We start from the raw sequence: 57,671 nt of genomic DNA, 5'->3' as shown, positions 1-57,671 counted from the left end.
CGTGCTCCTGCAGGCCGACGGCGACACCGAACTGGTCCTGGACCTGCGCGGAATGGACTGAGCCGCTGCGCCAAGGCTGATTAAAAGGCTGCTGCCCGTGACCCGGTGTCACGGACAGCAGCCTTTGGCTTTGTTCGGGCGGCGGCCTAGTAGTCCAGCTGCGGCGTGAGTTTGACGGTGTCTCCGTCGATGTCCAATCGGGTCGTGAAGCTGAAATCGTGGACGGAGTCGATGTCGGACACGGCGCCCGAGAACAGGTCCTGCTGGCGCGCCTTGATCCGGGCCTTGCCGTCGAGGGGCGCCACCACCCAGCGACCGCCGAACGGCTCGATGCTGACGCTGGGGTAGTCCGTGATGCTCCAGTCGATGGTCCCTTCCGTCACGCGGTTGATGGTGGCGTGGTAGAACGGGCAGTTGGGCTGCAGCTTTTGCTGCTTGTTGGCCTCGTCGGCGCAGGAGTCCAGGAACTCCTTGACCTTCCCGCTCACGGCCTCCTTCAGGGCGCCGGTGGCCTCGGTCATCAGGTTCAGTGAGGCCGGGCGCGCGTCCCCGCCCGACACCGTGGCGCGGGTGGCCGGGGCGGAGAAGTACTGTCCGTTCAGGGTCGCCTCGTACTCGCCGGGGTAGAAGACAGCGAAGGAGTTGCGGCCGTTGGGCATGTTCACCGGTACCCCGTTGAGAGTGGCCTCGCTGGAATTGACCACGGTGACGTCCAGGACGGGCAGCTCCGAGGGGACGAAAGACCATTTGTGGAAGAACAGCCACTCGGTGCCCGAGCGCTCCAACAGGAACTCAGCCCGCAACTGGCTGCCGTTGACGGTGTAGTCCATCGGCACCATGACCTGGTTCGCGCCGCGCTCTTCCGCGGCGCCAAGCTTGACGTTGGAGATGCGGGCCGCCGCGGTTTGCAGAGCGGTGCCGTCGAGCATCGCCGGGTTGCTTTGCGGCACGGAGGCCCGCAACAGGCCCAGCGCCTTTTCGCCGTCGCCCTTTTGCAGGGCACTCAAATATTCGCGGACTGGCTGCTGGGGCCCGGCAATGGAGTCGTTCACCACGTTGATCGACACGATGGCCCCGGCCACGGCAAGCATCAGTCCGAGCAGCCACACGGCTGCGATTTTGACCAACGCCTGACTCATCTGCACCATTCTTACGTTACCTGTACCCCACGGGAATCCCCTTGTCACGGTCCGCATCTGTGACGCGGAGCATGGTGGAGGGCCTTCTGGGCCGGCGGGCCGGGAACGTTCGGTTGGATGCCGCCGCGGTGATCCCTAGCGGCGGCGGCGCTTGGATGAAGTGCCGAACACGCCGCGCAGCAGCTCCCTGCCAAGCTGGGTGCCCAGCGAACGGGCCATGCTCTGGAGGCCACCGCCCAAGGCCCCCGCGAGGTCCCCGCCGATGCCGCCACCACCGCCGTCTCTCGGCTGCGCCGGCCGGGGGGCGCGCCGCTCGGGCACGTTTCCATCGTCGGGCATCCTAGGCGCCGGCGCGGGACGGCTGCTGGGGCGGCCAAGAATTTCTTCCTCGATCCGCCGGGCTTCGGCGTCAATGGCGCTAGGGTCCAAACCGCCCTGGACTCCGCCGCCCTGCACTGCACCGCCCTGGTCGTCGCCCGGGTGCGCGGTGCCGGCGGCCGGCCCGGTGGGGGCAGCGCCTGTGTAGTCACCGTCCTTGCCGGTGATTTTCTCGTACGCCGAGATGTTGTCGACGGCGGTGCCGTACTTAGGCAGCAGGGCGGAGGCGGCGACGGTGCTGGAGACCAGTTCGTCGGTGCTGGGACCCATCACGGATTCCGGGGCGCGCAGCCGGGTCAGCGCCACGGGGGTGGGCGCGCCCTTCTCATTCAGGACGGTGATGACGGCCTCGCCGATGCCGGCGGTGGTAAGGGTCTCCTCGAGGTCGTAGTCGCTGGTCGGGAAGGTGGAGACGGTGGCCCTGAGGGCCTTGGCGTCCTCCGGGGTATAGGCGCGGAGGGCGTGCTGCACGCGGTTTGCCAGCTGACCGAGGACGTCGGCGGGGACATCCTTGGGGGTCTGCGTCACGAAGAAGATGCCGACGCCCTTGGACCGGATGAGCCGGACTGTGGTGGTGATGGCATCAAGAAAGGCTTTCGAGGCGCCATTGAACAGCAGGTGTGCCTCATCGAGAAAGAAGACAAGCTTGGGCTTGTCCAGGTCCCCAGCCTCGGGCAGGTCCTCGAAGAGGTCGGCGAGCAGCCACATGAGGAACGTCGAGAAGAGCATGGGTTTGGTCTGCAGGGTCGGAAGCTCCAGGCAGCTCACCACGCCGCGACCGTCCGGCGCGGTACGCAGCAGTTCGGCGGTGTCGAACTCGGGTTCGCCGAAGAACTTCTCCATACCCTGCGCCTCGAGCGTGATCAGTTCGCGCAGGATCACGCCGGCGGTTGCCTTGGAGAGGCCGCCGAGTTCCGCAAGCTCGTCCTTGCCCTCGGCCGAGGTGAGGAACTGGATCACGGCCCGCAGGTCCTTGAGGTCGATCAGCTCCAGGTTGTTCGTGTCCGCGAAATGGAAGACGAGCTGCAGGCTGGATTCCTGGGTCTCGTTCAGGTCCATGACCCGGGAGAGCAGGATGGGTCCGAAGGACGTGATGGTGGCCCGGACCGGTATGCCCTGGCCGTCGCCGCCGAGGGCCAGGAACTCCACCGGGAAAGTCTTGCCGGACCAGGCCTGGCCGAGGCTCTCCGTGCGGGCCAGGAGCTTGTCGCTGCCCGTGGCCGCGGTGGCCAGCCCGGAGAGGTCGCCTTTGATGTCGGCCAGGAAGACGGGCACGCCCGCGGTGGAGAGCTGTTCGGCCATCATGTGCAGCGTGACGGTCTTGCCGGTGCCTGTCGCCCCGGCCACGAGGCCGTGCCGGTTCATCATCGCGAGCGGCAGCCGGACCGGCGCCTCCTTGTGGAGCTCGCCATCGATGATCGCCGCCCCGAGCTCGATCGTCGGGCCGTCCAGGGTGTAGCCCTTCTGGATCGTGGCGACTTTGTCTGCAGTGGATTTGATGGCCATGCGGTTAGCTTAGCCGGGTCCGCGATTCCCGGACCCGGCTAAGACCGGTCTATTCGGCGAGGGCCCTGAGGACCTCCTTGGCCACGTGCTCGCTGGACTGCGGGTTCTGTCCGGTGATGAGGTTTCCGTCCCGGCCAACAGGCGACGTCCAGGCCGCGCCGTTCTCCATTACCGCGCCCTTCGACCGGGCGACGCGGGGGCACTCATCGGGATGCGCTGTGGGCGTTTCGGCGGCAAAATCGGCGCCGGGTCCCAATTACGCCACCGATTAGCGTTTTTGCGATTTTGCTTTAGACTGTGGCATGCCCAACTCGCTCCCGCGCATCGTACTGGCCTTTGTGGTGACCCTCGGCCTTGTCTTCCTGGGCGGAAGCCCGGCCTCGGCCGCCACTTCCCCGGGACCGGGCATCGACGTGTCCTGGCCGCAGTGCGGCAAGCCCCTGCCAAAGCAGCCTATGTTCGCGATTGTCGGCGTCAACAACGGCCTGGCCAACAACACGAACCCCTGCCTGGCGAGCCAACTGGCCTGGGCGAAGACCGCAAAGTCCCCGGCAGCGACGGCGCAGCCGAGGGTGGCCCTGTACGTCAACACCGCCAACCCCGCACGGCAGGGGTCCTGGTGGCCCACGTTGAACACCTACGACGGGGTGAAGGTCACCAACCCCTACGGCAACTGCGCCTTGGGGTCGTTCAAAGCCTGCTCCTACATGTACGGGTGGGCCAAGGCGGCCGACGACGCCAAGCGCCGCGGGGTCAGCAACCCGCAGTCCTACCTCTGGTGGCTGGATGTCGAAACGGAAAACACTTGGCAGACGGACAAAGCCGCCAACGTCGCCGTCCTGGAAGGCCTGACCGCCTATTTCAAGAAGATCGGCGCCCGCGTGGGCCTCTACTCCACCGCCTACCAGTGGGGGAAGATCGCCGGAACGGTGAAGTTCACCAGCCCGCTGGCAGGATTGCCGAGCTGGCTTGCCGGTGCCGCATCGGCGTCCCGCGCCAAGGCGAACTGCGCCCTCCCCGGGCTCACGCCGCGCAGCCGCGTCTCAATGACGCAGTACATCTCCGGCGGCCTGGACTATAACTACTCCTGCGGCTGAGGCGCCGGCAGAAATATCCCGGGGGCCGCCGTCGTTGACCCCAGTGTGCCCGCGCCGGAATCCCGGCGCCGCCCAGGACCGCAGTCCAAACTCCGGCCCGCACACTGCTCCGCTACGAAAGGCCGGCTTTTCCGTGACTGTTCCACTTTCCATTCTTGATCTCGCAACCATCGGCCCGGGCCAGACGGCGGCGGAGAGCTTCGCCGGAAGCGTGGCCATGGCGCAGCTCGCCGAAGACCGGGGCTACCGGCGGATCTGGTACGCCGAGCACCACAACATGTCCTCGATCGCCTCCTCCGCCACCAGCGTGCTGATCGCCCACGTCGCGGCCCACACCTCCAGCATCCGGCTCGGTGCCGGCGGCGTCATGCTGCCCAACCACTCGCCGCTGACCATCGCGGAACAGTTCGGCACGCTCGAGACCCTGCACCCGGGAAGGATCGACCTCGGCCTGGGCCGGGCGCCGGGCAGCGACCAGAACACCATGCGCGCCCTGCGCCGGGATCCGGCGTCGGCAGACAGCTTCCCGCAGGACGTCCTGGAGCTCCAGGGCTACCTGACCGGCCCCACCCGCATCCAGGGCGTAGAGGCCACCCCGGGCAAGGGCACCAACGTGCCGCTGTACATCCTGGGATCCTCGCTGTTCGGCGCCAGGCTGGCCGCGCAGCTGGGCCTGCCCTACGCGTTCGCCTCGCATTTCGCGCCCAACGCGCTGCAGGACGCGGTGGCCGTCTACCGCCGCGAATTCCGGCCCTCCGCGCAGCTCGATGCCCCGCACGTGATCGCCGGCGTCAATGTCATTGCCGCGGACTCGGCCGCGGAGGCCCAGGCGATGTTCCAAGCCACCAAGCGGGCCAGGGTCTCCCTGTTCTTCGGCAATGGCCGCGTTTTCAGCGACGACGAGGCCGACATGATCCTGGACTCGCCCCAGGGCCAGCACCTGGCGCAGATGATGAAGTACTCCGCAGTGGGCACTCCCGAGGCCGTCCTGGCGTACCTCGAGGAGTTCACGGAGCACGCCGACGCCGACGAACTGATCGTGGCGCACCAGAGCACCGGCACCGAACCCCGGCTCCGTTCCGTGGAACTTCTGGCCGATGCCGCCCGGCTCGTGCGGGCCTAAAGGCCTAACGGCCTAAACGCCTAACGGCCTAAACGCATAGCGGCGTCCCGGGCTACAGGTCCCGGCGCGCGCCCTCGGACGCGGGCTGTTCTGTTGCTGGCAGTTCTGTTGCCGGCAGTTCTGCGCTGAATGGCTCGAGCCCGGCTTTTTCCATGGCCTCGCGGAGCCGGGCGGCGGCGGTTTCCGGCGGGATGTCCGCGATAAATGCGCCCATCGCAGCCTCCGACCCTGCCAAGTACTTGAGTTTGTCCTCCTCCCGGCGGGGCGAGGTCAGCTGCAGCATGAGCCGGATGTCGTCCCGGTGGGCGTGGACGGGAGCCTGATGCCAGGCCGAAATATACGGCGTGGGGGTGTCATAGAGGGCATCGACGCCGCGCAGGAGCCGGCCGTACAACACGGAGAACTCATCGCGTTCCTCATCCGTTGTGGCGGCGAGGTCGGGGACGTGCCGGTGCGGGAGGATGTGCACTTCCAGCGGCCAGCGCGCGGCAAACGGGACAAACGCCGTCCAGTGCTCGCCCTGGAGCAGCACTCGCTCGGATTTCTGCTCGAAGCTGAGGATGTCCTCGAACAGCGGGCCGCCGTAGCTCTCGATCGTGCGGACCAGTTGGGCCGTGCGGGGCGTGATGTACGGGTAGGCGTAAATCTGTCCGTGCGGGTGGTGCAGCGTCACGCCGATCGCTTCGCCGCGGTTCTCGAACGGAAAGACCTGTTCGACGCCGGGCAGCGCGGCCAGCGCGGCCGTCCGGTCCGCCCAGGCTTCCACCACCGTGCGCATCCGGGACAGGGGCAGCGCCGCCAGGGAACCGGTGTGTTCCGGGGAGAAGCACACCACTTCGCACCGGCCCACAGACTGCCGGCTGCGTCCCAGCCCCACCTGAGCGAGGTCATCCAAGCCCTCCGGCGCGGCTTCCCCCGCCAGATCCGGTCCGAAGGACGGCGACTTGTTTTCGAAGACGGCGACGTCGTAGAGGCTCGGAATTTCCGAGGGATTCTCCGGCGACGCCGGGGCCAGCGGGTCCAGGTGCGAGGGCGGCAGGACCACCCGGTTCTGTCGGGCGGCCGCGATCGAAATCCACTCCCCGGTCAGGACGTCCTGGCGCATGGTGGCCGTGGCCGGACGGACCGCCGGTGCGCGGAGATCGTCCCCCCGGTCCGGCGGCAGGACGGTATCGGCGTCATCGAAGTAGATGATGTCCCGGCCGTCGGAGAGCTTGTAGGAGCGTTTCGTAATCTGGCCCATGCTAGGGGTTCCTCACGGGGTGGACGCTGTTTGCGGCTGGATCGACGGCTGGATCGGCGGTGACGCGGCGGACGTCCAGGAGCAGCCCGTGCTCCGGGTTCAGGACCGGCATTGGGAGGCCGGACTCCGCCAGGAAACGTCCCGACGCCTCGATGCCGCCCGCAAGCCATGCCGGTGGCATTGCCTGCAGGAACGCCCGCCGGTCATCGGCCGCGGGGTAGACCGCTTCCACCCGGTACGCGGCGTCCGGCAGCAGCCCCGGCAGGCAGACCCGCCCCGGGACTTCGGCGAACGACGTTGCCACGGACACCAGGGCGTAGAGGGCCTCGCCGCCGTCGTGGGACACGACGCCGTGAAGCCGGAGGGCCGGATCGGGCTCGTCGGCCCGTACCATGCGCCCGCTGTGCAGGAGCTGACGGTACTGCTTGAACAGCGCGATCGCCCCGGCAAGCTCGGCGCGTTCAGCAGAGGCGAGGCGTCGGACATCCCATTCGAGGCCGAAGTGGCCGAACATCGCGGTGATCGCCCGGAACGAGAGATCGTGCGTTCGCGCGGTGGTGTGGCTCGTGGTGGGGCCGATGTGCGATCCGACGAGCTCCGGCGGCACCACCAGGCCGGTCCAGCGCTGGATGGTCTGGCGTTCCAGGGCATCGTTGCAGTCCGAGGCCCAGATCCGGTCGGTGCGTTCCAGGATTCCGAGATCCACGCGGGCGCCCCCGGAGGAGCAACTTTCAATCTCGATGCCGGGGTGGGCCAATCGGAGCTCGTCGAGGAGCCGGTAGACGGCCAGCGTCTGGGCGTGCACGGACGGGCCGCCGGCGTGGCCCATTTCGGCCAGGTCCCGGTTCTGGTCCCACTTGAGGTAGCTGATCCGGTATTCGCTCAACAGGGCATCGAGCCTGTCGTAGATGTACTGCCATGCCTCCGGATTGACCAGGTCAAGGACCTGCTGGTGCCGCCACCGTTCCGGCAGCCGGCCAGCCGGGCCGCCGCCGGCGGGCTGGTTGCCCCCGGCGGTCCGTGGCGACGGGCCGGCGATCCAGTCCGGGTGGGCGCGGGCCAGGTCGGAGTCTTCGTTGACCATTTCAGGTTCGACCCAGAGCCCGAATTCCATGCCGTGGCCGGTGACCGCGTCGATCAGCGGCGTGAGGCCCTTGGGCCAGAGGTCCCCGTCGACGTACCAGTCGCCCAGGCCGGCGTGATCGTCCCGGCGGCCGCGGAACCAGCCGTCGTCGAGGACGAAGCGTTCCACGCCGAGTCCGGCGGCGGAATCGGCGAGTTCGAGCAGGGGTTCGAGGCGGTGGTCAAAGTAGACCGCTTCCCAGACGTTGAGAACCACAGGACGGGCCTTCCCGGACCGCGCGCCGGGGTGGTGCTGGCGCCCGCGGAACCAGGTGTAGAACGCATCGCTGATGCCGTCCAGGCCCGCGGCGGAGTACGCCGCGAACAGCCACGGGGTCTCGTAGCTGGCGTTCGCGGCCACGCTGATCTCGCCGGCGCCGAGCAGTTCCGAGGCGCCCATGACGGTCCGGCCGTCCGCGGCGGCGTCAACGAAGCTCTCGTGGTTGCCGCTCCAGCCCAGATGCACGGCCCAGACCTGCCCGTGGCGGTTGCCGAATCCGGGGGTGCCGGCCGCCAGCAGGAGCGAGGCGTCATGGCCGGTCCGGCCGTGCCGGCCCGAGCGGACCCACGTGCCCTGGTGCAGCGGCAGGCGCTGGGGGTGGGATTCCCGGCACCAGCGGCCGGTCAGGTCCAGGATTTCCGTGGCGGCGCGGCCCACGGGCAGCACGGCAGCGAGTTCGTCAAGGCTGTAGGGGCCGGCGCCGTCGTTCTCGAGCCGGTGCCGGAGCTGGAGCAGGCCGCCGTCGTTGATCCTGATCTCCGTGCGGACGCTGACACCGGCCTCGGGATCGGCCTGGGTGATGACCGCTGAGCAGTCCATCCCGCCGGACCACTCCCCACCGGAACGCTCAACACTGACAATGCGCAGGCGGGCCGAGAACGCCTGGCCGTCCCGGTGGCCGCGGAGGCCGGGCCGCCCGCGCCAGCCGGAGGACGCCTGCGGGATCAGTCCCAGCGTGACCGGGACGTCGAGGGCCGAGTGCGGCACGGCCTCGCCCAACAGCGAAAGGTCCGGTAGCGCCGGGCCGAGGTCGGCGCCGAAGTGCAGCATGGCGGCCTCGCCCGTGCTGAAGTCGATGAGCAGGGACGTTCCGGAGCGACGCAGGTACAACGGCTGCAGATCCGACGACAACAGGCCCGGGCCGCCCACGGGGGAGCGGGTCTCGGCGGCAAGGGTGAGGTCCGGGTTGTTCACGGCAGCTCCAGGCGTAGTGGTTTGGGTGGGCGGGGGCCGTTCCGGTCAGCCTGTGGCTGCTGTGGGGCTGGCTGCGCCGGTGCGGGCCAGGCGGAGCCGGCCGACGCGCTCGCCGAGGATGCGCCGGGCCTCGCTGCCAAGGAGGTCATCGCTGATCAGTTCGTCAGCGTCCTCCAGGCCGGCGATGGTGCTGATGCCGAGGGTGCCCCACTTTGTGTGGTCGGCCAGCACCACCACCCGGCGGGCCGCGGTGACGAAGGCCCGGTCGGTTTCGGCTTCGAGCACGTTGGGGGTGGTGAACCCGGCGTCGGCGTCGACACCGTGGACGCCGAGGAACAGCACGTCCAGGTGCAACTGTTTGAGCGAGGAAGTGGCCAGCGGACCGACGAGGGCATCGGAGGGCGTGCGCTCGCCGCCGGTCAGGATCACGGTGGACGGTGAGGCGCTCTGGTGGAAGACGTCCGCGATCCGAACGGAGTTGGTGACCACCGTGATCCGCGGACCGGCGGACAGCAGTTGGGCCAGCGCCCACGTGGTGGTGCCGGCGCTGAGCCCCACCGCCATGCCCTCGCGCACCTGTGCGGCCGCCTCCTGTGCAATCGCCATCTTCTCGTCCTGGAGCTGGGTCACCTTCAGCTCGAAGCCTGGCTCGTGCGTGCCGGCTCCGCCGGGCAGCTTGGCCCCGCCGTGGATCTTCTCCACGGTGCCCGCCGCGTCGAGGGCCTCGATATCCCGCCGCACGGTCATCAGCGAGACGCCGAGCATGTTGGCGAGGTCCGCGACACGGACGATCCGCTCACGCTGGACCTCCGCGAGAATGGCGGAATGGCGGGCTGCGGCTAGCATGTGGAGTCCTTACTGGGTTGAGTGGTTTGGCAGGCTTGACTGGGTTGAGTGGCTGGCGGAGGTGCCGACCAATTGGGCGGCGCGGGAACGGACGACGGCGACACCGCCGGCCGCGAGGCCGAGCCCGCCGTCGAGCTCGGCGCCGGTGATCAGGTCGACGCCGTCCAGCGGCAGCCGGACGTCGTGAGCCCCATGGTTAATGCAGAACGTCCAGTCGGTCCCGTCCTTGCTGCGCCGGACCACTTCCACATCGTCCGGCAGCTCCGGAACGAGCGGCTGCACGCCGGCATCGGCGCAGACGACGGCGAGCAGTTCACCCAGGCCTTCCGGCGCGAGTGACGTGGCGACATAGTAGGAGCGGCCGCTTCCGGCGCGGTTACGGGTCACGGCGGGAGAGCCGGCGGCCGGTCCCTCTTCCACGGCCGCGAGGACCTCGGCGGTGGTGGCATGCCCCATTTCGTTCCAGCAAGTGCCTGCCCCGAAGCTGCCGAGCCGGACGCTTTCGCCGCCGCGCAGCGGGAAGAACTCTTCCATCCGGATGCCCAGCAGTCCGCTGAACGCGCCGGGGTAGCTGCCAAGCCTGATGTGGTCATTTTCGTCCACAATACCGGAGAAGTAGGTCACCACGAGGTTGCCGCCGGAGCGCACGTACGCGTCCAGTTTCGCGGCCCCGGCATCGCTCACGAGGTACTGCATCGGCGCGACGACGAGCCGGTAGCCGGAGAGGTCGTCGGTGCTCTGGCGGAAGTCGGTGGGGATGCCGGCCCGGTAGAAGGCATCATGCCAGCGCCGGGTTTCGGCGATGTTGGAAGCGTCCACGCTCGGGTGCGAGTCCAGTTCCGAGGCCCAGCGGGCGTCGGTGTCGTGGAGGATCGCGACGTCCACCCGGCCGGAGGCGCCCGTGACCACCGAGCCGCTGACTTCGGCCAGGCTGCGCAGTGCCTGGCCCAGCTGGACCACTTCGCGCCAAACCTTCGTGTCCGTGCCGGCATGCGGCAGCAGCCCGGAATGGAACTTTTCGGCGCCGGCACGCGAGGCCCGCCACTGGAAGAAGAGCGCACCGTCGGCGCCGCGGGCAACATGCTGCAGGGAATTGCGCAGCATCTCGCCGGGCGCTTTGGCGATGTTGCGGGGCTGCCAGTTCACGGCAGAGGTGGAGTGTTCCATGAGCAGCCACGGCTTGCCCTTGGCCCAGCCTCGGGTGAGGTCTGCGGTTGCCGCCAGTTCCTGGAAGTTCCGCGGATCCTCGGCAATCAGGTAGTGGTCGTTGGAGACCACGTCCATCTCCTCGGACCAGCGCCAGTAGTCCACGGGCTGGTGCAGGCCCATGTTGAAACCCATGAAGTTGGTGGTGACGGGATGTCCCGAATGCGAGCGGATGATCGCGGCCTCGGCCTTGTAGCATTCGAGCAGCTCATCGGAGGAGTAGCGGGCGAAGTCCAGCTGCTGGGTCGGGTTGACCCAGGTCCCGGAGGTCCTCGGCGGCAGGATCTGCTCCCAGGCCGAGTAGCGCTGGGACCAGAAGGCCGTGCCCCACGCGGCGTTGAGGGCCTCGAGGCTGCCGTGCCGGCGTTCGAGCCAGCGCCGGAAACCGGCGGCGGCGCCGTCCGAGAAATCCGGCTGGTTGTGGCAGCCGTACTCGTTGTGGACGTGCCACATCACGACGGCGGGATGGTCCTTGTACCGGAGGGTGATCTGCTCGGTGAGGGCAGCGGCGGCCCGGCGGTAGTCGGCGCTCGAGGCCGCGAAGGCCTGCCGGGAACCGTAACTGTGCCGCACGCCGTCGGCCGTTACCGGAAGGGACTCGGGGTACTTGTGGCTGAACCAGGGCGGCGGGGATGCCGTGGCGTTCGCCAGGTCCACCCGGATGCCGTTCGCGTGCAGCAGGTCCAGCACCCGGTCCAGCCAGCCGAACTCGTAGACGCCCTCGGACGGCTCCAGCAGGGACCAGCTGAAGATGCCTACGCTGACCAGGTTGACGCCGGCCTCGCGCATCAGCCGGACGTCCTCGTCCCAGGTCTCCTCGGGCCACTGCTCCGGGTTGTAGTCTCCGCCGAATGCCAGCATCGGGGAGCCCTCGGCGCCGAGGCGGGCGGTGATGTAGTCCATGCCGTTGTTGCTGTGGTTGGTGTTGAAGTCCACGTTTATCCTTTGCTGGAGCCGAGGGTCAGGCCCGCCACGAAATGGCGCTGCAGGAGCAAGTAGATGATCAGAGCCGGAACGGCGGTGATCATGGCGCCGGCGGCGATCAGGTTGTAGTTGGAGAGGAATTGACCCTGGAGGTTGTTGATCGCGGTGGTGACCGGAAGGCGGTCGCCGCTTTGGATGAAGAGCAGGGGCCAGAAGAAGTCGTTGTAAATGAAGATCACCTCGAGCGTGCCCATGGCGGCCAGGGCCGGGCGGCACAGCGGCAGGATGATGTCCCAGTACTGGCGCCAGACGCCGGCCCCGTCAACCAGGGCCGCCTCGGTCAGTTCGGGGGACAGGGCTTTCATGTAGTTCGAAAGGACGAACGTCACGAAGCCGATCTGGAAGGCGGTGTCCACGGCAATCACGCTGATGTAGGTGTTGAGCAGGTTCCCGGAATCGCTGACGGCGTAGGGAAGCTCGAAGTGTTTGAACATTTCAAAAAGCGGCGCCGCGAGCACCTGCGGGGGCAGCAGGTTTCCGGCGGTGAACATGATCAGCAGGGTGATGTTGAACTTCCAGCTCACCCGGCTCACGGCGAACGCCATCATGGAGGCGAAGAAGAGGATCAGGAACACCGAGGGGACCGTGATGAGCACGGAGTTCCAGAACAGCTGGGCAAAGCCGCCCTGCGTCCAGGCCTGGATGAAGTTGTCGAAGTTGAACGCCCCGCCGGTGCTGAAGTAACCGTATTTGTCGGTGTCCGCCTTGGGCCGCAGGGCAGTGAAAATGGCCCAGCCGAGGGGTACGAGCCAGATCGCCGCCATGACGATGAGGAAGACGTGGGTGCCGTAGTGCCGCCTGCCCTGCTTGTTGTTGGCCGGCTGGCCCGGCCGGGGGCCGGTCCTGCCCGGGCCGGAGCTGCGCTGCGCAGCGTCCGCCGGGCTGCCGGCCGCGGCGGCATCGGTTGGATGGGCGATGCTCATGCCTCTTTGTCCTTTCCGAACGCGCGGGACAGGTAGAACGTGATGGGGATCAGCGAGATGACGAGCAGGATGACGGCCAGCGCCGAGCCGATGCCGATCACCTGCCCCTCGCCCACCAGGTTCTGGATGACCAGGGCGCTGATCAGTTCGAGCCCGTTGGTGCCGCGGTTGATCACGTAGACGATGTCGAACGCCCGGAGGGATTCGATGACGGTGATGACGATGATGATGACGTTGACCGGGCGCATGGCCGGGAAGATCACGCGGAAGAAGGTCTGGACGGCGTTGGCGCCGTCGATCTGGGCCGCCTCGCGCAGGGTCGGATCCACGCCCTTGAGCCCGGCCAGGTACAGGATCATGACGTAGCCGGCGTGCCGCCAGGTGGCGGCGAAGAGGGCAGCCCAGATGTTGACGCTGGAATCCCCGAACCAGTCGACGGCCTGGGGCGTGCCCGCCGTGCCGAGGATGAAGTTCAGGAGGCCGCTGTCACGGTTGTAGAACAGCTGCCAGATGATCCCGATCAGGGCCAGGGACAGCATCACCGGGGCGAAGAAGATGCTCTGGTAGATCCGCGTGCCGCGGATGTTCTGGTCCAGGAGCACGGCTAGCAGCAGCCCCAGCGGAGTGGCGACAAGTGCCAGGAATGCCAGCCACAGCACGTTGTGCTGCATGGCCGGCCAAAACGGCGGGTAGTCCTGGGCGATGAACAGGTAGTTCTCGACGCCGGCGGGCTTGATGTCGTTCAGCTCCAGCCCGTTCCACCGGGTGAAGGACAGTCCGACCGACATGAGCGTGGGGATCCAGACCAATACGAGCTGGATCAGCGTGGGGACGCCCACCATCAAGCCCAGCACCAGTTTGTCGCGGCCGGACAGCCGCCGAACCCGCCGCGCGGGGGCGGCGGCTGCTTTGCGCCCCCGCGCCGTCGGATTGGTAGAGACACTCATGGAGATTCCTTGCCTTGGGACTGCTGGGAAATACAGGGTGAAATGCGCGTGCGAAACGCGCGGGCAGACACGCCTCTACTGGGCGGCGTACAGGGACTTGGCCTGGGCTTCCAGGTTCTTCACATCGACGTTGCCGTCCTTGATGAAGGACTGGAGGGCCGGGATCATCACGTTGTTGGCCATGGCGGGCAGGGCATCGCGGTCGAAGAACTGGCTGATGTTCTTGGCGCCGCTGATGGCCTCGGCCAGTTTCTTGTTGAGCGGCGTGAACTTGGAGGTATCGGCGCCCTTGGCGGTGGCGATGTTGGAGGAGTCGACCGAGGCGTATACATCCTGTCCCTCCGGGGTGCCTACGTAGGCCAGGAAATCCCGGGCGGCCTGGTTCTGACCGCCCTTCTTGGAGAGCAGGAGGCCGTCGATGGGTGCCTCGATGGCGTCCTGGCCTTCCACCGCGACCTCGGGGAACGGGAAGAAATCGATGTCGTCGGCGATTGCCTTGTCCGTGTACTGCTGGGTCAGGAAGGAGCCGAGCAGGTACATGCCGGATTTCTTGTCCGCGAGGGACTTCGCCGAGTCCTGCCAGGTCATGCCGAGGGCGTTCGGGTTCTGGTACGGCAGCAGGGCCTTCCAGGTGTCGAAGACGTCGCTGACCTTCTTCTGGTCCCAGCTTTCCCTGTGCGCGGTGAGGTCCATGTGGAACTGATAGCCGTTCAGGCGCATGTTCAGGTAGTCGAAGGTGCCCATGGCGGGCCAGCCGTCCTTGTCCGCAAATTCAATCGGGATCAGGCCGTCGGCCTTCATCTTGGCGGCGAGGGTCTTCAGCTCATCGAACGTCGTGGGGACGGCGTAGCCCTTTTCCGTCCAGAGGCTCTTCCGGTAGAAGAAGCCCCAGGGGTAGTTGTAGTTCGGGATCAGGTACATCTTGCCGTCGGCGCCCGTCGAGGCTTTTTTCAGGGCGTCGGAGTAGTTTGCGCCGACCTTTTCCCAGACATCGTCGATCGGGGCGAGGAGTCCCTTGCCGGCGTAGTACTGCATGCGGTAGCCGGCGAACCAGGTGAACGAATCGTCTGGGCTGCCCTGGAGGTAGGTGTTGATTTTGTTCTGGAAATCGTTGTGCGCCACCACGTTGGTGGTGATCGTGACGCCGGACTTCTTCTGGAATGCGTCGGTCACTGCCTTGTAGGCGGCCTTGGGGACCTCGTCGGAGGATCCGGAGCCGAAGGTGGCCGTCGTGGCACCACTGCTGGCAGGTGCGGTGCCGCCCGTGCAGGCTGAGAGCAGGGGAATGCCGGCCATCGCGACTGCTCCGGCGCCGAAGGTCTTCAGCAGCGTCCTCCGGTCCCACCCGCCCTGGCTGGAGGCCCGGAGCAGTGCGTCTTCATGCATGGTCATAATTTCTCCTTTGAAATAATGCGGGTGGAGTGAAGCAGATCACATAATTAGCAATCATATTCGCACAATAAAGAACGTCAAGTAGCAAAAAAGAACACTATGGTTCGCTTGGCCGGTCCTGTCCGTTGACTTAGTACCGGCCCGCTCTTAGCGTTAAGGCCCTCAGGGTGCCGACGTGGTCCGCCGCCCGGCGGTGGCACCCGGATCCGCGGATACATGGCGAAAACCCAGGTGCACCCATGAAGATCAAGGCCACAGCCGCCGCCACGCTGATAGTCCTGCTGTTTTTGGGTGGATTGCTTGGCGGCGCGTCCGCGCCGGCGTCGGCCGAGGGCGCCACGTATTACGTGAGCGCCGACGGCAGCGACACCAACGACGGCACATCGCCGCAATCGGCCTGGGCGACCCTCGATAAGGTCAACGCCACTGCGCTGCGGCCCGGGGACTCGGTCAGTTTTCGCCGCGGAGACATCTTCTCCGGCGGTCTTGTGGTCGGCCAGAGCGGCACCAGCCGGCTCAAGGTCACCCTGAATGCCTACGGAAGCGGCGATCCGCCCGCCATTACGGGGGGAATGGCAGGTACGTGCGTCAGGCTCGACGGCGACTACATCACCGTGGACGGCCTGCGGGCGGAGTCGTGCGGCTATGCGGGCTTCAGCGTCTACGGCGACCACGGCTCCGTGCGGAATTCCGCCGCACGGAATAACGCCGCGGGCATCAAGGTGAGCGAGGGCTCCGACTTCGGCACCTATGCCAACAACACGCTCGCGGACAACAACATCATGAACGTCAATACGCCGGGCGAGCTGTGTGGCACCGCGACGTCGCTGAAGTGCGATGACGACTCGGGCGCCTTCGGTTTCCTGATCAACGGCAGCGACAACGAGTTCGCCGGCAACACCATCACCGGCTCCACCGCGTTGTCCTACGACTTTGGCCACGACGGCAGTGCGTTCGAAATCTTCAACGGCAACCGGAACAGGATCCACCACAATGTGGCCGTGGATAACAACGTCTTCTCCGAATTGGGGCGCGGAACAGGCGGAACTGCCGACGGTAACACCTACAGCTACAACCTCGTCCGGTCCACCTGCGGTCCCAACTGTTCCCAGGCCATGGGGCTGATCGCGCGCGGCAGGACGTCGTCGTTCGGCCCGACCAACGGCACCACCTTCGAATACAACACCGTGTGGCTGGACGGCCCGGACTCCCAGGCCCTCGTCTGCCACGCGTCATGCCCGGCCTCCACCGTCGTCAGGGGAAACATCCTGGTGGCGGCCCGCAACGCGCTGTGGATGGACAGCACTGGCTGGACCGAGCAGGAGAACGTCCTCAACGGCCCCACCAACATCGTTCCCAGCGCCACCTCCACCACCGAACCGGCCGACTTTGTGAATGCCCCCGCCGATCTCCACCTCTCCGGCGCGAGCCCGGCCATTGACCGGGCCGGGGCCAGCCCGTTCCCCATGGATCTGGACGGCCGGCCGGCCAACCAAAAGGGCGACTGCCAGGGCGGCGGCGCGGCCGATACCGGAGCCTACGAATACCGGCCGGCCAACTGCTGAAACGCCGTGGCCGGGCCGCTGCTTCGCTGCCGCCAGGCCGGCACTGCCCAGGGGCCACCCTTGACAAGCGGCAACTGAACCGGTTTAGTAGGACGCATCACTTAACCGGTTCAGTGCGGCGACCTGCCTCAGGACCACATCCGAAGGGAACGGCTCCATGGCAGTCACCATCAGCGACGTCGCCCAGGCGGCCGGCGTCAGCAAGGGTGCCGTGTCCTACGCCCTCAATGGCCAGCCCGGGGTCAGCCCGGATACGAGGGAACGCATCCTCAGGGTGGCCAAGGACCTCGGCTGGAAGCCGAGCCTCCGGGCGAAAGGGCTCTCCTCCGCCAAGGCCTACGCCCTGGGCCTCGTCGTGGCCCGGGACCCCTCCCTGCTGGGAACCGACCCCTTCTTCCCGGCCTTCATCGCCGGGATCGAGACCGCGCTCGCCGAGCACGACTACACCCTGGTCCTGAGCGTCGCCACGGCGCCGGGCGCCGAGGAACGCTGCTACCGCAAGCTGGTGGACAACGGCAGGGTCGACGGCGTGATCCTCACCGACGTCCGGCACAACGACTCCCGCATTCCGCTGCTGCTTGACCTCAAGTTGCCTGCGGTCACAGTGAACCGGCCCGACGCCGGCTCACCGTTTCCGGCGGTCTCCGTGGACGAATCGGCTGGCATCGTCGCGGCGGTGGAACATCTGGTGGCCCTCGGGCACCGCCGGATCGCCCATGTGGGCGGCGGGCAGGAGTACATCCACGGACGGAGCCGCCGCCAGGCCTGGGAGGACGCGCTGGCCGCCGCCGGCCTTCCCTCGGACCTCTTTGCCGCCGCCGATTTCACCGCCGCGGGCGGAGCGGCCGCCACCGCAGAACTGCTCCGCCGGGCGGACCGGCCCACAGCCATCGTGTACGCCAACGACCTCATGGCCACCGCCGGGCAGTCCTATGCGCAGTCCCTCGGGCTCAGCGTCCCGGGAGACCTTTCCGTTACCGGCTATGACAACGCGGAGTTCACCCAGTACCTGAACCCGCCGCTCACCACCCTGGCCACCGACCCCATGCTGTGGGGGCGGGTCGCAGCCCAGCTCCTTCTGAGCCAGCTCGCCGGGGGCCACCCCAGCGAGGACACCTTCCTCCCGGCGCCCCGCCTGGTGGTCAGGGCCTCCACCGGACCAGCCCCCGACTGACCGCCGGGGTCTTCCGGCCGAAAGCCGGCCCACGACCCCTCACCCTCTTCCTGCATGAACACCCAACCCTGAACACCTAACCTGGCACTCACCGTCAGACAAACCCTCCCAAGGAGACGCAATGAAGCGCTTTTCAACTGCCACGCGAGTCTTGTCCGTGGCCGCCCTGACCATCATGGGAGCGGGCCTGGCCGGCTGCGGCGGCGGCGCCAGCAGCAGCACCGCCGAGTCGGCAACGACGGCGAAGGGCCCCATCAAGATCTGGTACTCGAACAACGAATTCGAGGTCAAGTGGGGCAAGGCCATGGTTGCGTCGTGGAACTCCGCACACCCGGACCAGAAGATCGATGCCCAGGAGATCCCGGCCGGCAAGAGCTCTGAGGAAGTCATCGGCGCGGCCATCACCGCCGGCAATGCCCCTTGCCTGGTGTTCAACACCGCTCCCGTCGCCGTTCCCCAGTTCCAGAAGCAGGGTGGACTCGTCCCGCTGGATTCCTTCCCTGACGGCGCGCAGTACATCAAGGATCGCACCGGCGACCTCGCTGACCAGTACAAGTCAGGCGACGGCAAGATGTACCAGCTGCCCTGGAAGTCCAACCCCGTGGTCCTCTTCTACAACAAGGACCTGTTCAAGAAAGCCGGCCTGGACGCCGAGAACCCCAAGCTCAACACACAGGCCGAATTCCTGGACACTGCCCGCACGCTGGTGAAGTCCGGAGCCGCGGCCAACGCCGTCTGGCCGTCCCCTGCCAGTGACTTCTTCCAGTCCTGGTTCGACTTCTACCCCTTCTACGCCGCCAACTCCGGTGGCGCGCCGTTGGTCAAGGATGGCAAGGCCACCTTCGACAGCGACCAGGGCAAGCAGGTAGCCACCATGTTCGAAACCCTGTACAAGGAAAACCTGGCCTCGAAGGAGGTCTACCAGGGTGACTCCTTCGCCGAAGGCAAGGCCGCCATGTCGCTGGCCGGTCCGTGGGCCATCGCCGCCTACAAGGACAAGGTCAACTGGGGTGCCGTGCCGGTTCCGGCCGCGCAGGCCCAGACCGAAGGCTCCACCTTCTCGGACGCGAAGAACGTCGCGATGTACTCCGCCTGCGAGAACCAGGGCACGGCCTGGGAAGTCATGAAGTTCGCCACCAGCAAGGAACAGGACGGCAAGCTCCTCGCCGACTCCGGCCAGATGCCGATGCGCAAGGACCTCCCGACCGTCTACGCGGACTACTTCGCCAAGAACCCCCTGTACACGCAGTTCGCCGAGCAGGCCGGCCGCACCGTGGAGGTGCCCAATGTGTCCAACTCGGTTGAGATCTGGCAGACCTTCCGCACCGCCTACGCCAAGTCCGTGATCTTCGGCAACGAAAGCGTCGACGCCGCGTTCAAGGGCTCTGCCGAGAAGATCAACCAACTGGCAGCGCAGAAGTAGCGGGTGAATCTCCATGTCACTTCGCTCAGCTGACGGCGGCGCGGCCTCCGGCCAAACTGCGGGGGACAGCACCCCACAGGCAGGGGGCCGGAGGCCAGGGGACCGGCGGATGTCGGCCAGGAAGCGCAAGAACTTCCTGGGCCGCCAGCCCTTGGGCCTGCTGTTCAGTGCCCCCTACGTCATCTATGTCCTGGGCGTGCTGGCGTTCCCCCTCGGTTACGCCGTCTACATTTCCTTCCACGACTATTTCTTCACCGCACCGAAGGTCAAGGTCGACCGGCCGTTCGTGGGCCTGGAGAACTACATCACCGTCCTGACCGACCCCGCCGTGCAGCGTTCCTTCGCCAACATCGGGATCTTCCTGATCATCAACGTGCCGCTGACCGTCGGCCTGTCCCTGGTCCTGGCCAACGCCCTGAACCGCGTGACGAAGCTCAAGACGTTCTTCCGGGTCAGCTACTACGTCCCGTACGTCACGGCGAGCGTCGCCGTCGTCGGCGTCTGGCTGTTCCTGTTCCAGCAAAACGGCCTGGTCAACTCGGTCCTCGGGCCGCTGGCCCCGAACCCGTCGTGGCTCGTGAACTCGTGGCTCGCGATGCCCACCGTGGCGCTGTTCGTGACCTGGAAGCAGCTGGGGTTCTTCATCCTGCTGTACCTGGCCGCGCTGCAGAACATCCCGGAGGAGCTGTACGAATCCGCCGCGGTGGATGGCGGCAACAAGTGGGTGCAGTTCTGGAACATCACCGTTCCCGGCGTCCGCTCGGCCAGCGTGCTGGTGACCCTGCTGGCCACCATCACCGGCGCCAACCTGTTCACGGAACCGTACCTGCTCACCGGCGGCGGCGGCCCGGACGGGGCCTCCACCTCACCGGTGTTCCTGATGTACCAGATGGGCATCCTGCAGGGCAATCCCGATCTGGCTGCCGCACTGGGTGTGGTGCTGGTGATCGGCGTGCTGCTGATTGCCCTGATCCAGAAACGCCTCGTGGGCGGGAAGGAGGACTGACATGTCGATTCTCAACAAGGCAGCTGCGCCCAACGAAGAGAATGACGGGAGCAGCAACAGCAACAGCAACAACAGCGACGGCGCACGCCGCCCCGGCGGTCTCCCCGTCAACCCGGCGGGCAAGCAGAGTGCAGGCGCCTCCGGCGTGGAGAAGCGCCGGAGCCTCGGCCTCGGCAGTTTCGTGCTCCTGGCGCTGGGCGCGTTCGTCTTCCTCTTCCCGTTCTACTACATGTTCATCGGCTCGCTGCAGACCTCACCGGACACCTCGGTGGCCGGGGCGTTCCCCAACCCGGCGAACATCACCGGCGAGAACTACGCGAACATCAACAACTCCATCAACCTGCTCAAGGGCCTGGTCAATTCGGGCGTCTTCACCGGCGGCGTCATCTTCTTCACCGTGATCTTCGGCCTGCTGGTGGGGTACGCCCTGGCCCAGATGCACTTCCGCGGCAAGGGGCTGGTATTCGGGATGATGCTGCTGGTGCAGATGATCCCGTTCCAGCTGCTGCTCATCCCGCTCTACGTGATGATCGTGCGCGACTACGGCCTGGCGGACACGTACCTGGGCATGATCCTGCCCTTCGCGATCAACTCCACCGCCGTGTTCGTCTTCCGCCAGTACTTCATGCAGCTGCCCTCCACCCTCTTCGAGGCGGCCAGGATCGACGGCGCCTCCGAACTGCGGATCCTGTGGCAGATCGCCATCCCGCTGGTGAAGCCCGCGATTGTCACGGCGATCCTGCTGACCTTCATCGGGCCGTGGAACGAGTTCCTCTGGCCGTTCCTGGTGACCAAGGACCAGTCCATCCAGCCGCTCGCCGTCTCCCTGGCGAACTACATCTCCAACATCTCCGCCACGGCGTCCAACCCGTTCGGCGCCATCCTGGCGGGCGCCTGCGTCCTCGCGGCACCCGCCGTCGCACTCTTCATCTTCTTCCAGCGTCAGTTCATTTCCACCAATATCGGCTCCAGCGTAAAGGGTTAATCCATGACCTCCCCCCACACTTCCGCACTGCCCACCGTCCCCTTCACCCTCACCCGCGCCGGCGTCATCATGACTCCGGAACCGGGCAACGAATTCGAGGCCGAAGGTGTGCTCAACCCGGCCAGCGGCCGCGGCACCGACGGCGAGCTGTACCTGCTGCCGCGCCTGGTCGCCAAGGGCAACGTCTCCCGGGTGGGACTGGCCAAGGTGATCATCGAGGACGGCGTCCCCACCGGCGTCGAACGCCAGGGCATCGTCCTGGCCCCCGACGAGGGCTGGGAACGCGGCCTGAACAACGCCGGCACCGAGGACCCCCGCACTACCTGGGTCCCCGCCCTCGGCAAGCACCTGATGACCTACGTCGCCTACGGCCCGCTCGGCCCGCGCCTGGCCTTCGCCTACTCGGAGGACCTGCGCAACTGGGAACGCCTGGGCCCGTGCCTCTTCGGCTACCAGGCCGACCTCTCCATGGACCTGAACCTCTTCCCGAACAAGGACGCCGTGTTCTTCCCGGAGCCGGTCAACGACCCCGACGGCGTCCCCTCCTACGCGATGCTGCACCGCCCCATGTGGGACCTCGGCTGGGTCCGTGAGGGCGAGGGCGAGCACCTGCCGGCCGGCATCACCGACAACCGTCCCGGCATCTGGATCTCCTACGCGCCGGTCGCGGACGTCGACAAGGACATCCGCAACCTCGTCCACATGGCCAAGCACCGGCTCGTGGCCCTGAGCGTATTCCCGTTCGAGGAACTGAAGATCGGCGGCGGCCCCGCCCCGATCCGGGTGGACGAAGGCTGGCTGCTGATCCACCACGGCGTCTCCGGCGCGCTGGAGAAGTCCGCGTTCGACCACCAGCAGAACGTCAACTACACCGCCGCCGCGATGATCCTCGACGCCGACGACCCCTCCAAGGTGATCGCCCGCAGCGACAAGCCGCTCCTGGCGCCCGAAACCGAGGACGAGATGTCCGGAATCGTGCCCAACGTCGTGTTCCCGACCGCGATCGAGAAGATCGGCGAGCAGCTGTTCGTCTTCTACGGCATGGCTGATTCGAAGATCGGCGTCGCCAAGCTGGACCGGATTCCCGCCAACTAGCGCCTCCCCCCAGCCAGTTCCGCCGTTCCCGCCCGACAACCAGCCAGCCAGGAGCCACCGATGACGAACAACGATGTCCGCTCGAAACGAAGAAATCGATTCACGGCCGTCACCGTGTCCGCATCGATGCTCCTGCCCGCGCTCCTGCTCGGGGCGGGTGCCGCCAGCGCGGCACCCGCACCGGGGACGGCAACTGTCCCGCAGCGGGACGCCGGGAAGGGGACTGCCGGGAAGGGAGCCGCCGGGAAGGGGGCCGCCGTTCCGGCCGCGCCCGCCGCGGCACCCCTGACCAACCTCAGCCACCTGAACTTCCTGATGGACACCGTGCCGCTCTCCCCGGTGGAAGGGCACAGCACCTACCAGCTGGACCGGATGCCCTCGGCACAGGCCCCGTGGACCTACGCGGACAAGAAGGCGGACGGGAGCTACGCCCGGATCGGCGGCGGAGCCCTGGATCCCGCCACCGGCCACTGGAGCCAGGGCGCCTACAACGCCGACGACATCGCCCGGACCGCCGTGGTCTACCTGCGCCACTGGCAGCAGACCGGCGACCCGGCCAGCAAGGACCGCGCCTTCCAGACCCTGCGCTCACTGACGTACCTGCAGACCACGTCCGGGCCGAACGCCGGCAACGTGGTCCTCTGGCAGCAGCCCGACGGAACGCTCACGCCGAGCGCCAAACCGGTGGAACTGCCGGACCCCTCCGACTCGGCCGAGTCGTACTGGCTGGCACGCACCGTCTGGGCCCTCGGCGAAGGCTACGCGGCCTTCGCCGGCGCCGACCCGGCCTTCGCGTCGTTCCTGCAGGAGCGGCTGCAGCTGGCCGTGGGCTCGCTGAACAAGCAGTCCCTCGCCAAATACGGCACCTATGACACGGCCGACGGCGCCAAGGTCCCGGCCTGGCTGATCTCCGGCGGCGCTGACGCCTCCGCGGAGGCCGTGCTTGGGCTCGCCGCCTACGTCAAGGCCGCCCCGGGCGACGGCGTCGCCACCCAGGCGCTCACCCGGCTGAGCGAGGGCGTCGCCGCGATGTCATCGGGTTCCGGCACCGAATGGCCCTTCGGCGCGATCCTGCCGTGGAACAAGTCCCGCACGCTCTGGCACGCCTGGGGCGGGATGGCTCCGGCCGCCGCCGCCACTTCCTCAACCGTGCTGAACCAGCCCGGGCTGCTCGGCGCCGCCGTGAAGGATTCCGCCCAGTTCACCCCGCAGCTGCTCGCCGCGGGCGGCCCGGACAACGCCTGGAGCCCCACGCCCGGCGAGGCGCAGATCGCCTACGGCGTGGACTCCCGCGTCCAGGGCCTCGTGGCGACCGCGAAGGCCGCCAACGCCCCCGGCCTGCTGGATCTCGCCGCCATTGCGGCAGGCTGGTTCTTCGGCGCCAATCCCAGCGGCGCACCCGCCTACAACCCCGCCGCCGGCACCGCGATCGACGGGATCGAGCCCGACGGCCGGGTGAACCCGAACTCCGGCGCCGAATCCACCATCCATGCCCTGCTGACCATGCTGGCACTGGACGCCAACCCGGAACTGAAGACCAAGGCCCTCGGCATCACCCGCACCGTCTCGACCCACGGGCTGAGCGTCGTCGAGGCCGAATCCGGGGCCATCACCGGCAAGGGCACCGTGGTGAAGCCCGCCTCGGCCTGGACCGGGGAATCCAACATCTCCGGCGGCGCCTACGTCGCACTGAAGCCGGGAGCGTCCCTGAGCCTGCCCCTGCCGGCCGCCGACGAACCCCGAAATATCTACCCGATCGTCAACCAGAGGATTGCCCCTTCCGGCAATACCAGCTGGACCGCGGGCAAAGGTCCGCTCGGCACCACCCGGAACGGCGGGGCTGGCGCCCAGGGCATCACCGATGCGCCCGGCATCCTCTTCCCGTTCGCGCTGAAACGCGCGCTGCCCGCCGCGGCGGCCGCCGTCGTCGGCACCACTGACGGTGACGTCGCCCTCGACGCCCTGCTGGTCCAGCCGCAGCTCTCCACCGTCTCGGTCGCCGGACCCGGCGGCCAGTCCACGCTGTACGTCAGCGCGGCCCCGGAACGCATCGAACGCAACGCGAACCTGCCCGCCGGGTTCCATCTGAGCCAGCAGGCCTTTGACGCCTCCGGCCGGCCCGTCACCGCAGGTCCCAGACAGAACGCGGCAGATCAGTCCGGCCGCATCAGCGTGGCCCCGGGCGGCTTCACCTGGGTGAGCCTGGTTCGCAACCAGTAACCCGTCACCAGCAACCATCGCCGCCGCCTCCGGGAGCACTGATCCCCACGGCCCCGGCACCACAATCCAAGGACAGGAAGAGCCCACATGCAGAAAATCACCACCGAAGCACTGCTCACGAGCTACGAGGGAGCGCTCAAGTTCAGCAATCCGCTGACGGACACCATCTCCACCGATCAATTTTCGGCCGAGTACCCGGAGCACCCGGAATGGGCTGTGGGCCCGTTCCGCAAGGACGATTCCCTTTCCTTCCGTCAGGTCCAGGACTGGAATGACCCGACCGGCATCGGCTGGACCGCGGATTCGATCTACAACCCCTCCGTCATGGAGCGCGACGGCAAGCTCTACCTCTTCTACCGCGCCTCTCCGCGCAAGGAATCCGTCTCCAGCCGCATCGGTGTGGCGGTCTTCGATCCCGAAACCGGGTGGCAGGACAGCCCCGCCAACCCGGCAATCTACCCCACCATGGACAATGAGATCCTCGGCTGCGAAGATCCCAAGGTGTACCTGGCCAACGGCCGGTACTACATGTTCTACAACGGGATCTGGACGATCGAGCACGGCGCGGGAGAGGCCGGCCAGGATGGGGATGTCTATCCCCTCGGCGATGTTGGCTGCGACATCAATGTTGCGGTGTCCGATGACCTGATCCATTGGGAAAAGCTCGGCCTGGCTGTCCCCCACGAGGTGTCGCGGTACTGGGCCAAGGGGGCCGTCATCCCCCGAAACGCCCGCGGCGAGGCCGTCAAGATCGGCGGGGACTACCTGATGTATTTGTCGGAGGGCTGCGGTGGAACCACCCACGTCGGACGGTCCTCTGACATGGTGAACTGGACGTTTGCGCCGCAGGAATACCTGGACCTTGAACCGTTGGGCGGCTCACTGCACGAAGTGGCCTGCGCAATCGTTAGCGGCGACGCCGACGGCGGCGAGCCGACCGAGCTGGTCCTGGACTTCTTCTACGGCGACGCCGACGGCCAATTCTCCGCCGCGCAGGCACTGTATGACACCAGCCAGCCCTTCACCCAGAAGGCCGTCCACCGGGGCGGGTCGCTGGCGTGGGGAGGGCTGCTCAAGTTCGGCGGAACCTGGATGTTTGCCCAAGGCTGGGATGCACCCTCGGGGTCCAGGGAGATGTACTTCTACCGCGCCGACCCCAGCTAAGTCCCGAAGGCTCCCTGCACTGGATCCGGTGTTGCTCCCGGTGGCGTCAGGGCGGCCGGCGGGATGTTACATAGTTGCAACGGCCGGGACACCCGTGCGAAATCGTCCCGGGAGGACACTTGAAGTGCGTCCTCCCGGGGGCGATTCCCATGCAGGCATTGGGGGACTACTCGAAGGACCGCGCCGATGCCCACACCGCTCAACCAGACCCTGGCTGACTCTGCCCTTCTGACCAAATCCCTTCCGCTGGGCCTGCTCCGCGCCTTCGTACAGACCAACGCGGCCGACGACGGGCTCACGCCGCAACTGCTGGCTCAGCTCAAAATCCTGGCCCGCACCCCCGGGCTGCTCGTGGCCTGCAACTACGGCGGGACCCTGTGCACGTCGGAAGGCATTTCCACCGAGACCCTGCCGCTGGGCAGCGCCGCGATTGCGCTGCGGGCGCTGGCAGCCCTCCCGAATACCCACGCCGCCGTCATCTCCGGGCGGTCGCTGCGGGATCTGGCCGCCGTCTCACGGCTCCCGGCGGAGGTGCACCTTGTCGGCTCGCACGGCGCGGAGTTCGACATGGGCTACGCCCACGGGCTGTCCCTCGCCACCGAATCGGTGCTGCAGCAGGCCAGCCAGGCGCTCGCCGAAACCGTGGGCGCCTACCGTGGCATCAGCATCGAGCGGAAACCGGTCGCCGTGTCCGTGCACACCCGCCCGGCCGCCCCCGACGTTGTCGCACTGGCCACCACGAAGGCCGAGGAGATCGCGCGGGCCCACGGGCTGCACTTCATCGTGGACGGCTCAGTTCTGGACCTCTCCGTGGTGGAACCGTCCAAGGCCTCCGCGCTGGAGCACCTGCGCTCCATGCTCGGCGTGAGCGCCGCACTCTACGCCGGGGACGCCTCCAGCGACGAGCTGGCCATGGCAACGCTGCGCGGGCCGGACATGGCGCTGCGCGTGGGGGAGGGGCCCAGCGTGGCGAACCACACGCTCCGGGACCCGGAGTCGTTCGCCCGCGTCCTGGCGATCCTGTTCGAGCTGCGGCGGGCGTGGCTTTTCGGCGAGGACGCCGTGGGGCTGGAACGGCACTCCATGATCGGCAACGGCTCGTCGACCGCCCTGATCACGCCGGACGCCAAGATCTGCTGGATGAGCCATCCGCTGCCGGACAGCGGGTCGCTGTTTGCCCATCTGCTCGGCGGCGATGCGGCCGGGCATTTCTCCGTGGAACCGGCCAAGTCCTCGCAGGTCCTGGGCCAGCGCTACGTGGACAGCACCATGATCGTCGAAACCCGCTGGGCCGACGTCACCGTGACGGACTACCTGGAGCCGGCACCGGACGGCATCACCAGCCTGGTCCGGGTGCTCTCCGGCACCGGCACGGCCCGGATCGTCTTCGCCCCGCGGCCGGACTACGCGAATGCGCCGTTCAGCATGGAGGCGCGCGGGACGGAACTGCACGTCGTGGGAACCGCGGATCCGATCGTTCTTCGGGCGCCCGGCGTGGCCTTTGCCATCACCTCGGACGGCCGGCACGCCACGGCCACGGGCGACGTCGACCTGCGGGACGGGCCGGTGGTCCTCAACCTGCGCTGCGGCGACACGGAACCGCAGCCCCCGGTCCCGGACGATGAGACCGGGCGTCGCGCCGCCGTCGCCCATCACTCCCGGCGCTGGGTCCACGAGCTGCAACTGCCCGGGGTGAAGCCCTCGCTGGTCCGCCGGTCCGCGCTGGTGCTGCGGGCCCTGGTCCACGAACCCACCGGAGCTGTGCTGGCCGCGCCCACCACCTCACTGCCGGAGGGAATCGGCGGCACCCGGAACTGGGACTACCGGTACTGCTGGCTGCGGGACGGGTCCATGACCGTCAACGCCCTCGTGGACCTGGGCTCCACCGCGGAGGCCGAGGGCTTCCTGGCCTGGCTGGGCCGGATTCTGGCCCACGCCCCGGGCCCGGAGTGGCTCCATCCGCTCTACTCGGTGACCGGGGCGCCGTTGTCCACCGAGGCCATCATCGAGAGCCTGCCCGGCTACGCGGGATCGCGGCCGGTCCGGATCGGGAATGCCGCCGACCACCAGGTGCAGCTGGACGTGTTTGGCCCGATCGCCGAGCTGATCGACGCCCTCAGCGCCCGCCAGGGCGTGCTCTCCGACGAGCACTGGGAACTGCTGGTCCAGATGGCCGCGGCCGTGCTGGCCCGCTGGCAGGAGGCCGACCACGGCATCTGGGAGGCCAGGCGGGCGCCGCGGCACCATGTCTACACGAAGGTGATGTGCTGGGTGGCGCTGGACCGGGCGCTGCGCACGGCCGCCCGGCATGGCCGGGAACCGCTGCCTGCCTGGGAGCCCACAGCGGCGGGAATCCGGCAGGAAGTCCTGCGCGAAGGCTGGGACGAGTCGGCGAACTCCTATACGGTGGCCTACGACAGCCCGGACCTGGACGCAGCCGTGCTGCACATCGGTCTCTCCGGCCTGCTGGACGTCAACGACCCCCGTTTCCTGACCACCGTCACGGCGGTGGAGCGGGAACTGCGGGTGGGGCCCACCGTTTTCCGCTACAGGTACGACGACGGGCTGCCGGGCCTGGAGGGCGGCTTCCACATCTGCACCACGTGGCTGATCGAGGCCTACATTGCCGTCGGGCGGATCGACGAGGCCTGGGACCTCTTTGACCAGCTGGTGAACCTGTTTGGTCCCACGGGGCTGCTGCCGGAGGAATACGACCCCGGCACGGAAACCCACCTGGGCAACCATCCGCAGGCGTATTCGCACCTGGGCTTCATCCGGTGCGCCCGGCTCCTGCACGAGCACCAGAAGAACTGACCACCCGGAATCGGCCCGAGGCCCGGCCCGCCGCTACTCGCAGCCGACACCGTCCCCGTCGCGGTCCAGCTTGCGGCTGTACCCGGGCTGGCCGACGTGGATGGGCGCCGCGCCGGCGGCGCGGACCGCGGTGCAGTTCGCGTAAGCCACCCCGTAGGCAGGTGCGACCGCGGGTGCTGGCGCAGGCGCGGGATGCCGGGCAGGAGGCGGGGCCTGCGCTGGGGCGGATGCCGGCTGGTTCGTCGAGGCCAAGGCGCCCGGGCAGTCCGCGAGGACCCGGGTCATGGCGTCGTGCTCGGCCTGGGTCACCCAGAGCCCGTAGCTGGATTTCACCGAAATCTGGCGGGCGACGTAGGTGCAGCGGTAGGACTTGTTCGGCGGCAGCCAAGTGGCGGCGTCGCCGTCGCTCTTTCTCTGGTTGGCCGGGCCATCCACCGCCAGCAGGTTCAGGGGATCGTTGGCGAAGGACAGCCGCCGTGCCGGGCTGAGCTGCTGTGCGCCCTTCTGCCAGGCGTCGCTGAGGGCCACGACGTGGTCGATCTGGACCTCGGTGCTGGTGGCGTTGCCGCGCAGGAAGTGGATGGCGACGGCCGTGTAGGGGTCGGCCAGGACGCCGGAGAGCACCACGCAGCCCCGCGTCCCGGGCCTGAGCGCGAGGGCTGTGAGGTCGCGGCGGAGGATGTCATTGCGGGTATCGCAGCCGTTGTGGTCGACGTCGGACCAGGCCGGGCCGAACTGGTCGCGTGAATAGCCCGTCTTTGGTGCGCGACCCTTGACGGGCAGCGTCGCCAGTACTTCAAGGGCCTTCCTCGCCATGGCCGGTTGCTGGCGCGCTGCGCCGACGCCGGGAACGTCGGCACTGGGAACTTCGACGCCGGGAACATCTGCACCGGGGGTGGTGTCCGGATCCAGCGGAGCGCTGTCCGTGCCGGCCGACGCGGCGGCGGGGGCGGCCGTGACGCCGGGGCGGACACCGGATCCGGCGGCCGGAGGGACTGCCCCGGGACTGGCGCACGCTGACGTCGCCACGAGCAGGAGGCCGGCCACGCCCCGGACAATCCAGTCGACCGCGCCGATCTGCCGGCTGCGGGCACTTATTGCGTGGGCGCTACTGGACTGGAAATCGCTGGACTGGGCGCTGCTGGACTGGGTGCTGCCTGATCGCGTGCTGAGCAATTCTTCCCCACTTCATGCTGATGCCCCGGGTATCCGCGGGGCGCTTAAGACCGGCCCCAGCCTACCGGCCCACACAGCAACGCGGGGTCACGTCGCGCCCATGCCGGGCCCCACTATGGGCGCGATGTGACCCCGCGTTGCTCTGGCGGGAGTCAGCGGGTCCCCGGGCGGGATGCCGAGAAGACGGCCGGTGCTCCGCCGTCGCCGGTGGCGAGGTCGGCCAGGATCCTGCCCACGGCCGGCGTGAACTTGAATCCGTGACCGGAGAAGCCCGCGCCGATCACCACCGGGCCGATCCGGTCCAGGACAAAGTTCTCATCCACGGTGGTCGTGTAGGTGCAGCTGATGTCGGTGAGGGAGTCGGCGTCGACCCCGGGCAGCCAGTCCCGGGCGTAGCGCTGCAGGGCCGCCCGCTGTTCGGGCTCGGCCGTGAAGCTCCGACGGTCCGGATCCACCACCGGGCCCACCCCGTGCCATCCGGCTTTGATCCCCTCGCCCGGGGTTTGCATGCCGTAAACGGGCGAACGCCAGTATGCGTACGCGTCCCCGTGGCCGGGCATGTGGTTGAACCCCGGCCACTGGGCGCCCTCGTCGGTAATGGCGAAGTGTGCGGGCTGTTCCTGGGTGACCGTCAGCCGGGGCAGGGGCGCCACGCCAGCCAGCAGTTTCGTGGTCCAGCCGCCGGCGGTGACCACCGCCCGCCTCGCGGAGAGGATCTCGGTGCGACCGCCTGACTCGAGCGTGAGCCGGACGCTGTCGTCGAGGACTTTCAGATCAAGGACCTTCACATGATGGCGGATCTCGGCGCCGAGGCCGGCGGCGAGGCGCTGCAGGGCGGGCAACGCGGCGTCGGGGTTCAACTGGCCTCCGTCCGGCATGTGCAGCACGCGCTGGGCGAACCGGATGCCCCGCCAGCGCTCCGCGGCTTCCTCGGCGGAGAGGAACTCCGCCCGGAGCCCGGCGGCAAGCAGCGCGCTACGGACCTCGGGCAGCTGCGGGTCAGTGCCGTGGTTCACGACGCCGGTGCGCGCCATCAGGCGCTCGCCGGATTCGGTTTCCAGCTCTCGCCACAGCCGCGCCGCCTCGGCCAGCATGGCGACGTAGTCCGGATCCGCGTAGCCGGGGTTGAAGTTCCGGGTTGTGCCGTGGGAGGCGCCGTTGCGGTGGCCGGGCCCGAACTGCTCCAGCAGGGTCACGTCCCGGCCCCGCCGGGCCAGCGCCCACGCGGCCGCGGAGCCCATCGCGCCGCCACCGATGACCACAGTGTCCAGGGTTGTTTTCAAGGGTCCTCCTCCGGGGTTTTGTGCCGGCCTGCCCAGCCGGATCAGGCCAGCAGCAGGGCCACGCCGATCATGGCGGGCACAGCTACCACCGTAGTGATCAGCACGGTGTCTCTGGCTACTGTGACGCCGGTGCGGTAACGGCTGGCCGCGACAAACACGTTCTGGGCGGTGGGCAGAGCTGCCGTGACGACGGCGGCGAACAGCGCCTGTTCCTGCATGCCCAGGACAAAGCGGGCAAACAGGTACGCCACCAGCGGGTGGACAACGAGCTTGAAGAAGCTCGCCAGCAGGGCGTCCGGCCGGCGGCCGCCGGCCGCCTGCAGCGGCCTGGAACCGTTCAGGCTCATGCCGAAGGCGATCAGCATGGCCGGGATGGCGGCCCCGCCGATCAAGTGAATGGGCTCCAGGATCAGCGGCGGTACCTTCCAGCCGGTTGCGGCCACCAGGAGTCCCAGCCCGGTGCCCACGATCATCGGGTTGCGGAGGATCATGAGCACGAAACTCAGGGGCGTGGTGCGGTGCGAGCTGGTGGTGGCGTCCAACGCCATGAGGAACAAGGGGGTGAAGAAAGCCAGTTGGAAGATGAGCAGAGGTGCCACATAGCTGGCATCACCGAGCACGAAGACGGCGATGGGAATGCCGAGGTTGGCCGAGTTGGCCAAGGACGCGCTCATGGAGGAGATGAGGGCTTCCGGCACGGATCGCCGGAGCGCGAAGCGCACAATGCCAAAGAACAGGACCGCCGTCGTCACTGCCCCGACTGCCGTCACGAGCAGCGGCGCGGCAAAGACGTCGTGCAGTTTCGCCTTGCTGAGGGTCTCGAACAGCAATGCGGGGCTGGCCACAAAAAACGTCAGGGCGCTCAAGACGGGGCGGGCGTTCTCGCCCAGGATATTGCGCCGGCCCACGAACATGCCGACCAGGATGATGACCCAGACGACAAAGAATCCTGCCAGTACCCCTAGCACGCGGTTCTCCGCACCGGGGCGGGAGGGCGGCGGGTAGGGATCACCCGTCCAGAGTAATCAGCTTTATTCCGCAGGCCGTCCTATTACGCCCGACGGCGCGCTGCCGCTAGTTGAGCGCGGCGTTGTTCAGCGAGTGCGGCGGACGCATGAGGCCCGGCGTCATGCCCTCCGCGGGGTCGTTGCCGATCTGGACAATCTTGTTGTCCTGGTCAACGTGGACCACCTTGGGGTTGTACGCCTTGGCCTCTTCCGTGGTCATCTGGGCGTAGGTGATGAGGATGACGATGTCGTTCTCGTGCATCAGGTGGGCGGCGGCGCCATTGATGCCGATCACGCCCGAACCGCGCTCTCCGGCAATCGTGTAGGTCTCGAGCCGGGCGCCGTTGGTGACGTCGACAATCGCCACGAGCTCCCCGGGAAGGATGTCGGCCGCCTCCAGCAGATCCAGGTCCACGGTGACGGAACCGACATAGTGAAGGTCCGCGTGCGTGACCGTCGCGCGGTGGATCTTGGATTTGAATATTGTGCGATTCATAACGTCACCAGTCTAACGCGGGGCCGCGGCGCGCGCTGTGGCCCACTGCACACGCCGCGGGCCCGTCACGCGGGCCGGTCCGCGGGGGCCGGATCAAGAACGCCGGCGGCCGCCGCCGGCACGATTGATGCCGCGGTCACCGCGAGGATCTCCCGGGCCGCCAGCAGAGCCGGCCGCCTGGCGCTCGAGCGCCGCACCGAGGTGAACACCGTCCGGTGCGGATCCCCGGGCAGGTCCAGCAGCTGCGCGGTGGTGCCGCGGCCGGTCCACACGAGGTCGGGCATCAGGGCCACCGCATTTCCGGATTCGATCAGCCGGATCTGGGCCTGCAGGTCGGCGGTTTCAAAGCGGACGTCGGGCTCAAAGCCGGCGCTCCGGCACGCCTGCTCGGCCCAGTGCCGGGAGGCCGCTCCGCGCGGTTCCATCACCCAGGGCAGCCGCGCGGTATCGGACAGCGTCCTGATGGGGCCGCGTTCGGGCGAAGGGGGTGGAACGGCGAGCCGGATGGCGTCGCGGGTCAGGGCCACCCGGTCCAGTTCGGCGTAGTGCGGGGCGGCGTGGCCCGGGTACTGCTCGGCGATCACGAGGTCGAAGTCGCGGGCCCACGTCTCGTGAAGGGCCGTTTCCGGTTCCCGCTGGGTCATTTCCACCCGGACTTCCGGGTAGCTGGCGGTCATCCTGGTCAGGGTGTCCGGCATGAGTGCCAGCGCGGCGGACTGGAAGACCGCAATCCGCACGGTGCCTGTGACCGTGGTCAGTGACGCGGCCAGATCCGCCTCCGCCTGCTCCAGGGTCTCCAGGAGCTGGGAGGTGTGGGCCACGAGGACTTCGGCCTGGGGGGTCAGCTGCACCCGGCGCCCGGTCTTGCGGAGGAGCTCCACTCCGGCCTCCTTCTCAAGGAGGGCCAGCTGCTGCGAGACTGACGACGGGCTGTACTGGAGGGCTTCGGCCACTTCGGCCAAAGTGCCCCGGATCTTCAGTTCGCGCAACAGTCGCAATCGCCGGACGTCGAGCATCGCTATTCCTTTGTGAATTCTGATGGTTATTCGTTAAGAGAATTCACTTTATCTAATGCAATCGGGCTTGCATACTGTTGTCACTCGGTAACGCCCATCACAGGGTGGATTGATGGGCATCACACCCAAGCAGGAGGCCCTGATGGCTACACAGGATTCGGCGCAGTCGGTCATGCGGCGCAAGCCCATCGACGACATTGAAGAAGAAAACAAACACAGCGGATTGCACAGGAGCCTGGGGCTCTGGCAACTGACGGCCATCGGCGTCGGCGGCATTATTGGCGTCGGCATCTTCTCTCTGGCCGGCCTTGTGGCCCACGGCAGCGAGACCGAGCCCGGAGTCGGCCCGGCCGTGCTCGTCTCGTTCCTGATCGCCGGCCTGGCATCCGCCGCCGCGGCACTGTCCTACGCCGAGTTCGCCGGCATGATCCCGCGGGCAGGCTCCGCCTACACCTACGGTTACGTTGCCCTCGGCGAGATCATCGGCTGGTTTATCGGCTGGGACCTGCTGCTGGAGTACATCGCCATCGTGGCCGTGGTGGCCATCGGCATCTCGGGCTACTTCGATGCTGCCCTTTCCGGCATCGGCATCCATATGCCCGACTGGATGACCTCGACGCCGGATGAGGGCACGGGTGGCATCATCAACCTTCCCGCGATCCTCGTCTGCCTGCTGGTGACCTGGATCCTCTCCCGCGGCACCAAGACCTTTGGCCGCTTCGAGCTGATCGCCGTCGGCATCAAGGTGGTCCTGATCCTATTCATCATCGGCCTGGGCATCTTCTACATCAACACCAACAACTACAACCCGTTCTTCCCCAGCGGCTTCGGTCCCGTGGTGGCCGGCTCCGCCACGGTGTTCTTCGCGGTGTTCGGCTACGACGCCATGAGTACCGCGGCGGAGGAGGCCACGGACGGCAAGAAGCACATGCCGAAGGCCATCATCCTCTCGCTGGTCATTGCCATGCTGCTCTATGTCGCCGCCACCCTGGTGCTCACCGGCATGCAGAATTTCACGGAGATCGACCCCAAGGCCGGCTTCGCCTCCGCCTTCAACAGCGTCGGGCTGCCGGTGATCGCGACGATCATCTCCGTGTTCGCCGTCCTGTCCATCCTCACCGTCATGCTGACCTTCCTCCTCGGCGTCACCCGCGTCTGGTTCTCGATGAGCCGCGACGGGCTGCTGCCCGGCTGGTTCTCGAAGACGGACAAGCACGGCACGCCGCAGCGCGTGACCTGGATCGCCGGCGCCGGGGCCGCAGTCCTCGCCGGCATTCTCCCGATCAAGGCCGTGGCAGACCTGACCAACATCGGCATCCTGGCCGCGTTCGTCGTCGTGTGCCTGTCGGTGATCGTGTTCCGCTACAAGAAGCCCGACGCCCCGCGGACCTTCCGCCTGCCGCTGATGCCGCTGGTTCCGGCGTTCGGTGTGTTTGCCTCGCTGTTCCTGATGCTCCAGCTGCACTGGGAGACCTGGCTGCGGTTCGTCGTCTGGCTTGTGGTCGGCCTGATCATCTACTTCACCTACGGCCGCAAACACTCGCTGATGAACCCGGACAGCCCGCGGCACGAGGAGATCGTGGAGATGCACCGCCCCCTGCCGTAACTCCCCACCCCACGTTGCGCTATCACTTATGGCTCCCATCCACAGGTTTTAAGGGCCGGAAGTGATAGCGCAACGGGTCTTTAAGGGCCCGGATCCGGGGTGGTTGCCGAACGTTCGGACGGGAAAACAAAGCTTCGGTTTTTCTAACCGGTATTGCTCAGAAAACTTCGCTTTATCTTATGAAAATCCGGTCGCATACTGATTCATAAGAGGTCCACATTTTGAGAAAGAACGAGTTCCAACCATGACCAACATCTCCACGGAGCCCGGCGCAGCCACCGGAAACGCCGCAGGCAACGAAGCCACGCACGCCGCCGTTTCGGAAGGCTCTACGGTCCTTGAGGCCGCAGCCCTCGCCGAGGACACGATCGCGCTGGTGCGCCACTGGCTCACCGAAGCCGCAAAGGTGCCCGTCGACGCCTCGGCCGAGCAGCTCGCCGGGGTCCTGAAGGACCCCAACGGCCTGGACTTCACGGTCGGGTTCGTCGACGGCGTCGTTCGTCCCGAAGACCTGCAGGTCGCCGCCCGCAACCTCGCCGCCCTGGCCCCCAAGGTCCCGGCCTTCCTGCCCTGGTACATGCGCAGCGCGGTCCGCCTCGGCGGCACCATGGCCCCGGTCCTGCCCCAGGTGGTCATCCCGGTTGCCCGCCGGGTGCTCCGTGAAATGGTCGGCCACCTCATCGTGGACGCCACCGATGCCAAGCTGGGCCCGGCCATCGCCAAGATCCGCAAGGACGGCATCAAGCTCAACGTCAACCTCCTCGGCGAGGCCGTGCTCGGTGAGCACGAGGCCTCCCGCCGGCTCGAGGGCACGCACACCCTGCTGTCCCGGCCCGACGTCGACTACGTCTCGATCAAGGTCTCCTCCACGGTGGCCCCGCACTCCGCGTGGGCCTTCGATGAGGCCGTGGAGCACGTCGTGGAGAAGCTCACCCCGCTCTTCACCCGCGCAGCCTCCTTCCCCAAGACCAAGTTCATCAACCTGGACATGGAAGAATACAAGGACCTGGACATGACCATCGCGGTCTTCACCCGGATCCTGGACAAGCCCGAGTTCAAGAACCTCGAGGCCGGCATCGTGCTCCAGGCCTACCTCCCGGATGCACTGTCCGCCATGATCCGTCTGCAGGACTGGGCCGCCGCCCGCCGCGCCGACGGCGGCGCCGCCATCAAGGTCCGCGTCGTCAAGGGCGCCAACCTGCCGATGGAGCAGGTCGAAGCCTCCCTGCACGACTGGCCGCTCGCCACCTGGGGCACCAAGCAGGACTCGGACACCAACTACAAGCGCGTCATCAACTACTCGCTGCACCCGGACCGGATCCGCAACATCCGGATCGGCGTCGCCGGCCACAACCTCTTCGACATCGCCTTCGCCTGGCTCCTGGCCAAGCAGCGCGGCGTGGAGTCCGGCATCGAATTCGAGATGCTGCTCGGCATGGCCCAGGGCCAGGCCGAAGCCGTCAAGAAAGACGTCGGCTCCCTCCTGCTCTACACCCCCGTGGTCCACCCCGCCGAGTTCGACGTCGCGATCGCCTACCTGATCCGCCGCCTCGAAGAGGGCGCCAGCCAGGACAACTTCATGTCCGCGGTCTTCGAACTCAGCGAGAACGAAGCCCTCTTCGAGCGGGAGAAGCAGCGCTTCCTCGGCTCGCTCGCCAAGCTCGACGACGAGGTCCCGGCCCCGAACCGCCTGCAGAACCGCGCCCTCCCGGCCGCGCCGCTGCCGCACGAGTCCTTCGAGAACACCGCCGACACCGATCCGTCGCTGCCCGCGAACCGCGACTGGGGCCGCGCCATCCTGGGCCGCGTGACGACGTCGACACTGGGCAACGCCGCCGTCGAGGCCGCCACGATCAACGACGCCGAGACCCTGAACACGGTCATCGACACCGCCGTCGAGAAGGGCAAGGCCTGGGGTGCACTCTCCGGCGCCGAGCGCGCCGAAATCCTGCACCGCGCCGGCGACGTCCTCGAGGCCCGCCGCGCGGACCTCCTCGAGGTCATGGCCTCCGAGACCGGCAAGACGATCGACCAGGGCGATCCCGAGATCAGCGAGGCCGTCGACTTCGCGCACTACTACGCCGAGTCCGCCCGCAAGCTCGACGACGTCGACGGCGCCACCTTCGTCCCGGCCAAACTCACCGTCGTGACGCCGCCGTGGAACTTCCCGGTCGCCATCCCGGCCGGCTCCACCCTCGCGGCCCTCGCCGCCGGCTCCGCCGTCGTGGTCAAGCCCGCCAAGCAGGCCCGCCGCAGCGGCGCCGTCATGATCGAGGCCCTCTGGGAGGCCGGCGTTCCCCGCGACGTCCTCACCATGGTCCAGCTGGGCGAGCGGGAACTGGGCCAGCAGCTCATTTCCCACCCGGCCGTGGACCGCGTCATCCTGACCGGCGGCTACGAGACCGCCGAGCTGTTCCGCTCCTTCCGCAAGGACCTGCCCCTGCTGGCAGAGACCAGCGGCAAGAACGCCATCATCGTCACGCCGAGCGCGGACCTGGACCTCGCGGCCAAGGACGTCGCGTACTCCGCGTTCGGCCACGCCGGCCAGAAGTGCTCCGCCGCCTCGCTGGTGATCCTCGTCGGCTCCGTGGCGAAGTCGAAGCGGTTCCACAACCAGCTGATCGACGCCGTCACCTCGCTGAAGGTCGGCTACCCCCAGGACCCGGCGAGCCAGATGGGCCCGATCATCGAGCCGGCCAAGGGCAAGCTCCTGGAGGCCCTAACCACCCTCGGCCAGGGCGAGACCTGGGCCGTGGAACCGCGGAAGCTCGATGACACGGGCAAGCTCTGGAGCCCCGGCGTGCGCTCCGGCGTCCGCCGCGGATCCTACTTCCACCTCACCGAGTTCTTCGGCCCGGTCCTGGGCGTCATGACGGCGGAGACCCTCGAGGAGGCCATTGCGATCCAGAACCAGATCGAATACGGCCTCACCGCGGGCCTGCACTCGCTGAACACCGAAGAACTGGGGATCTGGCTGGACACCATCCAGGCCGGCAACCTCTACGTCAACCGCGGCATCACCGGCGCAATCGTCCAGCGCCAGCCCTTCGGCGGCTGGAAGAAATCCGCCGTCGGCGCCGGCACCAAGGCCGGCGGGCCGAACTACCTCGTCGGCCTCGGCGAATGGGTCAGTAAGCCCAGCACCGCCGCCGGCACGCCGGGCGCTGCTCCCGCCCACGCCGGCGTCCGCCGGATCGAGGACGCGGCCAAGGGCTTCCTGACCGCCGACGAACTCGCACCGCTCCAGCGCGCGCTCGCCTCCGACGCCCGCGCCTGGGCCGAAGAGTTCGGCACCGCGAAGGACGTCTCCGGCCTGAGCGCTGAGCGCAACGTCTTCCGCTACCGCGCACTGCCGGTCACGGTCCGCCTCGCGGAAGGCGAGCCGCTTGCCGGCCTCGTCCGGACCGTGGCCGCGGGCGTCCTGGCCGGGTCCGACCTGACGGTCTCCACCGCCGTCGAACTGCCCGCCCAGCTGCGCGCCGTCCTGTCCGGGCTTGGCATCGCCGCAACCGTCGAGAACGACGCCGAGTGGCTCGCTTCCGCCGGCACGCTCGCCGCGGCGGGCAAGCTCTCCGGAGCCCGGATCCGGCTGATCGGCGGAGACGCCAAGGCACTGTCCGAGGCCACGGGCGGACGCCCGGACCTGGCGGTGTATGTCCACCCCGTCACGGAAGCCGGACGCGTGGAACTGCTGCCGTTCCTGCACGAGCAGGCCATCAGCATCACGGCGCACCGCTTCGGTACGCCCAACCACATCTCGGATGCCCTGATCTAACCCGGGGCTGCTAAAACCCTGGCTCGGGCGTGCTAAAACGCCATCGCCGCTGTGCAGGCACCATCAGGTGCGGCATGGCGGCGACGGCGTTTAACGGCCGCGGCGGCGCTGGCCAAGCCGGCCCGCTAGAGCGTTAAGCGCTGGCGGGGCTAGCCGAAGTACCAGCCCGGCGGGACCCAGGAAGCGGGGACCGCGTGGGCGGAGAAATCGTCGCAGCCCGAGCAGAAGTAGGTGACCTCGCCGAGCTTGCTGACCGACCCGTCCCTCCGGAACGTGGCCGGGACGAAGGTCTCAAGGTAGATGAACTCGTCCGTGCCGCAGCGTTCGCAGTACGGGCTGGCCACATATTCGGACTCTGCGAGGGTGGCCGGGCGAATTCCCCCTTGCCCCGGGGCAGTCGCGTGCTGGACGGCGGCCGAGTGCTGCATTGCGGCGGCCGGGTGGTGCATCGCCGCCGCAGGGTGGGCCGGCACGGTCACCGGGCGGGCGGACTTTGGCGCATGGGTGGCGGGGGCGGACAGTCGGGGATGATTAATGGCGGGCATCAATGGCGGCCTATCCCGAACGCTCCGACGCCAGCCAAACGGCGTCAGCGACGGACAGCGTTCGTTTTTCGATTCGTTGTCGTGGGCCACTGCTTGACCTCGAACGGTTGATCTTGAGTAGTGTCAGGATAGATGAAGTACCTGCACCGTTCAATGGTCAAGTAAGTACTGCTCCCGTCCGGGTAGCCGGCCCCGTAAGTACTGCGGCAGGATCCGCGCCGGGACGCGGTGCCGCCCGTGCGTCAGGCCGGGCGCTTCAGGGTCCGGCCCACAATCGCCTGCGTGAGGGCGTCGATCACCTCGGTATTGGCCAGCGGATTGCGGATGAGCGTGAAATCGACGTCGCCCACGGGCGGCAGATCGAAACGGCGGGTGATGATTTTCAGGTCTTCCGGCACCAGGGAGGAAGGCATCACCGCCACCCCGATGCCGGCCCGGACGGCGGCCAGCACGCCGCTGATCTGCCGCGTGGTGCAGGTGATCCGCCAGGTGCGTCCGGTGGCCTCCAGGGCGTCGATCGCGAGCTTCCGGCTCAGGCTGGGGGAGGGGTAGGCGATCAGCGGGACAGGATCGGCCGGTTCCAGCACGGTCTGCTCCAGGCCGACCCAGGCGAAGGAGTCCTGCTGGACCACGGTCCCGTCCTTGGCCCCGGCCACCCATTTCACAAAGACGAGGTCCAGCTGACCGGCGTTGAGGCGCTTGTAGAGCTGGTCGCTCTGCCCGACCGTCAGCTCGAGGTTGATCTGCGGATAAATCTGCCGGAACTCCCGGAGGATGCGGGGCAGCCCGGTGATGGCGAGATCATCGGCCGTGCCGAAGCGCAGGCGCCCGCGCATGGCGGAGCCGGAGAAATAGCGGGCGGCGGAGTCGTGCGCGGCGAGGATGCTTCGGGCGAACCCGGCCATGGCGTCGCCATTGTCGGTCAGGCGCACATCCCGGGTGTCCCGGGCAATCAGCACCCGCTTGGCGGCGGTTTCCAGCTTGCGGACGTGCTGGCTGACGGTGGGCTGGGCCAGGCCGAGGCGTTCCGCGGCCTTCGTGAAACTCAGGGTTTCGGCCACGGCGAGGAACGAGCGGAGCTGGGCGGGTTCGAACATGGGGGTCTCCCGGATCGGGTGCCGCAAACCCTGCATTGCGTTTTGTAATGCGAGTTATGCGTGGAATAGGCTTCCATAATCTCTTGGGGCCAGCCTAGCGTTAAGTGCATCCCGCTCACCCGCTCTTTTGAGGACTTTTCCGTGGCACCCCCTCCGCCGCTAGAGGCGAACGCAGCATCCCTGCCGGACACCATCACCCAACCACTCGCCGTCGTCAACGAGCGCCTGCCCTGGCGCCACACATTCATTTCGCTGAAGGTCCGCAACTTCCGCATCTTCGCGATCGGGCACTTCGTCGCCGTCATTGCGCTCTGGATGCAGCGGATCGCCCAGGACTGGCTGGTGCTCCAGCTTTCCGGCTCCGTCACCGCCGTCGGCATCACCGTGGCCCTGCAGTTCCTGCCGTCCCTGTTCCTCGGCCCCTGGGCCGGCATGATGGCGGACCGCTTCGCGAAGCGGAAGATCCTCATGCTGTGCCAGTCGGTCGCCGCCGCGCTGGCCGCGGTCCTGGCCGTCCTAGCGCTCAGCCAGCGGATCGAGGTGGGGCACGTCTACGCGATCGCGCTGGTCCTGGGCCTGGTGACCGTGCTGGACCAGCCGGCCCGCCAGGTGTTCGTCAACGAGCTCGTGGGCCCCCGCTACCTGCGAAACGCGATCAGCGTGAACTCCACGATCTTCCAGCTCGGCGGCCTGATCGGTCCTGCGATCGCCGGGATCCTGCTGACCGCCGTCGGCGCCGGCTGGGCTTTTGCCGCCAACGCGGTGGCCTGCTGCTTCACGGTGGCCATGCTCCTGAGCCTGCGCAAGGACCAGCTGCATGTCAGCACGCCGGCCGCCAAGCGCCGGGGCATGCTGCGCGAAGGGCTGGACTATGCGCTCAGCAAGCCCACCATCTACTGGCCCTGGCTGATGGCCGGGTTCATCGCAGTGTTCGCGATGAGCCTGCCGGTGCTGCTGGCCGCGTTCGCGGACCACGTGTACGACGCCGGTGCCGGCGGCTACGGGCTGCTCAACACGCTCGTGGCCCTCGGGGCGCTGGCCGGAGCCATCACCTCGGCCCGGCGGCGCGCATTGCGGCTGCGGTCCGTGGTCCTGGGCGCCGGGATGTACGGGCTCATGCTGTGCCTGGCTTCGCTGGCGCCGTCGATGGCGTGGTTCGGCGCTGCCATGGTGCTGGCCGGTTTCTGGTGCCTGATGTTCCTGACCGCCGCGAACCAGCTGATCCAGGTCAGCGCCAACCTGGCCATCCGCGGCCGCGTGATGAGCCTGTACATCATGGTGCTGATCGGCGGCCAGGCGATCGGCGGCCCGATGATGGGCTGGCTTGCCGAGCACGCGGACCCGCACACCGCGGTGTTCGTTTCCGGGGGCGTGCCGGTGCTGGCCGCCGCGACCATCGCCGTCGTCCTCGCCCGGCGCGGGCAGCTCATGCTCAAGGTGGACCTGAAGGACCGCCGCCGGCTGCTGCGGATCGTTGGGACCCAGGGCAGCCGGCAGGCAGGCGCGACGTCCTAGATTGCCGCGGGTACTAGACCGCCCGGGGACGGTGCGGGAACTCCGGCTCCCGCTGCTGGAACTGCAGCACATCCGGGTTGAGGACCACGCCGTCGCGGATTTCGATCGCGCGGCGGATGGTCTCGTTCCCTGCCCAGGCCCCGGGGCCCGAGACCACGGTCTCCAGGAACGGCAGCAGCGCCTCGCTGATCTCCCAGCTGGCGGAATTCCAGAGATAGGACGGGCTGTGGTCCACGGCGTAGTAGTCGATGTGGTCACCGACCTGGAACATCGGCTCGGCGAAGGTGGTGGTTTTCGCCCAGCTAAAGCCCATGCCCTCGTCGCAGGACACATCCACGATCAGGCTGCCGGGCCGGAAGGCGGCAAGGTCCTCGGTGCGCAGGTAGGTCAGCGGCGCGTTGGGGTCCTGCAGCGTGCAGTTGACCACGATGTCGCTCGCGGCCAGGAACGGCGCCAGCGGCACGCGCCCGCGCTCGGTAATGACCTCGCTCAGGTACGGCGCCTCGCTGTCGTGGTCGAACTGCGCGATCCGGACCGAGTGTATGGGTGAGCCAACTGCGGCAACACCGCGGTTGGTCAGCACCTGCACGTCGTGGACGCCGTGGGCATTCAGCGCCGTCACGGCGCCGCGGGCGGTGGCCCCGAAGCCGATCACGACGGCGCTTAACCGGCGGCCGTAGTCTCCGGTGGAACCGGTCAGCGCCAGGGCATGCAGCACGGAGCAGTAGCCGGCGAGCTCGTTGTTCTTGTGGAAGACATGCAGGCCGAACCCGCCGTCGCTGGCCCAGTGGTTCATGGCCTCGAAGGCGATCAGCGTGAGTTTCTTGTCGATCGCCAGCTGGGTGATGGCCCGGTCCTGGACGCAGTGCGGCCAGCCCCAAAGGACCTGACCGTCCCGGAGTTCGGCCAGGTCCTCGGGTTGCGGCTTGGGCAGGAGGACGACGTCGGCATCCGCCAGCAGCTGCTGTCGCGGTGCGATCCGCCCCACGAGGGGCGCGAGCTCGGCGTCGGAACGGCCGAAGCGCTCGCCGTAGCCTTCCTCGAGGATCAACCGGTCCCGGATCTCCGGCGCGATGCGGTCCAGATGCAGGGGGTGGATCGGGAGGCGTCGCTCGTCCGGTTTGCGTGTGCTGGCCAGGATGCCGAGCGTGAGGTAATTCGGGGAACCGGTCACTTCTTTTTGGGGCTCGCCGTCTTTACGGCGGTCACCTTGTCGAGGGAGCTGGCCGGCGCCGAAGCAGCCCTCTTGTCAGCGCGCTTTTCCTTGATGGACTTGCCGGCTTTTTTGGATGCTGCTTGACGGGGGGACTTGTCAGCCATGATTGCTCCTGTAGCGGAACCGAAGAGGTTCCTGACTTCCGACGATACAGGTAGCAACCTAATGGGAGCCCGGGCATCTGGCGGAAGCCGGGAGCGGTGCGAACGCAGGCGGAGCGCTGGCTGCGGCAGAGGACGGATGGAGCGGCTGACGGGAATCGAACCCGCGTATCAAGCTTGGGAAGCTAGCGCTCTACCATTGAGCTACAGCCGCAGTGGGGCCAGTCTGAGTGCTGGACTTTGCCCCGGTGAAACAACGAGATTTACATTACCCCAGTCTGGCGGCCTCGTAGAACACCTCCGAACGTGCGGTGTCCGTGTCCGTCCCTGCGATGACCCCCCGTAACACTTCGCCGCGTCCCATAACTCTTCGGACACTCTTGGGTCAACGACTGCTGCGGGAGCCGGCATCGCGGACGCCGCTGTCTATCCTGAAATGGTTAGCTGCAGTTCGGGGGAAGCGGGCTACGCCCGTTGCCGTCCGCCGAGCAAGGATTTTCGTGGCATTCGCAGAGTACGACGTCGTCATCCACCGTGACGCCATGAGCGTGTACAACTTCCTCCTGGACCCGGGCCACCTGCCGCTCTGGCGCGAAGGGGTCCGGAGCGTGGAGCTGCTCTCGGGTGCCGCCGGTGCCAAAGGCGCCGTGTACCGGCAGACGGTCGCCGGGCCGGGCGGACGACCCGTCGCCGCGGACTTCGAAATCACCGAGGCCCGGACCGGGGCGGAAATCCAGTACCAGGTCATCGCCGGGCCGGCCCGGCCGCACGGCGGCTACTACCTGAGCACGGAGGGTCCCAGCACCCGCGTCCGGTTTGCCCTGAACTTCGAGCCCCGGGGGTTTGTGGTCCGGATGACGAACCCGTTCCGCCGGCGCATGAAGGCCGAGGTGGGCCAACTCGAGCGGCTCAAGTCCCTCCTCGAAGATATGCCCGCCGCGGAATAGACGGCCGGTGAAGTAACACTGGGCGGCTGCGCCCGTCCGTGAAGCCGGGCGGGGCGCCGTGCGGTATTTTTGAACCTGTGCTGATCTCTGACCGCGACATTCGAACCGAAATTGACTCCCAGCGGATTGTCCTCGAGCCGTTCGACCCCGTAATGGTCCAGCCGTCCTCGGTGGACGTGAGGATCGACAAGTTCTTCCGGCTGTTCGACAACCACAAATACGCCCACATTGATCCGGCCGAGGAGCAGCCCGAGCTGACCCGCCTGGTGGAAGTGGAGTCCGGCGAGCCGTTTATCCTGCACCCGGGGGAGTTCGTCCTGGGCTCCACGTACGAGACCGTGACGCTTCCGGACGACATCGCGGCGCGCCTCGAGGGCAAGTCCTCGCTCGGCCGGCTCGGCCTGCTGACGCACTCGACGGCGGGTTTCATCGATCCCGGTTTCTCCGGCCACGTCACGCTGGAACTGTCCAACATGGCCACGCTGCCCATCAAGCTGTGGCCCGGCATGAAGATCGGCCAGCTGTGCTTCTTCCGGCTGTCCTCGGCCGCGGAGCACCCCTACGGTTCGGGCGAATACGGCAACCGCTACCAGGGCCAGCGCGGCCCCACGGCCAGCCGCAGCCACCTGAATTTCCACCGCACCGACATCTAGGCCGGACGGCTGCGCCCGGCAGCCAAGCCAAGCCAAGCCAAGCCAAGCCAAGCCAAGCCAAGCCAGGCCAGGCCAGGCCAGGCCAGGCCAGGCCAGGCCAGGCAGCGCCGCGGTTCGGCCCGGCGGGAGCCCTACGCCGGGCCGGAGGTCCGGAACGCCGGCCCCCGCACCGGACGGCGCAGGAACCGGACGAGCGGTTCCACGAAGCGGGCGGCCAGCGGCCCCACGATCGCCATGATCAGAACATAGGCGGTGGCGAGGGCGGCCAGATCCGGGGGCACCACGCCGGAGGCAACGGCCAGGCCGGCAATGACAATCGAGAACTCGCCACGTGCAATCAGGGCCGCCCCCGCGCGGTAACGGCCGGGAACGCCGATCCCGGCGCGTTTGGCCGCCCAGTATCCGGTGATCACCTTGGTGGCTGCCGTCACCACGGCCAGCAACAAGGCCCAGCCCAGGACCGGGGGGATCGACCGGGGGTCGGTGTTGAGGCCGAAAACCACAAAGAAGATCGCCGCGAAGAGGTCACGGAGCGGTTCCAGGATGCGGGTGGCGCTGTGGGCCGTCGCGCCGGAAATCGCGATGCCGAGCATGAACGCCCCCACGGCCGCGGATACCTGCATGGCGGCGGCGAGCCCCGCCACAAGAAGGGCCGCGCCCAGCAGATTGAGCAGGAAAACCTCGGAATTCTCGCTGTGCACCGCCTTGGACACATGATGTCCGTGTCGCAGGGCCACCACCAAGACGAAGGTCACGACTGCCAGCGAGATGCCCACGGTGAGCAGCCCCACCATGAAGCTGACGCCGGCCAGCGTGGCGGTCAGGACCGGCAGGTACAGGGCCATGGCGAGGTCCTCGAAGACCAGGATGGACAGGACCACCGGGGTTTCCCGGTTGCCGATCCGGCCAAGATCGGTGATCACCTTGGCGGCGATCCCGGAAGATGAAATATAGGTGACGCCGCCCATCACCATCGCCCCCACGACGCCCCATCCGAGCATCACCGCGAGCCCGGCGCCGGGCAGGAAATTGAGCAGCAGGTCAAGGACGCCGGCCTGCCAGGACCGCCGCAGGCCGGTGACGAGCTCCGACGCCGTATATTCCAGCCCAAGCATAAGCAGCAGGAGGATCACGCCGATTTCGGCTGAAAGGTGGGCGAACTCGTGCATGCCTTCGAGCTTGACGAGGCCCCCGGCCCCGAAGAACAGCCCGCCTACCAGATAGAGCGGGATGGGGGACATGCCGATCCGCCCGGCCAGTCTGGCCAGCAGGCCGAGGCAGAAGACGACGGCCCCCAGCTCGATCAGGGTCAGTGCGAGCGGATCCATGCCGCTTATCCGTTGCGCAGGATGCCGGCCGCCGTGTCCAGGCCTTCTTGCGTGCCCACCGCAACGAGGAGGTCACCGGGGTGAAGGAGGACGTCGGGTCCCGGGGAGGGCAGGACCTCACCTTCGCGCATGATGGCCACGATCGAGACCCCGCTGCGGGTCCGGATGCACGCCTTCCCCATCGGCTGGTTCTGGAAGGGGGACTCAGCGCTGATTGAAAACTGGCGCGTGACAATGCCCGGAATTTCCCGGTGGGCTTCCGAGAGTTTCATGGCAAGGCGCTGGCCGCCCAGGAGGTTGCCCAGGGTGGCGGCCTCGTCCGCGGTCAACGGGACGGAAGCCTGGCAGGTGTCAGGATCGTCCCAGGTCGAGACGATGAGTTCCGTCTGGCCTTCGCGGTATTCGACAACGCCGATCCGGCGTCCGGAGGCAGTCATGAAGTCCTTGCGCCGGCCGAGGCCGGGGAGGTCCGTCTCATCCACGTTCATAACATCAGCCTAGTGCGCGAACCGGCGATTCGGCCGCCTCAGGACTCGGGGACCACCGCGATTTCGGTCTGGTCGGGGGCCTTGACCGGCAGGAGCACGAGCAGGCCCACGAGGAGCACCACCATAATGCCGAGGATGCCCCAGCGCTGGGCCTCGCCGTCGGCCACGAAGGGGGCTGCGACGGCGATGCACAGGGTGAAGAGGGCGGGCGCAAGGAAGCTCACGGCCCGGCCCGTGGTGGCGTAGAGGCCGAAGAGCTCGCCGGATTCGCCGTGCGGGGCGAGCCGGGCGAGGTAGGCGCGGGAGGACGACTGGGCCGGTCCCACGAAGAGGCACAGCAGCAGGCCGAAGATCCAGAATGTGGTGGTCCCGGCCCACGCCATGCCAAGGAATTCGTAGCTCCCGTTGCCGAGGACCAGGATCGCGGTGCCCGCGACCAGCAGGCCGGCGAGGGACGCGATAATCACGGTCTTCGGCCCGATCTTGTCATCCAGGAAGCCGCCGAGGATGGCGCCGACGGCCGCCACGACATTTCCGAAGATCGCGAAGAAGATGACGTCCTTGAGTTCGAAGCCAAAGGTGCCGGCCGCGATCACCCCGCCAAAGGTGAATACCGCTGCCAGCCCGTCCCGGAAGATGGCGCTCGCGAGGAGGAAGTAGATGGTGTGCGGGCTGGTCCGGTAAATCGCCTTGATGCGCCGGACGAGCAGGCCGTAGGAGGCGAGGAGCCCCAGCCCGGCGCCCTGCTCCGAGCGTGGCAGCTCCGGGACCGCGAACAGCACGGGCAAGGCAAAGATGAGGAACCACAGGGCCGAAAAGACTGCCACCAGCCGGATGTTCAGGCTGTCCGCGGTGGAGGCGCCAAACCAGTCGAGGCTGGGCTGGACAAAGAGCTGGAGCACAATCAGCAGCGCCACGATGCCGCCGAGATACCCCATTCCCCAGCCGAAGCCGCTGACCTTGCCGATGTTCCGCGGGGTGGAGATCTGGGTGAGCATGGCGTTGTAGTTGACCCCGGCAAACTCGAAGAAGACGTTGCCCAGCGCTATCAGCGTGACGCCCAGGATCAGGAAGTCCGGCCGCGGGAAGACGAAGAAGCACAGCCCGGTCAGGACGACGACGGCGGCCGTGTTGAGCCCCAGCCACAGCTTCCGCCGGCCGCCGGTGTCCGAACGCTGCCCGGTGACCGGGGCCAGGAGGGCGACGGCCACGCCGGCGACGGCCAGTGCGGCGCCCAGGACTGCCGAGGCCTGATCCTCCCCGCCGAATGCCGTGGAGGTCAGGTAGACGGTGAAAACAAACGTTGTCATGACGGCGTTGAAGGCTGACGAACCCCAGTCCCACGAGGCCCACGCGAGGATCCGGCCCCGGTGCGGGATGGAACTTCCGGATTCCAGTTCCGAGGGGCGCATGGCCTCGGGGGCGGCGGCAGTGTTCATAGCCAGAATCGTAGCCGTCCCGGGCCTCCTTCGAGGGGCAGCGGGCAGTGTCTCCGGCGGGTTTTGCCAGGCATGGTTTAGCTCCGGCTTCGCTTTTGCGTCGAATTGTTCCGGGCCGGTCTTCAGGGGCCGGTGTCCCTGCCAAAAAGAATTTGTACACGCTTGGTAAACTGTCGGCACCGAACCTAACAAATGAACCGCCTGCTCCAACTTGCTGACAATCGACTTTCTGACGTTGCGGAGATACCAGTGATCACAGTCCTTGCCGTGCACTTTGCGGTTGCCGCTGTGGCCCCGCTGCTGTTCCGAAAGTTTGGCAGGAATGCGTTCTTCGCCCTGGCCGCGGTCCCCGCGGCCTCCTTTATCTGGCTGCTCCTGCAACACAACGCAATCTATTCAGACACCGGCAATCCGGCCGGGGCGATTACCGAAGTGGTGCCCTGGATTCCCGGGCTGCAGCTCGAACTCGCGTTCCGGATGGATGCCCTGGCCTGGGTCATGTCCCTGCTGGTGCTGGGGGTGGGTGCGCTGGTGCTGCTCTATTGCGCCCGCTACTTCAAGGACAAGGACGACTACCTCGGCGGATTCGGCGCCCAGCTCCTGGCCTTCGCCGGTGCGATGTTCGGCCTCGTCATTGCTGATGACCTCCTGCTGCTGTTCATCTTCTGGGAACTGACCACGGTGCTGTCCTACCTGCTGATCGGCTACGCCCGCACCCGGCTGTCCGCGCGGCGCTCGGCGCTGCAGGCACTCGTGGTGACCACCGCCGGCGGCCTGGCCATGCTCGTGGGGCTCATCATCCTCGGTTCGACGGCCGGAACCTACCGGATCCAGGCCATCATGGACCTGGCTCCCACCCTGGTCGCCGGCCCCGCAGCCGGGGCCGTGAACGCCGCCGTCGTCCTCATCCTGGTCGGGGCGATCACCAAATCCGCCCTGGTGCCGTTCCACTTCTGGCTCCCCGGCGCGATGGCTGCCCCCACACCCGTGAGCGCCTACCTGCACGCCGCCGCCATGGTGAAGGCCGGGATCTACCTGGTGGCCCGGCTGGCCCCCGGGTTCGCGGACACCCCGCCGTGGCTGCCGATCGTGCTCGGCCTGGGCCTGGCCACCATGCTGGTGGGCGGCTACCGGGCCCTCCGGCAGACCGATATCAAGCTCATCCTGGCCTATGGCACCGTGAGCCAGCTGGGCTTCATGATCATGGTGGTCGGCCTCGGTACTCCCGACGCGGCGCTCGCCGGAATAGCACTGCTCCTGGCGCACGGGCTGTTCAAGGCCACGCTCTTCCTGGTGGTGGGCATCATCGACCACCAGGCCGGGACCCGGGACATCCGCGAGCTCTCCGGCGTCTACGGCTCGGCCCGGGCACTGGCGGTCGTAGCGGCGATCGGCGCGGCCTCGATGGCGGGCGTGCCTCCGTTGGCCGGCTTCGTCGCCAAGGAATCGGTGTACGAGGCCTTCATTCAGTACAAATCGGAGACCGGGACCGGGCCCTGGCTGCTGGCGGGTGTGGTCCTGGGCTCCGTCCTGACCTTCGCCTACAGCGCCCGGTTCATGTGGGGCGCCTTCGCCCTCAAACCCGGCGTGGAGCCCACGGCCTTCAAACCGGTCAAACCCGCCTTCCTTGCCGCACCGGCGATCCTGAGCCTCCTCACGATCCTCTACGGGCTATGGCCCGCCCCCGTTGACAGCTGGATCCAGCCCTACGCGGAGCTTTTTGTGCACGGCTCCGAGGCCCCGCCCGGGCACCTGGCGCTGTGGCACGGCATCACCCCGGCCCTGGGGCTGACCGCGGTGACGTTCGTCCTGGGCCTGGCCATGTTCTACGGCCGCAATGCTGTGGCCCGGTTGCAGGCGCTGGTGCCGGGCTGGATCGACAGTGACCGCGCCTATCAACTCACCATCGGCGCCCTGGACGACACCGCGGTCTGGGTCACCGGCCGGACCCAGCGAGGTTCGCTGTTCTTCTACCTGTCCGTCATCCTGACCGTGGCGTTCGTCCTGCCGCTGACGGCGCTGCTGCTGGCCAACAAGCCGCTGCCGGACGGTCTCTATGTCATCGATCCCGGCTCGCCGCTGCAGCTGGTGGCCGGCGCCGGGATCGTGATCGGGGCGCTGGCCGCGGTGCGCGCCAACAAACGGTTCCTGGCCGTCCTGATGGTGTCCGTCACCGGCTACGGGATTGCCATGATGTTCGCCCTGCAGGGAGCCCCGGACCTTGCCCTGACCCAGATGCTCGTCGAAACCATGATCCTGGTGGCGTTCGTGCTGGCCATGCGAAGCCTTCCGCCGGGGCTGCGCGACCGCACCGGAGGCAAATACCGGGTCATCCGCGTGGTGATCGGCCTGGCATTCGGCGTCACCATGATTTTCGTCGCCATCTACGCCCTCGGCGCCCGGGTGGCACCGCCGGTCTCCCTGCAGTTCCCGCAACTGGCCTATGAGGGCGGCGGCGGCCTCAACGTCGTCAACGTGACCCTGGTGGACATCCGGGCCTGGGACACCTTTGGCGAGATCTCCGTCCTGGCCCTGGCCGCCACAGGCGTGGCCAGCCTCATCTTCGTCCGCGGCCGCGGCGACCGCATCCGGACATCCGCGACCGTCGCGGAAGGGACCGTGGGCCGGCGGACCGGAGCCAGGGGCAGCACCAGGGAAGATGCCGCCCTGGCGATGAACCGGCGGTTTGCTGCCGCCACGCGCGACGCCTGGCTGGTGGCCGGCCGGACCCTGGCACCCGAACGCCGCTCGATCATTTTCGAGGTGGTCACCCGTCTCATCTTCCACTCGATGATCGTGTTCTCCATCTATCTGCTGCTCGCCGGCCACAACCTGCCCGGTGGTGGCTTCGCCGGCGGCCTCACCGCCGGCCTCGCCCTGACCATCCGCTACCTGGCCGGCGGCCGCTTCGAACTCCGCGAAGCGACTCCCGTCGGCGCCGGCACCCTGCTGGGGATCGGCCTGGCCACGGCGGCGGTCGCCGGAATGACGCCGCTGCTGCTGGGCGGCGAGGTGTTCCAGAGCGCCATCGTGGAGCTGTGGCTGCCCGTCTTCGGCGACATAAAGTTCGTCACCTCGACCATCTTCGACATCGGTGTCTACGTCGTGGTCGTCGGACTGGCCCTGGACGTGCTGCGCAGCCTCGGTGCGGAGATCGACGAGCACTTCGAAGAACAGCCCGAGCCAGCCGAAGACGAGCAGTCCGAAGACCAAGACAACGGCGGCGTCCCGGGCGGAGTCCCCACCGAGGCCGCCGACGCGGAAACCACTGCCAAGGGGAGAACATGAGCGTCAACCTGACCCTGCTGACGGTCATGGGCGCCCTCTACGCCTGTGGCATCTACCTGCTACTTGAACGCAGCCTCACCCGGGTCCTGCTGGGCCTCATGCTGCTGGCCAACGCCACCAACCTGCTGATCCTCGCCACCGGCGGCTACGCCGGGCTGGCGCCGCTCTTCGACAAGGACACTCCGGCGGGGGAATACAACGACCCCCTGCCGCAGGCCCTGATCCTGACCTCGATCGTGATCTCCTTCGCCGTCACGGCGTTCATGCTGGGCATCATCTACCGCACCTGGGTCCTGGCCCGCCAGGATGAAATCCAGGACGACGCCGAGGACCGCCGCGTCGCGGAAACGCCAAGTTTCGATGCCGAGGACGACTCCGTGATCCCGGCCGAGACTTCAGAGTTCCCGCTGGCCGCGGTCATGTCCGGTGACCGCCCCGTGCGGGCCGACAAGGCCGCCTCCGAAGAACAGCCCGGCTCCCTGAACGTTGACCCCAGCCCGGAAGGAGGCGGAGAGTGAACATCACCAGCCTTGCCCCGCTCGCCGTCGTACTCCCGATCCTGGGCGCCGCCCTGACGTTCCTGCTCATCCATCACCCCCGGGCGCAGCGCGCGGTCAGCATCGCCGTCCTGACCCTGACCCTGCTGCTGGAGTGCTGGCTGCTGGCCTCCGTCTGGGATGGCGGCACGGCCGCGGTGAACATCGGCGGCTGGCTGCCGCCGTGGGGCGTCGTGCTGGTGGTGGACCAGTTCTCCTCGCTCATGCTCGTGGTGTCCTCGGCTGTGAGCCTTGCGGTGCTGATCTACGCAACGGGCCAGGGCATGGCCGACGGCGACCGCGACGCGCCGGTCTCGATCTTCCACCCGACCTACCTGATCCTCGTGGCCGGGGTGTCCAACGCCTTCCTCACCGGAGACCTCTTCAACCTCTACGTCGGCTTCGAGATCCTGCTGACGGCCAGCTACGTGCTCATCACCCTCGGCGGGACGGGCCCGCGCATCCGGGCCGGCGTGACCTACGTGGTGGTGTCCGTCGTGTCCTCGGTGCTGTTCCTGATCGCGATCGCCATGGTCTACGGCGCCACCGGAACCATCAACATGGCGGACCTCGCCATCAAGCTCGGGGACCTCGACCAGGGCACCCGGACGCTGCTGCACGTCATGCTGTTGGTGGCCTTCGGCATCAAGGCCGCCGTCTTCCCGCTGTCCTTCTGGCTCCCTGACTCCTACCCCACCGCACCGGCCCCGGTCACCGCGGTGTTTGCCGGGCTGCTGACCAAGGTGGGCGTCTATGCGATGGTCCGCACGGAGACGCTGCTCTTCCCGGGGGATGCGCTTAACGCCCCGCTCATGGTCGCGGCGCTGTTGACCATGGTGGTGGGAATCCTCGGCGCCCTGGCCCAAAGCGACATCAAGAGGCTCCTGTCCTTCACCCTGGTCAGCCACATTGGCTACATGGTGTTCGGCCTGGCCATGTCCACGGTGGCCGGCCTGGGCGCCGCGGTGTTCTACGTGGCCCACCACATCACCGTCCAGACCAGCCTGTTCCTGGTGACCGGCCTGATTGAACGCCGCGGCGGCAGTTCGTCCATGGACCGCGTGGCCGGGCTGGCCAAGCTCTCCCCGGTCTTGGGGGTCCTGTTCTTCATTCCCGCCATGAACCTCGCCGGAATCCCGCCGTTCTCCGGTTTCCTGGGCAAGCTGGGGCTGCTTCAGGCAGGCGTCGAACTGGGCACGCCGCTGGCCTACGCGCTGGTGATCGGCGGCGTGCTGACAAGCCTGCTGACCCTGCTGGCGATCGCGAGGGTCTGGAACCGGGCGTTCTGGCGCAAGCCCGAGGACGCCGAACACCCCGACCCGGTGCTCCTGGCGGCACCGGCCGACTCCGCCACGGGGGACCGGGCCGGCAAGACGAATGTGACCCTGCTGCCCCGCACCATGGTGGGCTCCACCCTGGGCCTGGTGGTCTTTGGCGTGGCCCTGACGGTCTTTGCCGGGCCGCTGTTCAGGGTGGCCGACCAGTCCGCCCAGGAGATGCTGGACAGGACCCCCTACATCCAGGCTGTGCTTGGCCAGGACGCGCCCGTGCCGCCGGTGCCTGCGTCGGTCCAGCCCGTACAGCGCCAGCAGCAAGGCCAGGAGCAGGGCCAGCCGCAGGGCGGCGGGAAATGAACCGGAAGAGGATCTCCCTGCGTCAGGAACTGCCGCTGCTGGTGTGGCTCGTCTTTGTCTGGGGCGCACTGTGGCAGAACTTCAGCCCGGGCAATCTCCTGTTTGGTGCCCTCATCGCCGTGCTCGTGGCGCGCATCTTCTATCTGCCCCCGGTGGAACTCGGCGGCCGCTTCAACGTGCTCCGCGCCGTGCCCTTCGCCCTCATTTTCCTCGGAAAAGTCGTCGCGGCAAGCTTCCAGGTCCTGTACCTGGCCGTGGTCCGCGGCCCGGACGTGGTCAGCGCAATCGTCGCCGTGCCGCTCCGGAGCCATTCGGACCTCCTGGTCACGGCCACCGGGCATGTGATCTCGCTGATTCCCGGGTCCCTCGTGGTGGAGGTGGACAGGTCAACGTCCACGCTCTACATCCACGGCATCAACGTCCGCAATGCTGAGGACGCGGCCAGGCTGCGCAAGGAGGTCCGGGACACCGAGGCCGGGCTGATCAGGATCATGGGGACCAAAGACGAACTTTCCGCCCTGACACAGGAGATCGCCGCATGATGCAGACCGTCCTGACGGTGACCGCCGTCGTACTGTCCCTGGCCGCCGCGGGGGCGATCATCCGGATCGGGCGGGGCCCCTCGCTGCTGGACCGGGTTCTCGCCGCCGACGTGCTGCTGGCCATTTTCGGGGCGGCCCTGTGCATCGATATGGCCGTCAACCGGCACCTCAACAACCTGATGCTGCTCGTTGCGATTTCCCTGATCGGCTTCGTCGGGTCGGTGACCGTGGCCCGGTTCGTGGCCGACAGGCGGGAGGGTGTCCGTGAATCCTGACACTGTGATCGACGCCGTCTCCGCCGTGTTCATGGTGACCGGCGCCCTGATGTCCCTCGCCGCGGCCATCGGGCTCCTGCGGTTCCCGGACCTCATGAGCAGGATGCACGCGGCCACCAAACCGCAGGTCCTGGGCCTGTTCCTGCTGCTGGCGGCCCTCGGCCTGCAGATGCGCACCTGGTCGGTATGGCCAGTCGTGCTGGTGGCCTGGCTCTTCCAGCTGCTCACCGTCCCCGTGTCCGCCCACATGGTGGGCCGGGCCGGCTACCGGACCAAGCACCTGCACCCGGAACTGCTGAGCTCCGACGAGCTCGAGGCCGTAGTCCAACAGGCAGCAGGCCAGCAGGCGGCCACGCACGGAACGGACGACGACGACGCCGGCCGCTGAGCCCCTTCAGCGACAGGAGCGGCGGCCGGCGCTTCGACAGGCGCGGCGGCGGCGCCGCGGCTAGTCGAGACCGGTCAGACGAGGTCCTCGGTCTTGGCGAAGCGGGTGATCGCGCGCTGGGTGCCGCGGTTGGCGAGCACCTGGATGATGGCGCTGACTGATGCGGAGATCAGGGCGAACGTCAGGGCCGAGCGCAGCGTGGTGGGCACGTCTTCCTCGTTGCCCTTGGGCGGCTTGTTGCCCGTGGACTTTTCCCACAAGGTGTCCACCAGCTTGGTGCCGGCAAAGCCGGCCAGGAGGCTGACGCCGGTGCCGAGCAGCTTGATGAGGATGTTCATTCTTCGGTCTCCTTGGGACGGGAACAGGGTCTCTGCCTAGCCTAGCGTTCCGGGGTGAGGACCATCCGCAGGGCCTCGACCACGAGGTCGTGGTCCGCCTTCTGGGGCAGGCCCGAGACCGTGACGACGGCGACGGCGCCCGTGCCGCGCAGGTAGATGGGGAACGCCCCGCCGTGGGCGGCGAACTCCGTCTGATCCCACCAGGCGTTGTCTTCGATCCTTCCGCCGGCAGCGCGGGCGCGGAGGCCCACCAGCAGGGACGGGACCTCGTAGCGCATGGCGGTGCTCTTCTTGGCGTTGATCCAGCGCTCGTTGTCCGGTGTGGCGCCGTCCAGCGCGGCGTGGAAGAGTACCTGCTCGCCTTTGGTGATGTCGACGGCGATGGGCAGCGAGCGTTGCCGGCCCAGCTCGACAAGGAGGAGTCCGAGGTCCAGGGCGTCGTCTTTGCTGAACGACGCGAACTGGAGCGTCTCCATCTCGGCCAGCACGCGGCCGATGAGCGCAGCCAGGGAGCCCTGCGGCTGAGGATCGCTCGAGTCGGGATCGTATTCCCCGGTGGGATCTTGTGTGGCCGGTATGTGCGTCAAAATATTCCAGCTTTCCGGTGGGTGACGAGGCCGCCCGCTGGCGGGTCCGGGTGTCCGACACGATGACTCTACCAAGAGGGGCGTTCCCGCCCGCCGGGACCGCCGCTGTCCCGTCCCCGATTGTGACGGGATGTCACTGAAAACCCGGCCGTCCGGGTGTAAACTGAGCCAGCCCACAAGGGCGAAAAAAATTACGACAGGGGAGCGCCGCCGTCGGGCATCGCCGGAACAATCCGGGGCAACCTTTGGTGGGCGCTGAGAGTGCGGACAGCCGCAGACCCTCGAACCTGATCCGGTTAGTACCGGCGCAAGGGAGTCGAGTTCTCAGGGTGCGCGGAGGGCGGCGGAAGCCGAGACCGGCCGGAGCACCCTCCCCTCCTGTTCCTCAGGAGGACGACATGACAGATATTTCAGCACAGCATGGTTCCGCCAGCCGTTCATCCGCCCGCCGCGACTACAGCTGGCGCGTGGTGGACATTGTGGTGGCGGCGTTGATCGCCGTTGCCGGCGGCGTCATTTTCTGGGCCTGGTCCCAGGGCGCGAACCTGATTTCGACCCCGGTGAACGCGGTCTACCCGCCGCTGAGCGGACTCTACGCCGGCGGCTGGATGATCCCGGCGGTGCTGGGCATGCTCATCATCCGCAAGCCGGGCGCGGCGCTCTTCTGCGAGACCGTTGCGGCCACGGGCGAGCTCATCATGGGGTCGCAGTACGGCACCACGGTGCTGATCTCCGGCATCCTGCAGGGCCTCGGCGCCGAACTGGTCTTCGCGGCCTTCCTCTACAAGAAGTTCAACCTGCCCGTCTCCGTGCTGGCCGGAGCCGGCGCGGGCCTGTTCTGCGGCCTGAACGATTCCTTCCTGCCGTGGGGCTGGAACATCGCCTACGAGGCCGGCGACAAGCTCGCCTACATCGTCTTCACGACGATCTCCGGCGCAGTGATTGCCGGCGGACTGGCCTGGCTCGCCACGCGTGGCCTGGCCAAGACCGGAGTGCTGGGCTCCTTTGCCTCGCGCAAGGCCGCCACGGAGCCCGTCTTCTCCTGAGCCCCGTTCCTTGAACCCTGCAGAGAACCCATGAGATCTTCATCAGGCGTCCGGCCGGCCGCCGTCACGGCCCGTGGCTGGGGCTGGCGGCATGCCGGACGGACCCGGCCCGCGGTCAGCGGCCTCGACCTGGACATCCGGCCGGGGGAGCGCGTGCTCCTGCTCGGCCCCTCCGGCGCCGGCAAGTCGACGCTGCTCCACGCCCTGGCCGGAGTGCTGGGCGACGGCGCGGCCGGCGCATCTGGGCAGGCCGGCGACGCCGAAGACGCTGACGAGACCGGAAGCCTGCTGATCGACGGCGCCGCGCCACGGGCGCAGCGTGGCCGCGCCGGGCTGGTGCAGCAGGACCCGGAAACGCAGGTGGTGCTCTCCCGCCTCGGCGACGACGTCGCCTTCGGGGCTGAGAACCTCGCCGTCCCGGCGGCGGAGATCTGGCCGCGCGTGCGCGAGGCCCTCGACGACGTCGGGCTGGGCCGGCTGCCGCTGGACCACCCGACGTCGGCCCTCTCCGGCGGACAAAAGCAGCGGCTGGCGCTCGCCGGGATCCTCGCGATGCGGCCAGGACTGCTGCTGCTCGACGAGCCGACCGCCAACCTCGACCCCGCGGGCGTCCTGGAGGTCCGCGACGCCGTGAGCCGCTGCCTGGACAAGACGGGCGCCACGCTGGTGGTCGTGGAGCACCGGGTGGGGGTCTGGAAAGACCTGGTGGACAGGATCGTGGTGCTGCAGCCCGGGTCTGCCACGGGCTCCGCGGTGTTGAACCCCGCCGTACTCATTGACGGGCCACCGGACCGGGTCCTGG

Annotated in this window: 48 protein-coding genes, 1 tRNA gene, 1 pseudogene and 1 riboswitch (2 of these 51 only partly in view); of the genes and pseudogenes, 25 read left to right on the top strand and 25 right to left on the bottom strand. The window is 67.7% G+C overall.

From position 1 onward, the window contains the following. Positions 1–61, top strand: the 3' end of a protein-coding gene (locus AC1DZQ_RS02630; protein ID WP_476962018.1) for an NHL domain-containing thioredoxin family protein. Its footprint begins 1,895 nt before the window's first position; 61 of the gene's 1,956 nt are visible here — the last part of the coding sequence; its start codon lies beyond the left edge, outside the window; the stop codon is at positions 59–61. 85 nt (positions 62–146) lie between these two features. On the opposite strand, the gene AC1DZQ_RS02625 is transcribed toward AC1DZQ_RS02630, so the two are convergent. The 3 genes and pseudogenes from AC1DZQ_RS02625 to AC1DZQ_RS02615 all read right to left on the bottom strand — a co-directional run. After that, positions 147–1,139, bottom strand: a complete 993-nt coding sequence (locus tag AC1DZQ_RS02625; RefSeq protein ID WP_476962017.1) for a hypothetical protein — start codon at positions 1,137–1,139, stop codon at positions 147–149. A gap of 135 nt (positions 1,140–1,274) precedes the next feature. Then, positions 1,275–3,023: a helicase HerA-like domain-containing protein gene (locus AC1DZQ_RS02620; protein ID WP_476962016.1), complete on the bottom strand. Its 1,749-nt coding sequence runs from the start codon at positions 3,021–3,023 to the stop codon at positions 1,275–1,277. Between the two features lie 49 nt (positions 3,024–3,072). Further along, positions 3,073–3,210, bottom strand: a pseudogene (locus AC1DZQ_RS02615) (type 1 glutamine amidotransferase domain-containing protein); the annotation flags it as partial. 115 nt (positions 3,211–3,325) lie between these two features. Between AC1DZQ_RS02615 and AC1DZQ_RS02610 the strand changes: the two are divergent. Both AC1DZQ_RS02610 and AC1DZQ_RS02605 read left to right on the top strand, forming a co-directional pair. After that, the gene (locus AC1DZQ_RS02610; RefSeq protein ID WP_476962015.1) at positions 3,326–4,120 is read left to right on the top strand and encodes a glycoside hydrolase family 25 domain-containing protein; all 795 of its coding nucleotides are present in this window, start codon (positions 3,326–3,328) and stop codon (positions 4,118–4,120) included. Between the two features lie 133 nt (positions 4,121–4,253). After that, on the top strand, positions 4,254–5,243 hold the full coding sequence (locus AC1DZQ_RS02605; protein WP_476962014.1) for an LLM class flavin-dependent oxidoreductase: 990 nt from the start codon (positions 4,254–4,256) through the stop codon (positions 5,241–5,243). Between the two features lie 52 nt (positions 5,244–5,295). Here AC1DZQ_RS02605 and galT read toward each other — a convergent pair whose 3' ends face one another. From galT to AC1DZQ_RS02570, 7 genes are all read right to left on the bottom strand, one after another. Continuing rightward, on the bottom strand, positions 5,296–6,486 hold the full coding sequence (gene galT, locus AC1DZQ_RS02600; protein WP_476962013.1) for a galactose-1-phosphate uridylyltransferase: 1,191 nt from the start codon (positions 6,484–6,486) through the stop codon (positions 5,296–5,298). 1 nt (position 6,487) lies between these two features. Further along, on the bottom strand, positions 6,488–8,728 hold the full coding sequence (locus AC1DZQ_RS02595) for an alpha-galactosidase (protein WP_476962036.1): 2,241 nt from the start codon (positions 8,726–8,728) through the stop codon (positions 6,488–6,490). Positions 8,729–8,848: 120 nt separating this feature from the next. Beyond that, positions 8,849–9,649, bottom strand: coding sequence for a DeoR/GlpR family DNA-binding transcription regulator (locus AC1DZQ_RS02590; RefSeq protein WP_476962012.1), 801 nt, complete (start codon positions 9,647–9,649; stop codon positions 8,849–8,851). A 9-nt stretch (positions 9,650–9,658) separates the two neighbouring features. After that, positions 9,659–11,791: a beta-galactosidase gene (locus tag AC1DZQ_RS02585; protein WP_476962011.1), complete on the bottom strand. Its 2,133-nt coding sequence runs from the start codon at positions 11,789–11,791 to the stop codon at positions 9,659–9,661. A gap of 2 nt (positions 11,792–11,793) precedes the next feature. Then, on the bottom strand, positions 11,794–12,762 hold the full coding sequence (locus tag AC1DZQ_RS02580; protein WP_476962010.1) for a carbohydrate ABC transporter permease: 969 nt from the start codon (positions 12,760–12,762) through the stop codon (positions 11,794–11,796). Further along, positions 12,759–13,709, bottom strand: a complete 951-nt coding sequence (locus tag AC1DZQ_RS02575; RefSeq protein ID WP_476962009.1) for a carbohydrate ABC transporter permease — start codon at positions 13,707–13,709, stop codon at positions 12,759–12,761. Before AC1DZQ_RS02575 ends, AC1DZQ_RS02580 begins: the two co-directional genes overlap by 4 nt. Before the next feature lie 75 nt (positions 13,710–13,784). Continuing rightward, a complete protein-coding gene (locus AC1DZQ_RS02570; protein ID WP_476962008.1) occupies positions 13,785–15,101 on the bottom strand; it encodes an ABC transporter substrate-binding protein in 1,317 nt (438 codons plus the stop codon). A 239-nt stretch (positions 15,102–15,340) separates the two neighbouring features. On the opposite strand from AC1DZQ_RS02570, the gene AC1DZQ_RS02565 reads away from it, so the two are divergent. The 9 genes from AC1DZQ_RS02565 (at position 15,341) to AC1DZQ_RS02525 (ending at position 28,547) form a co-directional block, all read left to right on the top strand. Then, on the top strand, positions 15,341–16,666 hold the full coding sequence (locus AC1DZQ_RS02565; protein WP_476962007.1) for a right-handed parallel beta-helix repeat-containing protein: 1,326 nt from the start codon (positions 15,341–15,343) through the stop codon (positions 16,664–16,666). Positions 16,667–16,823: 157 nt separating this feature from the next. Further along, the gene (locus AC1DZQ_RS02560; protein ID WP_476962006.1) at positions 16,824–17,840 is read left to right on the top strand and encodes a LacI family DNA-binding transcriptional regulator; all 1,017 of its coding nucleotides are present in this window, start codon (positions 16,824–16,826) and stop codon (positions 17,838–17,840) included. Positions 17,841–17,961: 121 nt separating this feature from the next. Further along, positions 17,962–19,263, top strand: coding sequence for an ABC transporter substrate-binding protein (locus AC1DZQ_RS02555; RefSeq protein ID WP_476962005.1), 1,302 nt, complete (start codon positions 17,962–17,964; stop codon positions 19,261–19,263). A gap of 109 nt (positions 19,264–19,372) precedes the next feature. Further along, positions 19,373–20,269 carry a carbohydrate ABC transporter permease gene (locus tag AC1DZQ_RS02550; protein WP_476962004.1) on the top strand — a complete coding sequence of 299 codons (897 nt, stop codon included), beginning with the start codon at positions 19,373–19,375 and terminating at the stop codon, positions 20,267–20,269. Between the two features lies 1 nt (position 20,270). Next, positions 20,271–21,254, top strand: a complete 984-nt coding sequence (locus tag AC1DZQ_RS02545) for a carbohydrate ABC transporter permease (protein WP_476962003.1) — start codon at positions 20,271–20,273, stop codon at positions 21,252–21,254. Between the two features lie 3 nt (positions 21,255–21,257). Then, on the top strand, positions 21,258–22,349 hold the full coding sequence (locus AC1DZQ_RS02540) for a glycoside hydrolase family 130 protein (protein WP_476962002.1): 1,092 nt from the start codon (positions 21,258–21,260) through the stop codon (positions 22,347–22,349). Positions 22,350–22,409: 60 nt separating this feature from the next. Further along, the gene (locus tag AC1DZQ_RS02535; RefSeq protein ID WP_476962001.1) at positions 22,410–24,569 is read left to right on the top strand and encodes a hypothetical protein; all 2,160 of its coding nucleotides are present in this window, start codon (positions 22,410–22,412) and stop codon (positions 24,567–24,569) included. Positions 24,570–24,656: 87 nt separating this feature from the next. Continuing rightward, a complete protein-coding gene (locus AC1DZQ_RS02530; RefSeq protein ID WP_476962000.1) occupies positions 24,657–25,733 on the top strand; it encodes a glycoside hydrolase family 130 protein in 1,077 nt (358 codons plus the stop codon). Positions 25,734–25,919: 186 nt separating this feature from the next. After that, positions 25,920–28,547, top strand: a complete 2,628-nt coding sequence (locus AC1DZQ_RS02525) for a trehalase-like domain-containing protein (protein WP_476961999.1) — start codon at positions 25,920–25,922, stop codon at positions 28,545–28,547. A gap of 33 nt (positions 28,548–28,580) precedes the next feature. On the opposite strand, the gene AC1DZQ_RS02520 is transcribed toward AC1DZQ_RS02525, so the two are convergent. From AC1DZQ_RS02520 to AC1DZQ_RS02500, 5 genes are all read right to left on the bottom strand, one after another. After that, on the bottom strand, positions 28,581–29,723 hold the full coding sequence (locus tag AC1DZQ_RS02520) for a GmrSD restriction endonuclease domain-containing protein (protein ID WP_476961998.1): 1,143 nt from the start codon (positions 29,721–29,723) through the stop codon (positions 28,581–28,583). A 152-nt stretch (positions 29,724–29,875) separates the two neighbouring features. Continuing rightward, positions 29,876–31,006, bottom strand: coding sequence for an FAD-dependent oxidoreductase (locus AC1DZQ_RS02515; RefSeq protein ID WP_476961997.1), 1,131 nt, complete (start codon positions 31,004–31,006; stop codon positions 29,876–29,878). A 41-nt stretch (positions 31,007–31,047) separates the two neighbouring features. Next, the gene (locus AC1DZQ_RS02510; protein ID WP_476961996.1) at positions 31,048–31,974 is read right to left on the bottom strand and encodes an AEC family transporter; all 927 of its coding nucleotides are present in this window, start codon (positions 31,972–31,974) and stop codon (positions 31,048–31,050) included. Between the two features lie 106 nt (positions 31,975–32,080). Then, positions 32,081–32,509, bottom strand: a complete 429-nt coding sequence (gene panD, locus AC1DZQ_RS02505; protein ID WP_028275366.1) for an aspartate 1-decarboxylase — start codon at positions 32,507–32,509, stop codon at positions 32,081–32,083. A gap of 65 nt (positions 32,510–32,574) precedes the next feature. Then, positions 32,575–33,525 (bottom strand): LysR family transcriptional regulator, encoded by a 951-nt coding sequence (locus tag AC1DZQ_RS02500; RefSeq protein WP_476961995.1) that lies wholly within the window; start codon positions 33,523–33,525, stop codon positions 32,575–32,577. A gap of 142 nt (positions 33,526–33,667) precedes the next feature. Between AC1DZQ_RS02500 and AC1DZQ_RS02495 the strand changes: the two genes are divergently transcribed. Both AC1DZQ_RS02495 and AC1DZQ_RS02490 read left to right on the top strand, forming a co-directional pair. After that, complete coding sequence (locus AC1DZQ_RS02495) at positions 33,668–35,131, top strand: amino acid permease (protein ID WP_476961994.1); 1,464 nt, start codon at positions 33,668–33,670, stop codon at positions 35,129–35,131. 244 nt (positions 35,132–35,375) lie between these two features. After that, the gene (locus tag AC1DZQ_RS02490) at positions 35,376–38,906 is read left to right on the top strand and encodes a bifunctional proline dehydrogenase/L-glutamate gamma-semialdehyde dehydrogenase (protein ID WP_476961993.1); all 3,531 of its coding nucleotides are present in this window, start codon (positions 35,376–35,378) and stop codon (positions 38,904–38,906) included. A gap of 149 nt (positions 38,907–39,055) precedes the next feature. On the opposite strand, the gene AC1DZQ_RS02485 is transcribed toward AC1DZQ_RS02490, so the two are convergent. Both AC1DZQ_RS02485 and AC1DZQ_RS02480 read right to left on the bottom strand, forming a co-directional pair. After that, positions 39,056–39,451, bottom strand: coding sequence for a hypothetical protein (locus AC1DZQ_RS02485; RefSeq protein WP_476961992.1), 396 nt, complete (start codon positions 39,449–39,451; stop codon positions 39,056–39,058). 242 nt (positions 39,452–39,693) lie between these two features. Continuing rightward, positions 39,694–40,548 (bottom strand): LysR substrate-binding domain-containing protein, encoded by an 855-nt coding sequence (locus tag AC1DZQ_RS02480; protein ID WP_476961991.1) that lies wholly within the window; start codon positions 40,546–40,548, stop codon positions 39,694–39,696. A 141-nt stretch (positions 40,549–40,689) separates the two neighbouring features. Between AC1DZQ_RS02480 and AC1DZQ_RS02475 the strand changes: the two genes are divergently transcribed. Next, positions 40,690–42,063 carry an MFS transporter gene (locus AC1DZQ_RS02475; RefSeq protein WP_476961990.1) on the top strand — a complete coding sequence of 458 codons (1,374 nt, stop codon included), beginning with the start codon at positions 40,690–40,692 and terminating at the stop codon, positions 42,061–42,063. Between the two features lie 13 nt (positions 42,064–42,076). Here AC1DZQ_RS02475 and AC1DZQ_RS02470 read toward each other — a convergent pair whose 3' ends face one another. From AC1DZQ_RS02470 to AC1DZQ_RS02460, 3 genes are all read right to left on the bottom strand, one after another. Beyond that, the gene (locus AC1DZQ_RS02470; RefSeq protein ID WP_476961989.1) at positions 42,077–43,237 is read right to left on the bottom strand and encodes a N(5)-(carboxyethyl)ornithine synthase; all 1,161 of its coding nucleotides are present in this window, start codon (positions 43,235–43,237) and stop codon (positions 42,077–42,079) included. Further along, positions 43,234–43,383: a hypothetical protein gene (locus AC1DZQ_RS02465; protein WP_476961988.1), complete on the bottom strand. Its 150-nt coding sequence runs from the start codon at positions 43,381–43,383 to the stop codon at positions 43,234–43,236. Before AC1DZQ_RS02465 ends, AC1DZQ_RS02470 begins: the two co-directional genes overlap by 4 nt. A gap of 137 nt (positions 43,384–43,520) precedes the next feature. Next, positions 43,521–43,594: transfer RNA gene (locus AC1DZQ_RS02460), tRNA-Gly, on the bottom strand. A 286-nt stretch (positions 43,595–43,880) separates the two neighbouring features. Between AC1DZQ_RS02460 and AC1DZQ_RS02455 the strand changes: the two genes are divergently transcribed. Both AC1DZQ_RS02455 and dcd read left to right on the top strand, forming a co-directional pair. Next, entirely contained in the window at positions 43,881–44,327 is a 447-nt protein-coding gene (locus tag AC1DZQ_RS02455; RefSeq protein ID WP_476961987.1) for an SRPBCC family protein, read from the top strand. 77 nt (positions 44,328–44,404) lie between these two features. Beyond that, positions 44,405–44,980 carry a dCTP deaminase gene (gene dcd, locus AC1DZQ_RS02450; protein WP_476961986.1) on the top strand — a complete coding sequence of 192 codons (576 nt, stop codon included), beginning with the start codon at positions 44,405–44,407 and terminating at the stop codon, positions 44,978–44,980. Positions 44,981–45,111: 131 nt separating this feature from the next. Here the strand turns inward: dcd and AC1DZQ_RS02445 are convergent, their stop codons facing one another. From AC1DZQ_RS02445 to AC1DZQ_RS02435, 3 genes are read right to left on the bottom strand one after another with little or no spacing between them, the layout of a single operon-like run. Then, positions 45,112–46,308: a cation:proton antiporter gene (locus tag AC1DZQ_RS02445; protein WP_476961985.1), complete on the bottom strand. Its 1,197-nt coding sequence runs from the start codon at positions 46,306–46,308 to the stop codon at positions 45,112–45,114. Positions 46,309–46,313: 5 nt separating this feature from the next. Continuing rightward, complete coding sequence (locus tag AC1DZQ_RS02440; RefSeq protein WP_476961984.1) at positions 46,314–46,796, bottom strand: cation:proton antiporter regulatory subunit; 483 nt, start codon at positions 46,794–46,796, stop codon at positions 46,314–46,316. Between the two features lie 38 nt (positions 46,797–46,834). Continuing rightward, positions 46,835–48,235, bottom strand: coding sequence for an MFS transporter (locus tag AC1DZQ_RS02435; protein ID WP_476961983.1), 1,401 nt, complete (start codon positions 48,233–48,235; stop codon positions 46,835–46,837). Positions 48,236–48,484: 249 nt separating this feature from the next. Between AC1DZQ_RS02435 and AC1DZQ_RS02430 the strand changes: the two genes are divergently transcribed. The 6 genes from AC1DZQ_RS02430 to mnhG are packed head-to-tail and all read left to right on the top strand — an operon-like array spanning position 48,485 to position 54,898. Continuing rightward, positions 48,485–51,523, top strand: coding sequence for a Na+/H+ antiporter subunit A (locus tag AC1DZQ_RS02430; RefSeq protein WP_476961982.1), 3,039 nt, complete (start codon positions 48,485–48,487; stop codon positions 51,521–51,523). Then, on the top strand, positions 51,520–52,041 hold the full coding sequence (locus AC1DZQ_RS02425; protein WP_476961981.1) for a Na(+)/H(+) antiporter subunit C: 522 nt from the start codon (positions 51,520–51,522) through the stop codon (positions 52,039–52,041). Before AC1DZQ_RS02430 ends, AC1DZQ_RS02425 begins: the two co-directional genes overlap by 4 nt. Next, positions 52,038–53,693: a Na+/H+ antiporter subunit D gene (locus tag AC1DZQ_RS02420; RefSeq protein ID WP_476961980.1), complete on the top strand. Its 1,656-nt coding sequence runs from the start codon at positions 52,038–52,040 to the stop codon at positions 53,691–53,693. Before AC1DZQ_RS02425 ends, AC1DZQ_RS02420 begins: the two co-directional genes overlap by 4 nt. Next, on the top strand, positions 53,690–54,235 hold the full coding sequence (locus tag AC1DZQ_RS02415) for a Na+/H+ antiporter subunit E (RefSeq protein WP_476961979.1): 546 nt from the start codon (positions 53,690–53,692) through the stop codon (positions 54,233–54,235). Before AC1DZQ_RS02420 ends, AC1DZQ_RS02415 begins: the two co-directional genes overlap by 4 nt. Then, the gene (locus AC1DZQ_RS02410) at positions 54,232–54,510 is read left to right on the top strand and encodes an MrpF/PhaF family protein (protein ID WP_476961978.1); all 279 of its coding nucleotides are present in this window, start codon (positions 54,232–54,234) and stop codon (positions 54,508–54,510) included. The genes AC1DZQ_RS02415 and AC1DZQ_RS02410 overlap by 4 nt, the downstream gene beginning before the upstream one ends. A 31-nt stretch (positions 54,511–54,541) precedes the next feature. Further along, the gene (mnhG, locus tag AC1DZQ_RS02405; RefSeq protein ID WP_476962035.1) at positions 54,542–54,898 is read left to right on the top strand and encodes a monovalent cation/H(+) antiporter subunit G; all 357 of its coding nucleotides are present in this window, start codon (positions 54,542–54,544) and stop codon (positions 54,896–54,898) included. Positions 54,899–54,972: 74 nt separating this feature from the next. On the opposite strand, the gene AC1DZQ_RS02400 is transcribed toward mnhG, so the two are convergent. Further along, entirely contained in the window at positions 54,973–55,236 is a 264-nt protein-coding gene (locus AC1DZQ_RS02400; protein ID WP_476961977.1) for a DUF4235 domain-containing protein, read from the bottom strand. Positions 55,237–55,277: 41 nt separating this feature from the next. After that, positions 55,278–55,823, bottom strand: coding sequence for a heme-degrading domain-containing protein (locus AC1DZQ_RS02395; RefSeq protein WP_476961976.1), 546 nt, complete (start codon positions 55,821–55,823; stop codon positions 55,278–55,280). Between the two features lie 188 nt (positions 55,824–56,011). Continuing rightward, a riboswitch (TPP riboswitch) is annotated at positions 56,012–56,155 on the top strand. A 66-nt stretch (positions 56,156–56,221) separates the two neighbouring features. Between AC1DZQ_RS02395 and AC1DZQ_RS02390 the strand changes: the two genes are divergently transcribed. After that, complete coding sequence (locus tag AC1DZQ_RS02390; protein ID WP_476961975.1) at positions 56,222–56,869, top strand: ECF transporter S component; 648 nt, start codon at positions 56,222–56,224, stop codon at positions 56,867–56,869. A gap of 30 nt (positions 56,870–56,899) precedes the next feature. Further along, on the top strand, positions 56,900–57,671 hold the 5' end (the start) of the coding sequence (locus AC1DZQ_RS02385; RefSeq protein ID WP_476961974.1) for an ABC transporter ATP-binding protein. It continues 845 nt past the right edge of the window; only the first 772 of its 1,617 coding nucleotides appear in the window; it begins with the start codon at positions 56,900–56,902; the stop codon falls past the right edge of the window.

The organism is Arthrobacter sp. P1_C12_2 (genome assembly GCF_056406415.1).
Note: the sequence above shows the minus strand (reverse complement) of the source record. Positions and strands in the feature narration are given on the sequence as shown.

Bases quoted from the DNA above. Each gene is read 5' to 3' on its own strand.
- AC1DZQ_RS02625 (WP_476962017.1), bottom strand. From the start codon at position 1,139: ATGAGTCAGGCGTTGGTCAAAATCGCAGCCGTGTGGCTGCTCGGACTG.
- AC1DZQ_RS02620 (WP_476962016.1), bottom strand. From the start codon at position 3,023: ATGGCCATCAAATCCACTGCAGACAAAGTCGCCACGATCCAGAAGGGC.
- AC1DZQ_RS02610 (WP_476962015.1), top strand. From the start codon at position 3,326: ATGCCCAACTCGCTCCCGCGCATCGTACTGGCCTTTGTGGTGACCCTC.
- galT (WP_476962013.1), bottom strand. From the start codon at position 6,486: ATGGGCCAGATTACGAAACGCTCCTACAAGCTCTCCGACGGCCGGGAC.
- AC1DZQ_RS02590 (WP_476962012.1), bottom strand. From the start codon at position 9,649: ATGCTAGCCGCAGCCCGCCATTCCGCCATTCTCGCGGAGGTCCAGCGT.
- AC1DZQ_RS02580 (WP_476962010.1), bottom strand. From the start codon at position 12,762: ATGAGCATCGCCCATCCAACCGATGCCGCCGCGGCCGGCAGCCCGGCG.
- AC1DZQ_RS02575 (WP_476962009.1), bottom strand. From the start codon at position 13,709: ATGAGTGTCTCTACCAATCCGACGGCGCGGGGGCGCAAAGCAGCCGCC.
- AC1DZQ_RS02570 (WP_476962008.1), bottom strand. From the start codon at position 15,101: ATGACCATGCATGAAGACGCACTGCTCCGGGCCTCCAGCCAGGGCGGG.
- AC1DZQ_RS02565 (WP_476962007.1), top strand. From the start codon at position 15,341: ATGAAGATCAAGGCCACAGCCGCCGCCACGCTGATAGTCCTGCTGTTT.
- AC1DZQ_RS02560 (WP_476962006.1), top strand. From the start codon at position 16,824: ATGGCAGTCACCATCAGCGACGTCGCCCAGGCGGCCGGCGTCAGCAAG.
- AC1DZQ_RS02555 (WP_476962005.1), top strand. From the start codon at position 17,962: ATGAAGCGCTTTTCAACTGCCACGCGAGTCTTGTCCGTGGCCGCCCTG.
- AC1DZQ_RS02550 (WP_476962004.1), top strand. From the start codon at position 19,373: ATGTCGGCCAGGAAGCGCAAGAACTTCCTGGGCCGCCAGCCCTTGGGC.
- AC1DZQ_RS02545 (WP_476962003.1), top strand. From the start codon at position 20,271: ATGTCGATTCTCAACAAGGCAGCTGCGCCCAACGAAGAGAATGACGGG.
- AC1DZQ_RS02540 (WP_476962002.1), top strand. From the start codon at position 21,258: ATGACCTCCCCCCACACTTCCGCACTGCCCACCGTCCCCTTCACCCTC.
- AC1DZQ_RS02535 (WP_476962001.1), top strand. From the start codon at position 22,410: ATGACGAACAACGATGTCCGCTCGAAACGAAGAAATCGATTCACGGCC.
- AC1DZQ_RS02530 (WP_476962000.1), top strand. From the start codon at position 24,657: ATGCAGAAAATCACCACCGAAGCACTGCTCACGAGCTACGAGGGAGCG.
- AC1DZQ_RS02525 (WP_476961999.1), top strand. From the start codon at position 25,920: ATGCCCACACCGCTCAACCAGACCCTGGCTGACTCTGCCCTTCTGACC.
- panD (WP_028275366.1), bottom strand. From the start codon at position 32,509: ATGAATCGCACAATATTCAAATCCAAGATCCACCGCGCGACGGTCACG.
- AC1DZQ_RS02500 (WP_476961995.1), bottom strand. From the start codon at position 33,525: ATGCTCGACGTCCGGCGATTGCGACTGTTGCGCGAACTGAAGATCCGG.
- AC1DZQ_RS02495 (WP_476961994.1), top strand. From the start codon at position 33,668: ATGGCTACACAGGATTCGGCGCAGTCGGTCATGCGGCGCAAGCCCATC.
- AC1DZQ_RS02490 (WP_476961993.1), top strand. From the start codon at position 35,376: ATGACCAACATCTCCACGGAGCCCGGCGCAGCCACCGGAAACGCCGCA.
- AC1DZQ_RS02485 (WP_476961992.1), bottom strand. From the start codon at position 39,451: ATGCCCGCCATTAATCATCCCCGACTGTCCGCCCCCGCCACCCATGCG.
- AC1DZQ_RS02480 (WP_476961991.1), bottom strand. From the start codon at position 40,548: ATGTTCGAACCCGCCCAGCTCCGCTCGTTCCTCGCCGTGGCCGAAACC.
- AC1DZQ_RS02465 (WP_476961988.1), bottom strand. From the start codon at position 43,383: ATGGCTGACAAGTCCCCCCGTCAAGCAGCATCCAAAAAAGCCGGCAAG.
- AC1DZQ_RS02445 (WP_476961985.1), bottom strand. From the start codon at position 46,308: ATGGATCCGCTCGCACTGACCCTGATCGAGCTGGGGGCCGTCGTCTTC.
- AC1DZQ_RS02440 (WP_476961984.1), bottom strand. From the start codon at position 46,796: ATGAACGTGGATGAGACGGACCTCCCCGGCCTCGGCCGGCGCAAGGAC.
- AC1DZQ_RS02435 (WP_476961983.1), bottom strand. From the start codon at position 48,235: ATGAACACTGCCGCCGCCCCCGAGGCCATGCGCCCCTCGGAACTGGAA.
- AC1DZQ_RS02425 (WP_476961981.1), top strand. From the start codon at position 51,520: ATGAGCGTCAACCTGACCCTGCTGACGGTCATGGGCGCCCTCTACGCC.
- AC1DZQ_RS02415 (WP_476961979.1), top strand. From the start codon at position 53,690: ATGAACCGGAAGAGGATCTCCCTGCGTCAGGAACTGCCGCTGCTGGTG.
- AC1DZQ_RS02410 (WP_476961978.1), top strand. From the start codon at position 54,232: ATGATGCAGACCGTCCTGACGGTGACCGCCGTCGTACTGTCCCTGGCC.
- mnhG (WP_476962035.1), top strand. From the start codon at position 54,542: ATGGTGACCGGCGCCCTGATGTCCCTCGCCGCGGCCATCGGGCTCCTG.
- AC1DZQ_RS02400 (WP_476961977.1), bottom strand. From the start codon at position 55,236: ATGAACATCCTCATCAAGCTGCTCGGCACCGGCGTCAGCCTCCTGGCC.
- AC1DZQ_RS02390 (WP_476961975.1), top strand. From the start codon at position 56,222: ATGACAGATATTTCAGCACAGCATGGTTCCGCCAGCCGTTCATCCGCC.